General features: G+C 58.8%; 45 protein-coding genes, 7 pseudogenes and 1 riboswitch (1 of these 53 only partly in view). Of the genes and pseudogenes, 24 read left to right on the forward strand and 28 right to left on the reverse strand.

The annotated features are described in order from the left end of the window. Positions 1–123: 123 nt before the first annotated feature. The gene (gene hemN, locus NKH54_RS26520; RefSeq protein ID WP_353029321.1) at positions 124–1,485 is read left to right on the forward strand and encodes an oxygen-independent coproporphyrinogen III oxidase; all 1,362 of its coding nucleotides are present in this window, start codon (positions 124–126) and stop codon (positions 1,483–1,485) included. 176 nt (positions 1,486–1,661) lie between these two features. Here hemN and NKH54_RS26525 read toward each other — a convergent pair whose 3' ends face one another. The 4 genes and pseudogenes from NKH54_RS26525 to NKH54_RS26540 all read right to left on the reverse strand — a co-directional run bounded on the left by NKH54_RS26525 (position 1,662) and on the right by NKH54_RS26540 (position 5,718). Next, positions 1,662–1,853, reverse strand: a complete 192-nt coding sequence (locus NKH54_RS26525; RefSeq protein ID WP_023727257.1) for a hypothetical protein — start codon at positions 1,851–1,853, stop codon at positions 1,662–1,664. 497 nt (positions 1,854–2,350) lie between these two features. After that, positions 2,351–3,214 (reverse strand): NAD(P)/FAD-dependent oxidoreductase, encoded by an 864-nt coding sequence (locus NKH54_RS26530; RefSeq protein WP_353029322.1) that lies wholly within the window; start codon positions 3,212–3,214, stop codon positions 2,351–2,353. 173 nt (positions 3,215–3,387) lie between these two features. Further along, positions 3,388–5,042: pseudogene (locus tag NKH54_RS26535) on the reverse strand (MFS transporter). Positions 5,043–5,253: 211 nt separating this feature from the next. Then, positions 5,254–5,718: a hypothetical protein gene (locus tag NKH54_RS26540; RefSeq protein ID WP_353029323.1), complete on the reverse strand. Its 465-nt coding sequence runs from the start codon at positions 5,716–5,718 to the stop codon at positions 5,254–5,256. A gap of 194 nt (positions 5,719–5,912) precedes the next feature. Between NKH54_RS26540 and NKH54_RS26545 the strand changes: the two genes are divergently transcribed. From NKH54_RS26545 to NKH54_RS26560, 4 genes and pseudogenes are all read left to right on the forward strand, one after another. Continuing rightward, entirely contained in the window at positions 5,913–6,188 is a 276-nt protein-coding gene (locus NKH54_RS26545; protein WP_023829685.1) for a hypothetical protein, read from the forward strand. Positions 6,189–6,254: 66 nt separating this feature from the next. Then, positions 6,255–6,542 (forward strand): hypothetical protein, encoded by a 288-nt coding sequence (locus NKH54_RS26550; RefSeq protein ID WP_081731045.1) that lies wholly within the window; start codon positions 6,255–6,257, stop codon positions 6,540–6,542. A gap of 1,057 nt (positions 6,543–7,599) precedes the next feature. Next, positions 7,600–8,085 carry a ParB N-terminal domain-containing protein gene (locus NKH54_RS26555; RefSeq protein ID WP_023697180.1) on the forward strand — a complete coding sequence of 162 codons (486 nt, stop codon included), beginning with the start codon at positions 7,600–7,602 and terminating at the stop codon, positions 8,083–8,085. 41 nt (positions 8,086–8,126) lie between these two features. After that, positions 8,127–8,717: pseudogene (locus NKH54_RS26560) on the forward strand (ImmA/IrrE family metallo-endopeptidase); the annotation flags it as partial. 176 nt (positions 8,718–8,893) lie between these two features. Here NKH54_RS26560 and NKH54_RS26565 read toward each other — a convergent pair. Genes NKH54_RS26565 through NKH54_RS26580 form a run of 4 tightly spaced genes read right to left on the reverse strand, consistent with a single transcriptional unit; the run spans position 8,894 to position 11,243 of the window. Beyond that, positions 8,894–9,850, reverse strand: coding sequence for an ImmA/IrrE family metallo-endopeptidase (locus NKH54_RS26565; protein ID WP_023697178.1), 957 nt, complete (start codon positions 9,848–9,850; stop codon positions 8,894–8,896). Beyond that, positions 9,847–10,377 (reverse strand): helix-turn-helix domain-containing protein, encoded by a 531-nt coding sequence (locus NKH54_RS26570; RefSeq protein WP_023830723.1) that lies wholly within the window; start codon positions 10,375–10,377, stop codon positions 9,847–9,849. The genes NKH54_RS26565 and NKH54_RS26570 overlap by 4 nt, the downstream gene beginning before the upstream one ends. Positions 10,378–10,392: 15 nt before the next feature. Beyond that, positions 10,393–11,040 (reverse strand): hypothetical protein, encoded by a 648-nt coding sequence (locus NKH54_RS26575; protein WP_023697175.1) that lies wholly within the window; start codon positions 11,038–11,040, stop codon positions 10,393–10,395. Beyond that, a complete protein-coding gene (locus tag NKH54_RS26580) occupies positions 11,037–11,243 on the reverse strand; it encodes a ribbon-helix-helix protein, CopG family (RefSeq protein ID WP_010913797.1) in 207 nt (68 codons plus the stop codon). Before NKH54_RS26580 ends, NKH54_RS26575 begins: the two co-directional genes overlap by 4 nt. A 150-nt stretch (positions 11,244–11,393) precedes the next feature. Between NKH54_RS26580 and NKH54_RS26585 the strand changes: the two genes are divergently transcribed. From NKH54_RS26585 to NKH54_RS26595, 3 genes are read left to right on the forward strand one after another with little or no spacing between them, the layout of a single operon-like run. Beyond that, the gene (locus NKH54_RS26585; protein WP_032898264.1) at positions 11,394–12,050 is read left to right on the forward strand and encodes a multiubiquitin domain-containing protein; all 657 of its coding nucleotides are present in this window, start codon (positions 11,394–11,396) and stop codon (positions 12,048–12,050) included. Further along, positions 12,025–13,212 carry a ThiF family adenylyltransferase gene (locus NKH54_RS26590; protein ID WP_353029324.1) on the forward strand — a complete coding sequence of 396 codons (1,188 nt, stop codon included), beginning with the start codon at positions 12,025–12,027 and terminating at the stop codon, positions 13,210–13,212. The genes NKH54_RS26585 and NKH54_RS26590 overlap by 26 nt, the downstream gene beginning before the upstream one ends. Then, positions 13,212–13,613, forward strand: a complete 402-nt coding sequence (locus NKH54_RS26595; protein ID WP_353029325.1) for a ubiquitination-like system serine protease family protein — start codon at positions 13,212–13,214, stop codon at positions 13,611–13,613. The genes NKH54_RS26590 and NKH54_RS26595 overlap by 1 nt, the downstream gene beginning before the upstream one ends. Before the next feature lie 365 nt (positions 13,614–13,978). Here NKH54_RS26595 and NKH54_RS26600 read toward each other — a convergent pair. Continuing rightward, a pseudogene (locus tag NKH54_RS26600) lies at positions 13,979–15,058 on the reverse strand (IS5 family transposase); the annotation flags it as partial. Between the two features lie 122 nt (positions 15,059–15,180). On the opposite strand from NKH54_RS26600, the pseudogene NKH54_RS26605 reads away from it, so the two are divergent. After that, a pseudogene (locus NKH54_RS26605) lies at positions 15,181–16,294 on the forward strand (IS110 family RNA-guided transposase). A 263-nt stretch (positions 16,295–16,557) separates the two neighbouring features. On the opposite strand, the pseudogene NKH54_RS26610 reads toward NKH54_RS26605, so the two are convergent. Further along, a pseudogene (locus tag NKH54_RS26610) lies at positions 16,558–16,833 on the reverse strand (transposase); the annotation flags it as partial. Positions 16,834–17,334: 501 nt separating this feature from the next. After that, positions 17,335–17,754 (reverse strand): hypothetical protein, encoded by a 420-nt coding sequence (locus NKH54_RS26615; RefSeq protein ID WP_353029326.1) that lies wholly within the window; start codon positions 17,752–17,754, stop codon positions 17,335–17,337. Positions 17,755–17,957: 203 nt separating this feature from the next. Between NKH54_RS26615 and NKH54_RS26620 the strand changes: the two genes are divergently transcribed. Both NKH54_RS26620 and NKH54_RS26625 read left to right on the forward strand, forming a co-directional pair. Next, a complete protein-coding gene (locus NKH54_RS26620; protein WP_352538816.1) occupies positions 17,958–18,131 on the forward strand; it encodes a hypothetical protein in 174 nt (57 codons plus the stop codon). Between the two features lie 487 nt (positions 18,132–18,618). Then, positions 18,619–19,818, forward strand: coding sequence for an IS256 family transposase (locus NKH54_RS26625; RefSeq protein WP_353029327.1), 1,200 nt, complete (start codon positions 18,619–18,621; stop codon positions 19,816–19,818). A 202-nt stretch (positions 19,819–20,020) separates the two neighbouring features. On the opposite strand, the gene NKH54_RS26630 is transcribed toward NKH54_RS26625, so the two are convergent. Next, the gene (locus NKH54_RS26630; RefSeq protein WP_353029328.1) at positions 20,021–24,385 is read right to left on the reverse strand and encodes an NACHT domain-containing protein; all 4,365 of its coding nucleotides are present in this window, start codon (positions 24,383–24,385) and stop codon (positions 20,021–20,023) included. A 101-nt stretch (positions 24,386–24,486) separates the two neighbouring features. On the opposite strand from NKH54_RS26630, the gene NKH54_RS26635 reads away from it, so the two are divergent. After that, on the forward strand, positions 24,487–25,368 hold the full coding sequence (locus tag NKH54_RS26635) for a hypothetical protein (protein ID WP_352764149.1): 882 nt from the start codon (positions 24,487–24,489) through the stop codon (positions 25,366–25,368). 743 nt (positions 25,369–26,111) lie between these two features. On the opposite strand, the gene NKH54_RS26640 is transcribed toward NKH54_RS26635, so the two are convergent. Then, entirely contained in the window at positions 26,112–26,390 is a 279-nt protein-coding gene (locus NKH54_RS26640) for a hypothetical protein (protein WP_353029329.1), read from the reverse strand. 65 nt (positions 26,391–26,455) lie between these two features. Next, positions 26,456–26,737 carry a sunset domain-containing protein gene (locus NKH54_RS26645; protein ID WP_353029330.1) on the reverse strand — a complete coding sequence of 94 codons (282 nt, stop codon included), beginning with the start codon at positions 26,735–26,737 and terminating at the stop codon, positions 26,456–26,458. Positions 26,738–27,183: 446 nt separating this feature from the next. Here NKH54_RS26645 and NKH54_RS26650 point away from each other — a divergent pair, with 446 nt between their 5' ends. Beyond that, a complete protein-coding gene (locus NKH54_RS26650) occupies positions 27,184–28,143 on the forward strand; it encodes a DUF2971 domain-containing protein (RefSeq protein ID WP_352904605.1) in 960 nt (319 codons plus the stop codon). A 29-nt stretch (positions 28,144–28,172) separates the two neighbouring features. Continuing rightward, a complete protein-coding gene (locus tag NKH54_RS26655) occupies positions 28,173–29,027 on the forward strand; it encodes a hypothetical protein (protein WP_353029331.1) in 855 nt (284 codons plus the stop codon). Positions 29,028–29,443: 416 nt separating this feature from the next. Here NKH54_RS26655 and NKH54_RS26660 read toward each other — a convergent pair whose 3' ends face one another. After that, on the reverse strand, positions 29,444–30,160 hold the full coding sequence (locus NKH54_RS26660; protein ID WP_023697161.1) for a hypothetical protein: 717 nt from the start codon (positions 30,158–30,160) through the stop codon (positions 29,444–29,446). A 487-nt stretch (positions 30,161–30,647) separates the two neighbouring features. Beyond that, the gene (locus tag NKH54_RS26665) at positions 30,648–31,658 is read right to left on the reverse strand and encodes a PIN domain-containing protein (RefSeq protein WP_353029332.1); all 1,011 of its coding nucleotides are present in this window, start codon (positions 31,656–31,658) and stop codon (positions 30,648–30,650) included. Between the two features lie 357 nt (positions 31,659–32,015). Between NKH54_RS26665 and NKH54_RS26670 the strand changes: the two genes are divergently transcribed. Next, positions 32,016–32,888, forward strand: a complete 873-nt coding sequence (locus tag NKH54_RS26670) for a DUF4365 domain-containing protein (protein WP_353029333.1) — start codon at positions 32,016–32,018, stop codon at positions 32,886–32,888. A gap of 85 nt (positions 32,889–32,973) precedes the next feature. Here the strand turns inward: NKH54_RS26670 and NKH54_RS26675 are convergent. Next, positions 32,974–33,697: pseudogene (locus NKH54_RS26675) on the reverse strand (IS110 family transposase); the annotation flags it as partial. 3 nt (positions 33,698–33,700) lie between these two features. On the opposite strand from NKH54_RS26675, the pseudogene NKH54_RS32555 reads away from it, so the two are divergent. Next, positions 33,701–33,836: pseudogene (locus NKH54_RS32555) on the forward strand (IS110 family transposase); the annotation flags it as partial. Positions 33,837–34,596: 760 nt separating this feature from the next. On the opposite strand, the gene NKH54_RS26680 reads toward NKH54_RS32555, so the two are convergent. Beyond that, positions 34,597–38,280 (reverse strand): poly-gamma-glutamate hydrolase family protein, encoded by a 3,684-nt coding sequence (locus NKH54_RS26680; RefSeq protein ID WP_353029334.1) that lies wholly within the window; start codon positions 38,278–38,280, stop codon positions 34,597–34,599. Positions 38,281–38,418: 138 nt separating this feature from the next. After that, a complete protein-coding gene (locus NKH54_RS26685; RefSeq protein ID WP_353029335.1) occupies positions 38,419–38,586 on the reverse strand; it encodes a ribbon-helix-helix protein, CopG family in 168 nt (55 codons plus the stop codon). A 147-nt stretch (positions 38,587–38,733) separates the two neighbouring features. Between NKH54_RS26685 and NKH54_RS26690 the strand changes: the two genes are divergently transcribed. Together NKH54_RS26690 and NKH54_RS26695 are read left to right on the forward strand one after the other, a co-directional pair. Further along, positions 38,734–39,081, forward strand: coding sequence for a hypothetical protein (locus tag NKH54_RS26690; RefSeq protein ID WP_353029358.1), 348 nt, complete (start codon positions 38,734–38,736; stop codon positions 39,079–39,081). Further along, complete coding sequence (locus NKH54_RS26695; RefSeq protein WP_353029356.1) at positions 39,018–39,971, forward strand: recombinase family protein; 954 nt, start codon at positions 39,018–39,020, stop codon at positions 39,969–39,971. Before NKH54_RS26690 ends, NKH54_RS26695 begins: the two co-directional genes overlap by 64 nt. Here NKH54_RS26695 and NKH54_RS26700 read toward each other — a convergent pair. From NKH54_RS26700 to hemA, 8 genes are all read right to left on the reverse strand, one after another. Then, positions 39,921–40,700: a hydroxymethylpyrimidine/phosphomethylpyrimidine kinase gene (locus NKH54_RS26700; RefSeq protein ID WP_353029357.1), complete on the reverse strand. Its 780-nt coding sequence runs from the start codon at positions 40,698–40,700 to the stop codon at positions 39,921–39,923. The two genes, NKH54_RS26695 and NKH54_RS26700, sit on opposite strands and share 51 nt — an antisense overlap. After that, positions 40,691–41,296, reverse strand: coding sequence for a thiamine phosphate synthase (locus NKH54_RS26705; RefSeq protein WP_353029336.1), 606 nt, complete (start codon positions 41,294–41,296; stop codon positions 40,691–40,693). Before NKH54_RS26705 ends, NKH54_RS26700 begins: the two co-directional genes overlap by 10 nt. Continuing rightward, positions 41,293–42,066, reverse strand: coding sequence for a thiazole synthase (locus tag NKH54_RS26710; RefSeq protein WP_353029337.1), 774 nt, complete (start codon positions 42,064–42,066; stop codon positions 41,293–41,295). The genes NKH54_RS26705 and NKH54_RS26710 overlap by 4 nt, the downstream gene beginning before the upstream one ends. Before the next feature lie 3 nt (positions 42,067–42,069). Next, positions 42,070–42,267 (reverse strand): sulfur carrier protein ThiS, encoded by a 198-nt coding sequence (gene thiS / locus NKH54_RS26715; RefSeq protein WP_031253541.1) that lies wholly within the window; start codon positions 42,265–42,267, stop codon positions 42,070–42,072. Next, the gene (thiO, locus tag NKH54_RS26720) at positions 42,236–43,237 is read right to left on the reverse strand and encodes a glycine oxidase ThiO (RefSeq protein ID WP_353029338.1); all 1,002 of its coding nucleotides are present in this window, start codon (positions 43,235–43,237) and stop codon (positions 42,236–42,238) included. The genes thiS and thiO overlap by 32 nt, the downstream gene beginning before the upstream one ends. Continuing rightward, positions 43,234–45,069 carry a phosphomethylpyrimidine synthase ThiC gene (thiC, locus tag NKH54_RS26725; protein ID WP_353029339.1) on the reverse strand — a complete coding sequence of 612 codons (1,836 nt, stop codon included), beginning with the start codon at positions 45,067–45,069 and terminating at the stop codon, positions 43,234–43,236. The genes thiO and thiC overlap by 4 nt, the downstream gene beginning before the upstream one ends. Positions 45,070–45,172: 103 nt before the next feature. After that, positions 45,173–45,289: riboswitch (TPP riboswitch) on the reverse strand. Between the two features lie 223 nt (positions 45,290–45,512). Then, positions 45,513–46,817 (reverse strand): ATP-grasp domain-containing protein, encoded by a 1,305-nt coding sequence (locus NKH54_RS26730; RefSeq protein ID WP_023778385.1) that lies wholly within the window; start codon positions 46,815–46,817, stop codon positions 45,513–45,515. 570 nt (positions 46,818–47,387) lie between these two features. Beyond that, entirely contained in the window at positions 47,388–48,599 is a 1,212-nt protein-coding gene (gene hemA, locus NKH54_RS26735) for a 5-aminolevulinate synthase (protein WP_353029340.1), read from the reverse strand. 847 nt (positions 48,600–49,446) lie between these two features. Here hemA and NKH54_RS26740 point away from each other — a divergent pair. Beyond that, positions 49,447–50,115, forward strand: a complete 669-nt coding sequence (locus NKH54_RS26740) for a GntR family transcriptional regulator (protein ID WP_353029341.1) — start codon at positions 49,447–49,449, stop codon at positions 50,113–50,115. A gap of 11 nt (positions 50,116–50,126) precedes the next feature. Here the strand turns inward: NKH54_RS26740 and NKH54_RS26745 are convergent, their stop codons facing one another. After that, positions 50,127–50,879: an SDR family NAD(P)-dependent oxidoreductase gene (locus NKH54_RS26745; protein WP_353029342.1), complete on the reverse strand. Its 753-nt coding sequence runs from the start codon at positions 50,877–50,879 to the stop codon at positions 50,127–50,129. A 1,337-nt stretch (positions 50,880–52,216) separates the two neighbouring features. Here NKH54_RS26745 and torT point away from each other — a divergent pair. The 5 genes from torT to NKH54_RS26770 all read left to right on the forward strand — a co-directional run. Then, complete coding sequence (gene torT / locus NKH54_RS26750; RefSeq protein WP_353029343.1) at positions 52,217–53,287, forward strand: TMAO reductase system periplasmic protein TorT; 1,071 nt, start codon at positions 52,217–52,219, stop codon at positions 53,285–53,287. 91 nt (positions 53,288–53,378) lie between these two features. After that, complete coding sequence (locus tag NKH54_RS26755) at positions 53,379–54,863, forward strand: sugar ABC transporter ATP-binding protein (protein ID WP_353029344.1); 1,485 nt, start codon at positions 53,379–53,381, stop codon at positions 54,861–54,863. Beyond that, entirely contained in the window at positions 54,860–55,834 is a 975-nt protein-coding gene (locus tag NKH54_RS26760; protein WP_353029345.1) for an ABC transporter permease, read from the forward strand. Before NKH54_RS26755 ends, NKH54_RS26760 begins: the two co-directional genes overlap by 4 nt. Next, on the forward strand, positions 55,827–56,816 hold the full coding sequence (locus NKH54_RS26765; RefSeq protein WP_353029346.1) for an ABC transporter permease: 990 nt from the start codon (positions 55,827–55,829) through the stop codon (positions 56,814–56,816). Before NKH54_RS26760 ends, NKH54_RS26765 begins: the two co-directional genes overlap by 8 nt. 16 nt (positions 56,817–56,832) lie before the next feature. Next, a protein-coding gene (locus NKH54_RS26770; RefSeq protein ID WP_353029347.1) for a hydantoinase/oxoprolinase family protein crosses the window boundary here: on the forward strand, positions 56,833–57,671 show its beginning. The gene runs 1,222 nt beyond the window's last position; 839 of the gene's 2,061 nt are visible here — the first part of the coding sequence; it begins with the start codon at positions 56,833–56,835; its stop codon lies beyond the right edge, outside the window.

Here is a 57,671-nt window from a genome sequence, read left to right on the forward strand (position 1 = left end):
CAAGACTGAACGGCGCCCATTGCTAAAAAATTTCGAGCCCAAAGCGGAACGGACTGACATAGCGCAAAGACGCAGGCGAGCGCAGCGGTAAGGTTGGATGTTATCAGCATGGGACGGTGACCGTTGCAGACCACGAAATTTCGAGAGGCCCGGCTGCCTTGGTACACTATCTATCCGGCTGTGTCGGAGTTCTCTGGGGCGATCGGCGCCGAGGCTTATGAGGAATGGCTCAGGAACCTGCCGGCTGATGATCCGGTGTCACTCTATCTGCACGTTCCGTTCTGCCGATCAGCCTGCTGGTATTGCGGCTTCCCAACCACCATCACCCGCCGTGATGCGCCCATCCTCAACTATCTGGCGGCGCTGCGTGACGAGATCCGTCTGGTTTCGGAGCGAGTGCCGAAGACGTTGCCCGTGAGCGACATACATTTCGGCGGCGGAACGCCGTCTCTCATCGGACCAGCCGAGTTCCTCGCTCTGATGGAGTTCCTGCGATGCCGCTTCGCCATCTCGAAAACAGCTACGGTCGCCATCGAGATCGATCCACGCACACTCACGTCCGAGATGGCGGAAGGCTTGGGAGCGGCCGGCGTGAACCGCGCGAGCCTGGGCGTACAGAGCTTCGATCCCATTGTTCAAAAAGCGATCAACCGAATCCAGAGCGAGGCCCAGACGTCGGCTGCCGTGGAAGTGCTGCGCCGGCATGGAGTAAGCCGCATCAACTTCGACCTCATCTACGGCCTGCCGCGTCAAACGGTGGAGTCGTGCGTCGAAACAGTGAGGGCAGCGGTCGCCATGCGCCCCGACCGGCTTGCCTTGTTCGGCTACTCGCATATCCCATCCCAAATAAAGAACCAGCGCCTCATCGAGGCGGAATTTCTTCCCCACAGCGCTGCCCGCGCTGAACAGCATGCGGCTGTCGCCGTGACGCTGGTTGCCGCCGGCTACCGGGAGATCGGGCTCGACCATTTCGCCTTGCCGCACGACGAGCTCGCGCTGGCACAGGAAACAGGTCGCCTGCGACGTAACTCGTTGGGCTACTCTGCCGATACCTGCAGAACCCTGATCGGTTTCGGCGCGTCGGCTATCGGCCGCATCGGCCAGGGGTACGTTCAAAACGAAGTTACACGGGATTTCTACATCCAGCACATCGCAGCTGGCCGACTGGCGACATCGAAGGGCCATCGCCTCACAGACGACGACCGCGTGCGAGCCGCAATCATCGAGCGACTAATGTGCGATTTCGAGGCTGACGTGCCGGCAATCTGTGTCGCCCACGGATCTGATCCGATCCGTCTTCGCGATTCGGCTGAGCGCTTGGCCATGCTGGCCAAGGACGGGATAGTGGACTTCGAAAACGGCTTTGTCCGCGTACGGCGGGAGCATCGCTTTGGGATTCGCGCTGTCGCTGCCGCATTCGATGTTTTTAGGGATGGCGTTACGTATATCCCGCAGCATCTTAATGCGATGCAAAGCACGACATAGTCCGGCATCAATGTCTCCGCTTGGAACCGCCGGCCTACTTGCCACGCCGGCCGGGCGTTGGTCTGGCAAGTGGGCTTTCCGTTTGCCAATGCGTTCGTTCCCGGCCCTCACGGGGCGGCGAGTCCCTGCCGTGAGCGCCTCACCCGCGAGGCTACATGGCGGCCGTGGAGATTACCTCAGCAGCGGCGCCCGATCGGAAACCTTAGCACCTCAGCGCTTTGGCGTGGCTGCTTGAACTCTTCGACGGCAACCGCCTCAATTAGCAGGTCCAAGGCTTCGCGGCCCCTTTGACTCATCGGGTCATCCCCACAAAGGTAGTCATACGCTCGATCTAAATGCACTCGGGCGGCGGAAAAATCGCTTGTCATATCATAGAACCCTCTCTACCCGCCCGCATTGCCGTCTACGAGGTGAAGGTAGTGCAATCGTCAATATATACAGACAAATTTGAATTAGATCGGAGATGATCAGGGAGGCCGAGTTCCCTGACCTGATGCCGCCATCGAGCCCGCCGACGACCACTCGCTGGCGCTCGGTAGTTCATAAGTGCCGAGCACCCCGTCCCGAGACCACCTCTGACCTCCCTCCTTCGATGCTAGACGCGTGGAAGACATGCTGCGCCGCCGCTGCGAGAAAGGCGTGTCCCATCGCGCGGCGGCTGCATAGTGGGCAGCCAGCGCCGGGAGCTAATCGGCAAAGCCGCGTGTGGCGATTTTGCATAGCGGGCGCAGGCGAATCGCCACGCCCGTCCAGCATGTCCGATGCCGCGTAGGCCGCCAGGATCCCTGAGCGGAGTGCATGCACGATCCCGCGTGATGACAGTGGATCGGCACAGAACAGGCAGTCGCCCGCCGCGACCCAGCGGTCACCGGCGGCGGGATCGATCGTTGCGGTTCCCGCCGCCTTGATCATGCTGGCGGTCTCGATTGCGTTGGGCGGCACGAGCGGCGCGATGGACTGCGTTGCGGCTAAAGCGCGGTACCAATGTCCGGCTTTGCGCAGTTCGCTGCCCAGATCCGGATGGGTGAGGCACGCGCAAGTCGGCGCTGTACCACCAGCCTTCGGGACGCGCCTCGACGACCATGCTGCAATCGCCCGGTGCACGGTCGAAAAAGCGTGTGTAGGCGGCAAGATGTCCGTGCATGGTGAGCTTGGCGCCGAAACATCGCGCCAGCCTCCAACTGCGACCGGTCGCCCAAACCACGGCGCGGGCAACGATAGCTTCATCGGCCAGCTTGAGCAGCCAGCCTTGATCGTCGCGCACTGCCGAACCCACGGTCGAGCCAAACCGCGTGTCCACACCTGCCGCCTTGGCCGCCTGCACCATAAGCCGGTCGAATCGCGTCCGGTCGAGCTGCCAGCCGGCACCTTGAGCGGAAAACATGCCGTGCCGCTCGCTGGGAACTTCATTGGCCCACACCGAAACAAGCGCACGATTTTCAACGAAGCCGGCCTCGGCGAACGGCGTCCAGACACCAAGCTGACGCAGCAGCCCATTCGCTACTGCCGGCAGCACCTCTCCCGGCTTTGGCCGATCATGCCTTCCTGCTTCCAGCAACAGCACGCTCCGCGCGGGTGCATCGTTGCGAACGCCAGCCCGGATGTGGTCGCCGCCGAACGTGATCGTCTCAGCGAGCTGGCGGGACAAAATGCCAACCTCAAGATAGCGTTGGCCCGGATCAGCGAGGCGGACTGAGGAAGACTTTAAATTCAAAAGGTGACGCGGCAATAGTCGCGTGCCGCTGTAGCCCCAGGCTCCGCTTCACCGTGGGGACCGATCGGTCGCACTCTCAGCCTGGGGTTCTTCTCTGCCACCCATCATCGAATTTTGGTGGATTGTCCGTCTCCCGCACCGGTTTCAGCGCGATAGACAAGAATCGCGTTTTCTGTGCCGGCCGGGCTTCAATGACGGGGATGGCGAAAAGCTGAGTGCTCGGGCTTGCGGGCCGAGCTTGTCGGTCGCTCGATGGAAAGTGTCATCTGAGGCGCTTCCTCTCCCGCGTGCAACTGGAAGACACGCTCGTCCAGTTCCTTGTCCACTTCCGTCAGACGATGATTGAGGCGAAGGTAGTCCGTCCAGGTCGGCGTGCGGAACGTTTCCGTCCAATGCATAGGCTTCTGCAAGTTCCGCTGGAGCGTCCAATTCCGAGCACCGACCCGGCTGTGTACATGACGCCGCTGCCGCATGAGGTCGAGGAAAGCCTCGAGATTTCTCTCGGCTATCAGATATTCGACCTTGACCACGATCGGGCCGCTTCTCGGCTTCAGATTGAGAGCGACAGCCGGGGCATCGAATTCCTCCAGAGGATCGGGCTCTGAGTCGCGGCGCTCGCGAAGAGGAAACAGAACGCCGGCTGCAGCGACGAACATCAGGGAGGCAGCGGAACCCTCCAGCGCCAGGGCCAGCGAATGGTTTTCGGCCACCGTGCCCCACACCCAGCTGCCGAGCGCGATGCCACCATCTATCAAAGCATAGTAGATCGAGATGGTGCGCCCCACGACCCAGCGCGGGCTTGCCAGCTGCACGCTCACACCGACCCCTGACCAGGCGGTGACCCAGCCCGCGCCGCCCAAAGCGAGTGCAATTGCCGCCACCCCGATCGAAGTTGTCAGTGCCAGGGAAAGTGAGCACGCCGCGCAGGCGACGCAGGAGAGCATCATCAGCCGCTCCTGCGACAAGCTCCGTCTGAACAGGCTGTTGGAGAGGCCAGCGAAGACGGCTCCGGTGCCGAAGCCGGCCATGAGCGCGCCATAGGCGAGCGGGCCTCCTCCCAGCTGATCGCGGACAACCACCGGCAGCAGCGCGAGTATGGCGATGCTCGCCAAGCCAAAGAGGGTTCCGCGCGCGATCGCGGCCTTGATTTCCGATGACATCGCCGTGAAGCGCAGCCCGTCATAGATCGCCGTCCTCATCGACTCGCGTGGAAGAGGCGAAGAACGAACCTTCCACTTGCAGCGCCAAATAGTGGCCAAGGGTACGAAATAGGTGAGCGTGGTCACCGCGAATGCCGCCATAAGGCCAAACGAGGCAACTACAATGCCGCCGAGGGCCGGGCCCACAGTCCGGACGGTATTGAATCCAACAGAAAGCAGGGTGACGGCAGCGGGAACATCTCGTCGATCCACGATATCGCCAACCGACGCTTGCCAGGCCGGATCATTGAGAGCACCGCCGCTTGCGATCAAAAAGCTGAAGCCGAGGATCATCCACGGACTGACAAAGCCCAGCGCTACAGACGCGGTCAGCATCGCGGACGCAATCACCATAAGGCACCGACCGGCGAACATCACCCTGCGCCGGCTGAAATTGTCGGCGAGAGCTCCGCAAAAACGGACAGGACGAAAGCGGGCAGGTTCGATGAAGCCTGCACCAGCGCAACCATCAGATCGGAAGTCGAGATCGTTGCCATCAGCCAGCTGATGGCGACAGTCTGCATCAACCAGCCGAGGCTTGAAACCTGCGTCGCGAGCCAGATCGAACGAAAGGTCGGCTGTAGAAGTGGCCCAAAGGTCGTTGGTGCAGCCAAATCTTCGTTTGATCCAGCCACCCTACTCATTTTGCGAACCTTTGCTTTCCGTTATTGTCGTTTCGCATGTAATCTAGGCTGAACCGTGGCGGCTGGAAGAATAGATGGACCCATTTGTCTCCGACGATGTGGCCACAGTTCCTCCTGACCAGTGGTCTGGCGGCCGGGACGCAGACATGGGCCGGCTCACTCGCCTTCGACGACATGTTGGTGAGCCGGAATTCACATGTCATTTGAGGCATCATGCTCGTTCGACGCGCTGCCGAGCGATTTTTCGCGAAACGCTACCCTGTTCTTTTGTTGGAAACTCACTCATCAGCGGCGTTCGATGCTGAGTGCGGCTTCCGAAAAGTGAGGACGCTTGCAGATCTTTGACAGGATCAGTTCCCTGATAGATGCAGACGATTGCCAGGCCGCGATCGAAGACGCGCGCGCCCTGCTCCTTCAGTTCGGACAAAAGTCTGATGCGCTCACACATGCGATCGACGAGTTTCTGCTCGACCTGATGACATTGGCTTTCATCGTCGAATGTTACGGACGCGGCTTTGAACTTTTGGCGCGAACGCTTGCCCGTAGAAGGCTGGCGAAGGTCAGACTGTTGTCGGGAGGGGTCGGCCGGGCAGAACGGGTTCCAAAGCCTGATGGCTGAACCGGCGATCGAGCCGCGTTCCATTAACGACGTGGCGACCGCCAAAAAAAAGGGCATCGGAAAACCGAGGCCCTTTAGGTGTAAAGTCAAAACCTTCAGAGGGGAACAGCTGATACCATGGAATGGGAGGAAACCATCGCATGCATCAGCTGTAAGCTTAATGGCTAAAAGTTGTGCAATGCGCAAACACATTTTGTGCAATGCAGCTATGCAGTAACGCAAAGCCTCAAGTTGCAAGATCGATTTTGGAAATGTTTGCTGCTCGTACGGTGATGGGCGAGATCCTTAAGCGTATGTACGGCGGCATGATGGACGCTTGCAAGCAGCCAGACAAGATTATCGCGAAGCTAAAAGAAGGTTCGATCCAATCGGCGATGCTCAATACCCGCGCCATTCTGGTTCAGCCGGGCGTTACATCGCCTCGCCAAGTTGAGGATGTATTGGTCGCGAGCAGCCGCGCGCCAATTTGGAACCCACGACCATATGCAACGATTGGGCACTGTCCGAAGAAGGCCGAGAACGGTTGAAATGCGCTAGATGGAGATATTCTGAATTGGAACGGGGGCCTGGTTCATCGCCAAAGCGAGACATGGATGAAAAGCAGATCGCGCCCAACGCCTGATCCAACCATTGCAACGGAAGTCCCCTGGTCGGAAAGCCTAACCGCATATGATGACAAGCATTTCCAGCTCTATTTGAAGCTCATGGACGCTTGCGCCGACAGTGCCAGCGAAGAGGAGATGGCGCTGGATGTACTGGGTATCGATCCGGTCAAAGAGCCAATCCGCGCCCGTAAGGCCCTTCGCAGTCACCTCAAACGGGTGCTCTGGTTTATGCATGAGGGCCATAAGGAACTGCTTCCAAGCCGGCCGCCTCAATAACTGCGGCGCCGAACAAGGTTGCCCGAGAGATCAGGTGGCGCCCTCGGGGGATGCGAGGACACTTGAAAGCCGCAATCGGGTTATCATCTCCATACTGCGTGATCTCTCGGTGTACTACGGTCCCGACTTTACGGATGTCACCCCCGTCGGCCTGGGGCACCCCTTCAAGGTGACATTCACGTCGGCCCCGGATTTGTCTGGCACCTACGAGAACGTTGCAGGGAGCGGCTCGGTAAGCGGCTTTGAACGACCCGGTCAACTCGTAATGACCTACTCCGGAGCAGATGGGATGTCCCATGGAGTTGCCATTCTCCAAGACATTCAGACCCACCTTTCTTCCAACAACGTCGAGCATGATTACGTGGGAGCCGTTTTGGTCCACGCTTGCTATAAGGCGGACACCCAGCAGTGCGATGCCGCCAAATCACGCAATATAAATTCTGCAGGGCGATTTTGTCGAAAAACAGGGAACCCGACAAGGATCCTTCCCTCAAGGGTTACTCGACGAACCATGTTCGGCTTTTCAGAACGATCTGAAGCTGAAGCTTAGCCCGACGGCACAGCTTTAGGCACGAAGGCGCTCACCAGGGTCGCAGCTCAAAGAGAACGGCGCCCTTCGCCGGGGGGCCGTCCGTTCCGCATCCCGCCTGACGGCGGCGCGTTGCTGATGCTCCTACGGCCGCCCTGTTGAGCCGGTCTCAGGGCCACGGTCTTTCTCCTGCACCGATCTGACTTGGTCCCGCTGGCGGGCATTTAGGTGCTTCCGTTTTGTACGCTCTTCTTTCTTGGGCCGCTTCGCGGCACGGCTGCGCCGACATGGATGTGCCTAGCGGCACCTCTCCTATGTAGCGGGAAGAGAGGCGCGCGGCCCTCTCTCCCCAGCAAGCCGCCGCGGGCGGGTTCCCCCATCTTCCTCCGCTTCGCTAGGTGCAGACCGGGGAGACCCCTCCGCCCCCGGGACTTGCCCCCCCCTCGCTCCCCGCTACTCGCCGCGAGGCAGGGGTTCAGGGGACCTGAACCCATCAGGTCAATCGCTGAAATCAACACGAGCAAGTCCATGAATACCGCTGTTATCACTATCCCGCCCGCAGGTAGGGCCGAACTGGCCGCCAGCATCGAGGCCCATGGCCTCATCCATAACCTTTTGACCCGCAAGGCCCCGAAGGGAGCCAAGTTCGAAGTCGTCGCCGGAGGGCGGCGACTGGGGGCGTTGCGGTTGCTGCTGGACGAGGGCCGCACCGTACAGGGCGTGGCTGTGACCAAGGATTATCCGGTCAACCGCTGGCTTGAAGACATTACGGCAGTTGCCGGCCATTATGCGTTTCTCCCTGAAGTCGACCTGCCAGATTTACTCAACGGCTTAGGCTACCGAAGCCTGGGGATGAGGATCTGGAGGGCATTGCCCAAACAGCGCGAGAGCACTGGGGAATCGGATTGCGACCGACCCCAACGTAGTTGCTCTGCTGGAGCAGATCGGCGTCGTCGTGGCGAGCGAACCAATGGAAACCACACAGTTGTATGGGCTAAGCAGGTGGGGATCTGATCGTCGCCCACACGTATTTCTAGCGCAGTCATTCGCGCGAAGACAATTTTGATGCCGCGCACGAGTTGGCCCACCTCTTGCTGCACCGTGCAGTGTCCGAGGATGAGCTTGTCGAGAATTTCAAGCTGATCCAAGACCAAGCTCATCGGTTCGCTTCAGCGTTGCTTCTGCCGGCGAGTCAGTTCTCGGCTGAGGTCACTAGTGCCTCGCTTTGGGAGCTGGAGCGGCTGAAGGTTCGCTGGCGCGTGTCCATCAAGGCTCAGATCATGCGTCTCCAACGCCTCTGCATTGTCGATGCCGAGGGAGCGACCCGCCTTTATCGTAGCTACAGCGCCAAGGGCTACTCAGGATCCGAGCCCTACGATGACGTTTGGCCGCTGCAGCAACCTACGTTACTGGCTGATGTATTTCGGACCGTGGTGGATGACGGGGGCTGTCCAAGGAAGAGCTTCGGCACGATCTGCCGTTGTTCGCTCATGATGTTGAGAGCTTGGCTGCACTTCCTCCAAGTAAGCTTGACCCCAGCACTCCGGTGCACAGGTTCTCCTGGCTGCCGGATGCGCACGTCTGCGGTCTTCACCGGATGGACCTTCCTCCGGGCTGGCTCTCGCAAGAGCCTGCTCGCGTCGTGAAGCTGAAGCTCGTGGCGCCGACCCGCGGTGAGGGGCCGTCCGGCCAGCTCGGCGAGGTCATACCAATGTCGCGCCGACAATAAGCGACGTCCGCCAAGAAATATGCCGCAAGCGAAACAGCGGTGGTGTGCTTACAGTATGGGCAAGCTGCCGTTGAGATAACCGTCTGCCTGTGCCTAGGCTGCCCTAAAGCCGACAGGGAAAATGCGCTGGTGTTTCTTCTTGTAGATGCAGTAAGTGAGCAGATCGTAGGTGTTTGAGAAGCTGTGCAACCAGAATACATGGGGTTCGCCGTTCGCATCATAAAAGATGCTTTCGCCTTCGCCTACTGGACCCCGTTTGCGGTTCGTTGCGTGATCGCAGATCGCGGAATAGGCAACTGTGGTGGTGATTCCGGGAAAGTGCTCAGCTAAAGCTATCGATCTTGGAAAATATGCCACATTGTCATTCCCCGCCTTCTCGCAAATATCTCTGTGATACGGATGCCGACTGACAACGCCGAAGGCAGGAAACTCCGGGTCGCGTTCACAAACCATTTGCCAAAGTGTTGTTGTAAGTGTGTTCCCATAGCGCTTGCGAAGCTGCTCGATACTCTTCCATTCCAATGAGCAGTCCAGCGCTTCCGGTCGAAACCTTCCTCCCAGAAACAAGAGATGGCGTCCGCCATAGTTAGCTTCTGCTTCCATTGCCTGATGGAATGTTGGGTTCAGCGTGGACTCGTTATCGCCCAGAAGCAGGGAGCGATGCCACGGTAGAAGGTCATGTGTAATTTCATGTGCGATGAGGAAGCGTCGCTTTAGCTCGGCTACCTCGTCATCGATGAAGATTCTTTTGTCGCCTTCCTTCAACATTAGGATACCACGAAGGCCATATTGCTGGACTACATCGACCATGCGCTTAGCCGTGCTGGTGATCTCGTTCCCAGCCATTCGCGCCCTGTGGGCGATCTCATCTAATAGGCTCAAGTTCGCCTTGCTATAATAGGTAAGGTCAAGCTTTTGCAGCGCGCGCACCTGCTCGAGCCTTAATGGGGGCTCTGGATTGCCGAGATCACGTAGCAAACGTGATATGTGCTCATGGATATCTCGGCGCTCAAAGTTCCCGATTATCGGCTCAATCGCAGACATGGTCATCCATTCTTCTTATCGATTGACGCCAGTACCTTAACGAAATCGTTGAGGTCGCGCCTTTCAGCCTGGCTTAGTTTCGATAGGTCGTCTGAACTCGCAGCAAAACGATGCACCGCTTCGGTGAGATTGTCATTCTGCGCGGACGCCGCCGCAGTCAGCAGTCCTACAGCACGTGCTGAAACCCCAATAAACTCGGCTAGCTGATGAACGGTACGCGGGCCTGGAACATAGTTGGGATCCTTCTCCACCTGCTCCAATTCCGCCGCATCAACACGAATTTTGGCAGCCAACTGCGCAATGCTTAAACCGTCCTTGCGTCGAAGCTGATGCACCAACTTAAACAACACAGCAGATTTCTGTTCGGGGGCAGCCGAATTAGGCTGCCCCGCAGTTGCTTGATGACGAGACTTCTCCTGCATAAGACGCTCAAGCGGAGCTGCGTCGCGGAGCGGGAGCCCCACGTCGCAATCGACATCCGGATCATGTTCGATATGGCTGCGCAGCCAATCGGCAGTGAAATGTAATTTCATGGTCGACTCCTCTTGTTAGTGTTGCACGGATAGGAAAGTCGCAGCATCCCTGCTGGAAAGCTCGAAGTATCTAAGTCCTTTATGTACTCCTTCGCTATCCGTTCCGAAATCCGTCATTCCGATCGCATCCCGGTAGAAAACTTCTGCGCCACGAAGAGAATGCAGACCAATTCGGCCACCAAATTCCTCTTCTAGGCTCAAGCTGACGGCCGTACCGATGAGCACACGGCCCGCGCCCTTGTAAGTCGGGTCAGCAACCAACTTTGGTCGGTTCCATGGAGCCGTCGCCAAAAACTCCACGTAGATCAGCGGCGCTCGCTGATGCTCGGGGTGGCGACTGAAGCAATCCTGACCGCCTTTGCGCGTCATCATGATGGCTTGGGTACTGCCACCACATTCAAGCACGAAGAAATCGAACAGGAAGGGGTCGTTCAGCGCAACCAGCGCCTTCTTGCCCCATTCCCAATGGGCGTCTTCAGCATTGACCTCTGCTAACGTCTGAAGGGAAGCCTTAGCCTCCCTCCGACGCAACTCAAAAAGAGGTCGCCAGCGTCCTTCGATATGCGCGAGATTCGTGCTGTCCAAGCCATGATACAGGTGTGCATCTTCGTACAGGCCTGTGGCACGATTTTTGAGAAAGACTCGATCGATCAGCCCTTTCATAGAACCATAAGCTCTACTTTTTCTGATTTATCCGCGCTTTCGACGAACACCTTTTCGCCCCGCGCCAGTCGATCATCGACTGATTTGTAGAGCCGCAGCGCTTGGCGAACGAGTGCGGTTTTAGACAACCCTTTTTCTTCACACATGGTTTCAAGGACGCTCATTTCTGCGTCCGACAAATTAAGCGTCATCGTACGCTTCACAGGCGCTTCTCCCTAACCAGCACTCTCCATGTAGCTATAAAGTCCATACCTGTCAATCAAAAAACAACCATTAACTAGCCAATTAATAGCTAGACATTGGCTAAAAGCTCCATATATGATTTGTGCAGAATGAGAAACAAGGAGGGTTCAATGCCTGACGTAACGAACTTTACATATAAGCTGGATGGTCGCGTGATCGCCACCAATGACGCCATAATCTCAGGTCGCGAGGTCCGCACCATCGGCGGGCTCAATCCAGCTAGCGGTTATATTCTCATCCAGATTGCGGACGGGTCGACGCGTTCGATCGGGCTTGAGGAGCCGACCGACCTGCGACAGATGCCGCAGCCTGAGTTCCTTTCATTCGAAGGTGATCGGACCTTCTCCCTCACCGTCAACGAGCGCGGCTGGGAATGGGGGGCGGCCAAACTCTCCGCAGCTGACATCTACCGTTACGCCAGCATCGATGAGGAACTCGAGCTAATCCTGGACAGCGCCGGCGACGCGGTCATTCCCGCTGATGGCGAGGTGACTCTGGGCGGACAGGGAGTCGAGCGCATCCGCAGCCGCGAAGCGAAGACGGTGGTCATCAAAGTCAACGGGCGACCGCGTACGGTGCCCAAGAAAAAGCTCAGCTATCGTGAGGTTGCACTTCTCGCCTACCCTGACGCCGACTTCGAGAAATTCAAGTACACGATAACTTACCTGAAAGGTGTACACGGCGCGGAAGGTGATCTGGTGGAGGGCGAAAAGATCGAAGTCAAGAATGGGATGGTCTTCAATGTCCGCCGATCTGATAAGTCGTGATCCACATCTGAAGCAACTGCTGGACGAGGGGTTTGAGCTTGAGATGCGCGACCTCGTCCTCCTCGTTCACAGCGTGCCCTATGTGAAGCGGGACATGTCGCTTGGTCGAGGCACACTTGTCTGCACTCTGTCGCTGGATACGGAAGGCCTGACCTCGACTCCACTGACGGACCACACCATGTGGTTCGCCGGCGAGACGCCTTGCCATCGCGATGGCACGCCAATGACAAATATCATCCATAATAGTCAGGAAGCGACTGTGGGGTCGGACATCAAGGTCCACCATTATTTCTCGTCGAAGCCAGAAGGCACCGGCCAGTATGCCAACATTTACGACAAGGTTGTCACCTATGAGTCTCACCTCGGTGCTGCTGCGCGGTCTCACGACAAGACCGCCAACGCGCGTACAGGCGTCACGTTGGCCAGTGCGGAGGACGATAGTCCCTTCGCGATTCCCGATTCTGCGTCAGTCCGCTACGGAATACTCGCCGCCAACCGCAAACTCAGGGGCAGCATCGCGATCATCGGCCTCGGCGGAACCGGTGCCTATCTGCTCGACCTCGCCGCCAAGACCCGTGTTGCCGAGATCCACATCTACGATGACGACCAGCTTCTCAACCACAATCTTTTCCGTTCGCCTGGTGCTCCCGAACTGGTGCTAGCGAAGAATTTCCCCCGCAAGGTAGATTATTACGCTGCGCTCTACGCGCGCATGCACAAGGGCGTGAAGCCGCACACCACTCGAGTTACGGCTGACAACATTGACGAATTTTCAGCCTTTGACTTCGTATTTGTCTGCGTTGATAAGGGATCGTCGCGGCGCGTGATTGCCGAAGGGCTGGTTCGCCTGGGCATTGCATTCGTCGACACTGGCATAGGTATAGGGCTGGACGACAACACGCTCGACGGTTGCGCAAGGGCAACGTTTATTGCCCCTGGCATGCCGTGGGCGGAAGTGGCTACCCATCTGTCGTTCGGTGACGACGACGAAGAGGCCGATGTGTACGGAACCGAAATCCAGATCGCCGAACTCAATTCTTTGAACGCGATTATGGCGGTCATGCGCTGGAAACGCTGGCTGACCTTCTATCGTGATGAGCGCAACGAAAGGAACGCGACATACATGATCGAGGGCAACAATATCACAAACCGGGTGACATGATGGCTCGGGTGGATTGTCTTACAACGGTCTTCGTCGAAGACATTCCGGAACAACTGGAAGACGGTGTCCTTTACGTGTCGCGCGAATGCCACGTCGCGCTGCATAATTGCGCGTGTGGGTGCGGCGAGGAGGTTTCAACACCGCTCGTTCCGATTGAATATGACCTCATTATGGAAGACGAGGGAGCCTCGATATGGCCGTCGATCGGCAATCACGACTTCCCTTGTGGCTCGCACTACATCATTAAAAGCGGCCGCATCCAATGGGCCGGCAAGATGTCTCGCGCGCAGATCGAAGCGGGCCGCGTCCATGACCGTCTGCTCAAGCGCGGCGCCCAGCCGAAGGGGCTCAGGGCCATCGTCGCATGGTTCAAGCGCCTGTGGATCAAGTTCATTGGCTAATCAACGTTTGCCATGGGGTCGGCCGCAATTTGCGGTCGGGCTGGCGCCGACACGGCTGTCCTCCGATTGGCTCCAAGTAGGTCTAGGAAGCCGGTAGTCGTTGATGTTGCAAATCTGAATGAAGGGCAGGTTTCAGGGAAACGGTTACCTGGCGGCGTTGTCCAAATGAGGCGCGAAGCCCGATCTTTCATCCAGGAGCACCCGGACAACGCCGAAACTCGCTCGTCAGGGCCGGAGATCGCTTCGTTTTCTGTGAAGTCGGTCGATTAGGGATTCATTTTGGTCGGTACCCATCCAATTCTGAATGAACCAAATTTGGCGGTCTGACCGGCCGAACAGATAGTCGACCGTGAACAATCCAGCCGCTAAGCGGCGACCGGCTTGGGCCGGAGTTGGAAGAGAGCGATCAAGAGCGACAAAAAACCCTTCAGCCACCTGAGCAGGAGGGAGAAGTTGTAGCCGGCGGCGGCCAGGATGGCGTTGACGGCGTCGCCCTGCTGGCCGGCGAGGTAGTTGCGGCCCATGCGGTGCTCGGCCTTGATGTGGCCGATCACCGGCTCGACCGCCGACCGCCGCCGCATCTGGCGTTTGATTGCCGGGGTGACGCGGCGTTTCTGGCCGCTGGTGACGACCCTGAACCTGTGGCTCTGGGGTGCGTTGTGGCCGCGATAGCCGGCGTCGGCAAGGATGCGGCCGATCTCGTTGCCGATGGTCTCTTCGATATCGGGGATGACGCTTGCCAGCGTGTGGCCGTCATAGGGATTGCCGGGCAGTGCTTTTGCATGCAGGGCGAATTGGCCGCCCTTGGAGCGCTTCAGCGTGGTGGCCACCGAGGCCTTGACGCCGAACTCGTAGGGCATGTGCGCCTTGCCCTTGCCGATGCATTCCACCTCGTGCGCGTGCAGGCTGTAGATCTTGCGGCCGCGCTGACGCTGACGCTGCTCGAGAACGGTGGCGGCCTGGTAGAGCGGCCATTTGAAGAGCGCGTCCAGCCCCGCATCGCCGGCAATCCGGCGACCGATGTCGCGAATGGTCCGGCCGAGATAGGTCTTGAGCCTGCGCAGCGCCTTGTTGGCCCGCTTGAACTGCTTGGCGTGGGCATAGCGCTGGTGCTTGATCAGCGCCAGCTTGCCGACCCGCACATAGCTCTGGCGCAAATTGAGCCCCGTCTTCCTGGCCAGCCGCACCAGCCGTTCACGCGCCCGGTGAATGAGCTTGGCGTCGGTCGGGAACATGACGTTCTTCGGCTGCACGGTGGTGTCGACGATCACCTGGCGCGTGTCGGCCGGCTTCATCGCCCCGGTCTTGACCGCAAGGCTGAGGCTCTCCTGCAACAGCGCCATGATCCGCTCCTCGCCCATGCGGCCGCGCCAGCGCGTCATCGACGAGCGATCGAACGGCAGCGCGTGGCAGAAGAATTCCTCGCCGCAAAGGTACTGGAAGTAGATCCTATGCAGGGGTCCTGCGGCTGGGGCAGCTTTGCTCCCTCTCTCGGCGAAAGACAGGAGGATATCCATGACCGCCAATCCATCGGTGCAGTCCGTTACGGATAACGAACACATGCTTTATGGCAATCGAGCTCAGCCGGACAAATTGGCTGGTAGGTCTCCTTACCCCGCTCTCGGACAAGATATCTCTCCGAAAGATACCTTCTGGGGACACTCAACAACTGTTCGAGATAGTCGATCATGCCATCGAGAAGGTTTCCCGCATGATCGGGCGAAAGCCCGAGATCGTGTCATGCTACGAGGCCGGGTATGATGACTTCTGGTTGCATCGTTTGCTTGAGGCGCGCGGAGTGACGAACCTTGTGCTCGATCCCGCGAGTTTCATGGTCAGTCGCAAAGCGAGGCGTGCCAAAACCGATCGCCTCGATGCCGAGAAGCTGGTTTGCGTTTTGATGGCATTCTGGCGTGGAGAACCGAAGGTCTGCACCATCGTTAAGGTTCCTTCGACCGGCGAAGAGGATGCCAAACGCCTGCATCGCGAGCGGCAGTTTCTTATGAAGGAGCGCATTCAGCACATAGGGCGCATCAAGGGCCTGTTGTCGACCCAAGGCATCTATACCTTCTCGCCCAATCGTAAGGACTGGCCTCAACAGCTTGACGCTATGATCACCGGTGACGGACGGGTACTTCCTCCGTTGCTCCGCGCCGAGATCGGCCGGCATTGCCGACGACTGGCTTTGGTCGATGCCATGCTCAAGGAAATCGACGCACAGCGAGATACGATCGCCAGCGCCGAAGCATGCTCTGAAGGATCGGCTCCACCGAAGGAGGATCGCATTCAACGATTAGCCCAGTTGAAAGGGATCGGTTACCAGATCGCAACGGTTCTGGCGAGGGAGGTGTTCTATCGCCGGTTCCAGAATCGTCGCAGCCTCGCCAGCTACCTTGGCTTGACGCCGAGTCCATTCCAGAGCGGCAGCATGGATCACGATCAGGGTATCAGCAAAGCAGGCAATCCCTGGGCGCGAACGACGAGCATCGAACTGGCCTGGTTGTGGCTGCGGTATCAACCCCAGAGCGCTCTCGCCGGCTGGTTCAAGCAGCGCACGAGCGGTTCGAAGGGGCGTTATGCGCCGCATTATCATTGTGGCGGTTGCCCGTAAGCTCGTGGTTGCCCTTTGGCGCTATCTCGAAACAGGGCTGGTGCCAGACGGTGCGATATTCAAGGCATAATCAGAAGGAGCGAAGATCAACTTTGCCGTGACCATGACGGATAGTGACCGTGAGAACCCATGGCACCGGGTCTTTACCTGGCCGCTTTAGTAGATTGGTCCTGTCCTTCCTAGAACTCATACTCCCTGCATGAGGGATTTTGGTGCGGGTGACCAATCACCGACCGGATATAAGGTTGCGCGAACTCTTCGCGATCAATGGAGTTCCAGTCTCGGCCACACTTGCCAGGAGCAATCAGATGTAGAAAAGCCTTGCGCTCAATCCTGATATAAGGGGTTCTCCACCCAGCGCTCGCACAGCACCTCATCCGACACGTTGAAAGTGTGTTTGAGGATCGCCAGCCCCGCCATCAGCCGGGTCGGCAGCGGCGGCATGCCGGGGCCGTCCGAATAGACGGCGCCGAAACGCTCCTCCAGCACCGGCCAGTCGATCGCCTGCGCCAGCCGCACCAGCTCGTGCTTCATATTGATGATCTGATCGAGCCTGGAGCGGAACAGATCCTGCTTTCCCGTCTCGCGCTTCTCGCGTGGCCTGGACATTCGCCGTCCCCTCGATTCGCCGCCGCCGAACCAAGTGAATCACGCTCCGCAGCACAAGGGAATCGCAAAACGAATTGCAGGAAAACAGCCCCCATAAACCGCTAATCCTGCAATCCAAAGGCCGCTATCCGCCTCAATCAACATGCTAGATCAACAGCTTGCGGATAGTTCACGGCCGACCAGATAGGTGTCTGCTGACCCAACGACGTGTTCGTTTATTGGCCTAATGCCAAACCCAGACGCTGCCGCGCGCGGGATCATGTCTGTACCGCAATGCGGGCAAGAGCCCCCGAAACCCGAAACCCGCTTGCGGGCGGAATCTTCGCCCATCGACCAATGCGTTACGCATGGCACCTTTCCCGGCAATGCAGATATGTGGCAGAATTTATGGCCGGGAGCGGGAGCGAAGATATATGCGAGGGTAAAACCTTGGCATGCTTATCGTTGGGCGCGATCACTGAGAATGGCCTTTCAAACCAATCAGGAACCTGTTGCTGCCACCTACGGCATTGCCGGGACGTCGCGCCAGAACGCGACAATCGCGTCTGAGAACGTCTGGAACTGGTCATCGCTCACCTTGAGGTGCGTGTGGTTCAGCAGTTTCTCTGACCACGGCGGCCGAGTGCCTTTGAGCGGATCGTCTAGATACTTGGAGCAGGTTTTCTTCAGGTCATCCAGCGATTTTCCGGCGCCGTGCTTGTAGACGTTGACCACCAACCGGCACGCATCGAGCGTCTTGAAGTAGTCCGTGCTTCGGACTTTCCAGCCGAAACTTTCCAGGAGATCTGCAATCTTGGCGAAATCCGCTGACCAGACCTTCGCAGCTGCCGTATCCCCTCGATGCCAGTTTCGTAATTCGCGGACCAGCCAGTCCCGCAGCTGTTTGTCCCACTCGTGGAACCTCCCTGCGGTGACACTCAACCGGGTTTGGTCGCGTATGCCGCTCAGGAGCTGGTAGAACTCAATGCCGGCGTCGCGAGCAGCCTCGTAGAAATCCCCGGAATCGTCTCAAACCGGCCTTTGCTTTGCTCCAGCACTGCGGGGCCAGATCCGGCGGCCCCCGCCGCGCTGAAATGCCTCGCTCCTGCGGCCTCACACTCGCCAGGAGGCACAAGTGCATCCCCATGCCTGACTGGCAGTGCGCTTCGCCGCAGGAAGAGTCCCGTTACTTTCCCGGCCTGGCAGGGCAGCTTGTCTCGGCGCCGCTGAATTCCGATCTGCAAAGCGGCCTCATCCCGTCACGCGCTGTGAAAAAAGGGCAGGAGGGCTACGGCTTCCATTTCAGCGTCAGCCGCTGAACGCTTGAGCCGGCTCTACGGCTATTCGGCTGGGGTTCCTGGAAGCTTTTCGAACTTTCTGGGTCGCGCCTCAGCCCGAATTGCGGTTGCTTATGGACAAAATAGGACACTAGATTCGGTTTTTGGATAGCTTTGAAGGCATCGACTTCTGGCACATGCGCCAGATAGCGCGTCAGCACGAACTTCCAAGCGTGCTACCTTTTGAACGACAGCTCTGCGCCTCATCCCGGCCATTCTGGCAGACTGCTCTTTGGCCGGAAGCTGCCTTCGCCGCTGATCATCGATGATGGTCGATAAGAGGTCGAAAACGGACTGGCAGTTTCGGGCGAGGTCGCGTCCCCACAGGTGGTGTAGCTCTGCGGTAGCGAAGCCGCTCGCGAGCGCGCTCTCGATAGCGCTGTAGCGAGCGGGCGGCTTTGCGGTGGTCATCGGCAGTTCGCCGGTAAGGTCGGGTTGCTGACACCAACCTGATTCGAAGGAACCATCGATGACCGACGACATAATGAACCTGCGCGCGCTCGTGGAGAAGACTCCGGATTCCGATCTCTTGCGCGAGATGATCGGCTTTGCCGCCGAGCGGCTGATGGAGCTGGAGGTTGGGGCCGCCACCGGCGCCGCCTATGGCGAGAAGAACCCGTTGCGCACGGCCCAGCGCAACGGCTATCGCGAGCGCGACTGGGAGACGCGGGCCGGCACGGTCGAGCTGCGCATCCCCAAGCTCAGGAAGGGTTCCTACTTCCCCGGTTTCCTTGAACCGCGCCGCATGGCCGAGAAGGCGCTGACCGCCGTCATCCATGAGGCCTGCGTCCAGGGTATCTCGACCCGCTCGGTCGATGACCTGGTCAAGGCCATGGGCATGAGCGGCATCTCCAAAAGCCAGGTCTCGCGGCTCTGCGAAGAGATCGACGGCAAGGTCAAAGCGTTCCTTGAAAGACCCATCGAGGGCGATTGGCCATATCTGTGGATCGACGCCACCTACCTGAAGGTGCGCCGCGGCGGCCGCATCGTCTGCGTCGCCGTCATCATCGCCGTCGGCGTCAATGCGGACGGCCGGCGCGAGGTTCTGGGCATGGAGGTCGGCACGTCTGAGGCCGAGCCGATCTGGACGGAGTTCCTGCGCAAGCTGACCCGCCGTGGCCTGCGCGGCGTCAAGCTCGTCGTCTCCGATGCCCATGAAGGCATCAAGGCGGCCGTCACCAAGGTGCTGTGCGCGACATGGCAGAGGTGCCGCGTCCACTTCATGAGGAACGTGCTGGCCCATGCCGGCAAGAGCGGGCGCCGCGTCGTCTCCGCTTTCATCGCCACCGCCTTCGCCCAGGAAACGCCCGGGGCTGCAAGCACGCAATGGCGCGCCGTCGCCGACCAGATCCGGCCGAAGGTGCCGAAGCTGGCGACAATCATGGACGACGCCGAGCCCGACGTGCTTGCCTACATGACTTTCCCCAAGGAGCACCGCGCCAAGCTGCACTCGACCAACCCGATCGAGCGCCTCAACGGCGAGATCAAGCGGCGCACCGAGGTCGTCGGCATCTTCCCAAATGATGACGCCATCGTCCGCCTGGTTGGCGCGATCCTGCTCGAACAGAACGACGAATGGGCCGTGCAGCGCGCCAGATACATGACGCTGGAAACCATCAGCCAAATGAGCGATGATCCTCTGATCAGCCTGCCAGCCGTGGCACGCTGATCAGCCCGGCCCCATCCCGGAGAGCGCGGCGACTAAGCCGTCAGCTACACCACTCCCTGGGACACGATCTCGGGCGACGCCGCCGAGAAGGTTGCTTTTTATCTAATCACCGAGCTTGCGCGGAAACCCAACTTACATACTCGGCTGGTTCAAGCGCTTCGAATTCGCATTGCCAACAGGTTTGCTCGGTGTCGAATCCCCGTCAGAGCCAAGGCGATTGGGTCTGCCTCATGATTCTCGCGCCATAAAGCCTATCCTGAAGGGTTTCGCTTCTGCTCTTGATGGCTTGGTTCAGCACGGTCAGGTTCGTGTCCCAGTGTCGCCCGACCGGAGTCGTGAGCAGCTCAATATCCTTACCCTTGATCCAAAGGTTGCCTCGCCCGTCGATCGTCTTCGCGAGAACTTCGTGGGCGGCAAATGCGGTCGCTTGATCAGCGGCGTGTAGGTAGCGTCGATACCACTCGCGCGCCCATCTGTTTCGACGATAGTGATCACTGCCAGTCGCGTAAACCTCGGCCAGCCAGCCTGTTCGTGGCTTCCTCGCCTCGAACTCGGTCCATATCTTTTCGAATGCGGGTGTCAGATCGCAGAAACCCAGGAGCGTATAAGCCCGCGCGATCCGGGCCGCATCGCCACTGGCCTCGTCATCTCGGATGGTGGCCTCAAGCCAGCTCGATTGGCCGTGCTGGATGGCGGCCCTCGCCATGTCAAGCAACACATTGTCAGTCGTGCAGAGGTCAAGAGCCTCCCGGCGTCCTTCATCTCCGGCAGCGCATGCTGGCGCCTCAACTGGCAACAGGGTTATCCGAGGGTTCTTTATGATGCCTCGGTCCCTTGCGTCATTCAACTTCCGCCACAACGGAATGCCAGCCGCGGGCAAGGATCGAATGAGTCCCTCACACAGGGCAATGAGAGGAAATTCATCGAGCGTATCAACGTTCGAAATGTGGTTACGCTCGTCGAGCCAAGCGTTCAACCAGGCCACGAGGCTCGCCCCTTGCTTCGCAATCAAGATGGTCATCGGCAGGTCGTGGTTTGCCCAATATCTCGGGTAGGACCAGGAGCCTCCCTTTTGATCCAGCCTATCGAAGGCACCGCGAACGAAGTCATGATATTTTTGCAGCGCGACCGGGTCTTCAGGATTTCGTTGAAGCATGACGGCCCAGATTTCGGGATCCGCCTCTTCCATCAGTTCCGGGCGTTGCAGAATCTCGCTTGCAGCCAGCAACGCCAATGATCCCCGGCAGCGGTCTTTGAGGTTCTTCGCTTCCGCAGCTTTCCATCCGCTATCGGCGATCGCCTGCAGCACCTGAGTGTCGCGTGTCTCTGGTGCCAGTTCGAAAGCGGCGCCGCGTATTTCTGCGTCCACGCTGCTGACAAGTGGCGCCAAATCTGACCAACCATCCAGAGCCTCTTCATCAGCTATGGCGCCCAGGAGCAGAAGCCCGCTGAGCACGTCATCGCGAGGACCGGTTAGCGGGAATCTGGAAAGGCGCGATCGTATGGCTGATTGTCCACAACGCAGCAGCACTTTCTCGATCCTGGCGAGGATCGGCAGCTTCAGACAATCGTCGAGCACTCTATCCAGCAGTTGTTCCGGTTCGAGGTCCCAAAGACGCAATTCCAGCTCGCGTGCTCGCCACCAAGGAAGATCATCGTCCTTGGCGATGGCCGAGGCGTCGATCAAATCCTTGATGGCATCGGCGATTAGAAGTCTCTCCTCCTGTCTATACAGTAGCGAAAGTCGGTTGGCCTCGGCCACAAGACGTTGCAATTCGAGTTCGTTTCGCCCCGGGGCGCTCAGGGCCGCCAAGCGAACGATTTGTTGCAGGAGATTTGGGTCTGTGCGGGCCAACATAGCTTTTAGGCGCTCAAAACGATTGTCGTCATCACTCGACTGGCGCCCGAGCAGCCAAAGCTGGTCGCCTGCGAACTTGGCATCATGGTTCGCTACGCATGCGTTCGGATCAAGCGGACTTTGGGTATCCGCGCGGTCTGCAAATAGTGTAGGTGATTTGTCCTTTACTAACGCAGCCAAGTGCGTCCCGGCGACAGCGTCTCCAAAAGCCTCCAGAAGCCATTGCCCGCCAGTTAGCGCAATGTCATCACCTGTTGCGGTCAGTTCGTCCACGGCTTTCAGCAGCGCGGCATGAAAATCGCCAGATTTGCCGCCGCCCAGGCGCAAGACCCAGGCCAGCTCCTCGAAATGATTGGCGGTGGCCATGATTGCCCGGCTGATTGCCCAGGCCAGGAACGCGTCAGTGAATGCCTGCAGCGGCAGGAACGAAAGAATCCCGAACACCCGGTGAGCGAGCCAACTCACGTCGCCCGTGGCCACCAGTTCAACGGTCGGGCAGGTCGACGATATCGGCGAGTCATTCCATCGTTTCAGGTTGTCATGAGTTCGCTTGCGATTTGTGACCGATCGCTCGGAGTTCGGATCAATCTTACCAAGGAAGCGTCCGTCGTCTGGGTCTGCCCAGAGCCATCCCAGCCAGATCGTCACCTGCCTGACGAGGCGTGGCGCGATCTCTGCGAAGGAATGGGCTCGTGCCAGTCCCTTGATAAGGATTTCATCCATCGATCTGTTGCCGGACCGGGCGAGCCAGGTCTCCTCAGCAATCTGGCAAAAAAGTTCCAAATCCAGGCCGATCAAACGCCAGAAAGCATCATAGTCCACCTGAGAGAAGTTTTGTTCGGCTACCCACCGATGAACGATGGCACGCCGAGCAGGCCGGCCGACAAGCCCGTCCAGGAGCGCGATTGTTGCTGTCGCTCGCAGGATCGAAACGCCGAGCCGTTGCCCCTTGTAGGGATCTACGAACGTGGCGATGATGGCAGCGGCCTCGCCTTCATCGCCCAGGCCTCTCAGTTCAGCCGCCAATATTAGGCCGAGCACGAAAGGCGTAAGCTCCTTGCGGAGTTTAAACCGATGAGGACCGTCACCTGCTTCCAGCCAACGCCCGGCGATCAGCTCCGCCACGGTTTCGCGAAGGTCGTCCTGGCCCTTGCCGCTCTCCCGGCCCAGTTTCGTAACCAGATCAACGCGGGTGAACATTGCGTCATCGAGCGAAACCTTCACGCCGCTGCCGAGATCGCGGATGAAATCTCGGAATTCCTCATCGGAAATCGCCAGCGCTGCTCCGCGCCGACCTACCCTGTGCTTCCAATCTTCGTATGCGAGCCGCTCGGGCGTTATGTCGCCTGTTGGCGCGAGGGCCTCACGCCGTTCGATAGCCAACTGGGAGAGACGCGGCACCTTCATAAGATCCAGCATCCGATCTCCAAACGCCTCACCCTCCACCGCGTGCAACTTCAACAGCGCTTTCAGCTCGTCGTTGCTGAAGGGACCAACACGAATTTCATCCGGACGGGGAGCCAACGGCGCCAGCCTGTGCAGATCGGCCCAATGGTCTGGCCAGCAGCTGGTCAGAACGGCAAAGCGACCTTTCCAGCGCTCGTCGTAGAGCGGTTGCAGGAAATCCGACCAATCGCGTTTTCGCCAATTCTGGTTCAGTCCATCGACGACCAGAATGAACTGCTGACCGGCGAAATCGGCGCGCTGCCAGAGCCCAACTCTGCGTAGCCAGAACGTCGCATCGCCATGGCCGAGCCGTCTGGCTAGAACCTTGGCCAGCAGCTCCTCGGCGTTGTCGTCCCGGACGTCATTGGCCGAGACGAAAACCGACAGAGGCAGATTACGGCCGTCTGCGGAATTCGCTGCCCACCAGGACAAGAAGGACCAGGTTTTCCCCATGCCTTCATCGCCGAGCAGAACCGCAGGTCGACCGCTGATGAGCCATTTGTCGAGCTGTTCGTTCAGCGATGGCCGTAAGACTTTCCTCACGGCAGGGTCATGCAGATTGTTAAAGCTCCCGCCAAGACGTGATGCCGCGTTCATGGGATTGGACAAACCAACCTCAATCCAGGTCTTCATGGCGCTCACAGCTGCCGCATATCCGATATCGGCGTCCAGCAGCCTTTGGCGGACCCTCTCGCGAGACTTTGCGAAATCCGGGTGGGATCCAATTGCTCTGACCACGTCCCGCAGAGATCGGTCGTTCCCAAAGTGGCGCGCCATGGCGACTGGCGCTTCAAGGCAAAGGACCGCCAAGTCGGGAAGCGAGTCTTTGTGGCTTGGCCAATCGAGGACCAGCACAGCTACTCCCAGGCGGTTTCCGATGTCTCGGAGCGCTTCGATATCGGTGACCGGGATCTCCCGCGAGGCAGCCAGTATCCATAGATCGACAGGGTCGCTTTGAAGAGCGGAGTCGACGACCTTTGCCTTCATCTGATCAAGGCTAAGCCGTGTTTTCGCGCCATATCTTTTGGCTTCCAGACCGACGCGAAATGTATTGTGCTCGATCGTCCGGACATCGGATCCTGCCTGCGGGCCTGATTTGGCCAACCTGAACAGCTGACCTGTGGTTTCTGACAGGACGTCTCGCATGAGACCTTCAAATCCACTCGTGCCGGTCGCTTCGAGTTTGCGAAGTCGAGCCGCCAACAAAGTTTTTGCGCGAGCAAAGTCCATCAAGCTTGGTTTTTGGCCGGCGGAAGTGGTCATAAATCCCCCATGGGTTTCAGTCATTGATGGTTGTACTCACGCAGACGACGTGATCTGCAGAATCTGGATATGAATGCTCTGCAAGATTCGAGGTCGAATTCATGAGTAAGCTGACGGAGGCGTTGAGCCAGGACAAGCTCAGTGTTTGCCTTAAATTGGAGGCCTCCGAGGTCAAGCGCGTCTATAGGACCACTGAACTCCTTCCCGACTTCGATTTCATCCCGTACGACGGGGGAACCGATAAGGACTACCCAGTCTGGCACGAGTTCGATCTCTCGGACGAAGCGATTTTCATCCATAGTTTGATACTGGACGACTATGGGTACTTCGTTGACGATGACCCGCACGATGATCCCGAATATGAGCTACCGAAAGCAACTTCTGAAAGCACAGGGAAGCTTGCCTTGGAACTCCAGATGGCAGACCGCTTTGGGTGCCGAGCACTGGTCAGGGGAAGCTTGTCTGGTACTTCCATGGAAATGAACATGGATGTGCGCTTCAATTTCATCGTGGCCTCCTACTCCGGAGAAAGCAGTCGTATCGGATATGCTGCGGAAGCGATTGCCGAAGGTTTCGCGTTCGAGGAAGAGGGAAAGCTCAAGCAGGCATTTTTCTCATATTTTTCGGCACTCGACAGCTTCGTTGAATCGGAGCGTGAGAAACTCAACAAGGGGCAATCCGACGATCAGCGGATCAAACCTGACATCCGACTGATGCAGAAACTGCAGGCGATCATAAAGGCGAACATGCCACCATCTGTCGGCGGCCTCGATAAAGTGAAGATATGGGGAGACGTTAAGAACGGTTTCGACAAGTGCGAAAAACTCAGAAACGCTATCGCTCACAACACGAAAACAGAGCCGATTGCTAAGGCCGACGTTGATCTGTGCTTTGCCGTCGCCGCCATCATCGTGGCGATGGTTAGTGATGATCTCTACGAAGAAAAAGAGATTAGGAAGCACTACGTTGTAGAAAGCGACTGAGTCGGAGTTACGAAATTAAGGCGGATTGGCAGCTTGCGGCATCCACTGGCCATCCGCGGTGCAGGCTTACCAGGAAAGCCGAGACACAAGTCCGCTAAGGGCTAAAAGCAGTCCTACCGGAGCGCAGGAGCGGCGGCAATGCGGTCGAGAGCCGAACCGCAGCCTTCCGCCATCCGCTCCCATAAGCGGACTGACCGCTGTCGACCCCTAGGAGGACAGTCAGACGGTTCTACAATTGACCATCGACTGGGGTTCTTGGAAGCTTTTCGAACTTTTTGTCTGGCTCCTCCAGCCAAATTGCGCGCGCTCGCGCAGGAGGCTGGGTTCTCAGAATTTCCCATCGGATAATCTTAATTGACATCCGAATGTGGAGTTCAAGTCGGAGGAGGGCCGGCGTGCCGTGTTCAGATCCAACTCGTTTCAACCGCTAATGACATTCCTGTTAGGCGTCATGCGCTTTGGGCCTCCCAAGCGATAAGAATCGGAGTATGTGCGCGCGCTCCTTCACCGCCGTCGCTGACATCTCGCATATCCCGCGCCTGCAGCATCTAGTCGCAGGCACGATAGGCGTGGGGATCCTGCCCGGCAAAGCCAAACCGCGGCTCACGGTCTTGCCGGGCGGAAGGCCAGACGATGCCGCATGATACATTTCCTCGCCTTCACCCTTGCCGCGGGCGTCGTGCTGGCGCTGGCTTGGTGGTCGCTATGAAACGATGTCGAACAGACAGCCGGCGGGCAGTCGGTCAAGACGCCGCTGCGGCAGTCTTGGTTTCACTGGGCGTCAATCCCGGTAGATCTCTCGCCATAGCGACAGGCTTCTTCCCGTTGGCGAGCGTTGGCTCAACCTTGGCGTTGTGCGCCAGAATATGGCCGGCCAAAAGGTAAAGCTCCCAGACTCCAGGTATCCCGTTCTTGTTCGGTTTCTCCACCGCGTTGATAAGGGAACGCAACTGCGAATCCGGTGTGTGACCAGAGACCGTATCAATGACGGATTGCAGCGTACGTCGGGAGAAGATGAGCATCGCAACCTGTGATGGCTGGTCGTCGTTTCAAAATTTGGCGGTCGCGGAGAAATCCGAATTTATTACTATCGCTTTGCTCGGCGCCATCCGGCCGCCCGCGCCTCTGCTTCGCTGCAGAACCATCGCTCACCATACTGCGGGCTGATTTTTGTCTCGGAGTAGTGTTGCTGTCCGGGTACATGGTAGATGTGCTCGCCGGTGTTGATGCTGATGTTGCCCTTGATCGTGCATCCCGCACCCGTGGACAATAGAGAGGCGTTTGGAGATGTATCGTCACCAACTTCGTCGGTAAGCTGCATGAGGCTGGGCGTCGCGCCGATGATGCCGGGGTTCTGCGAGACGACCACGGCTACGGGTACCGTGCAAACAGATCCTCAAGCCGCCATAAGCCGCGCCGCCGCTTCTTGGCGTTCTTGCGCCGCTGGTCAGCCAGGTCGGCACCGATATGATGCTGGATTTTCCCCACGCCCTCTCACCCCGAATGAAGGATGCGACTGTTTCGGCTTAGAGTCAGTCCAGAAATTGAGCAGATAGCAGAGCGTGAAAAGAACCTTGCGGAGCTAAAAGTCAAGCAAGCTGGCCCCGCCGATGACACCGCCAAACCACGGCGTTCGGTGCCGCAGTTCAAGTACTGGACTGCCCACAAAAAGAAGGGCCGGACGGGCCAGGGTGGGAAAAAAAGGCAGAGGAGGCCTTCCGGTGGCATTTCGAGCCCGGTAAGGATCTGAAAGATTACCGGGTGCGATCCGGCAATGAGGCACCAGAGCGGACACCGACGCAGACAGGTACTGATATGCGGATAACGCCAGAAGAGCTTCTTAATTTCGGAATTTTCCACCCTCACGCCGTCGACCAGTACATGGTCGCCATGACGAAGAAATCTCGCTTTGTTCATTACTGCAGCGCCGAGACCGCTTTTCACATCGTGAGGTCCAACAGAATGCGGCTTCGCAACGCGAAGGTGATGAACGACTTTATGGAAATCGAACACGGAAGCAGCTGTTTAGCGAACGCCTGGGACAGTCCTGACGGCGATCGGTTTCGGCAAACTATCGATGGCCTGTTTGAAGGCATTTCCCAGGAAATAGCCGACCTTCTCAGGGGCTGGGTTCCCCTTTTCGGAAGGGAAACTTACATAAGCTGTCTCTCGGAGCATGACAGCGATGAAGACGATCTCGGACGCCTCTCAATGTGGCGAGCCTACGGCGGGCCTTCTGGCGTGGCTGTGGTCTTAAATCCAGAGGCGTTCTATTCATCCAGTACGGTTCTCGGCGCCGTGTCATCGCCGGTAGCGTATCTCGATGAGCGGGGGTTCGTAACGCAATTCAATCGGGTGACGGATGGGATTAAAACCCACCAAGACATGCTTAAGGCAAATGGCCGGCAAGCGCTTATCAACTCGCTGTTTAATGCATTCCGTTTTGCGGTTCTTTGCACCAAGCACCCCGGCTTCAAAGAGGAGCGCGAGTGGCGCGTCATTTTCGACCCGCGGTTTTCGACAGAGCACAAGCTCGTGAAGAGCATCGAGCTAATACGGGGGGTGCCGCAAGTCGTATACAGCATTCCTTTCAAGGACTACCCGGAGGAGGGATTTGTTGGTGCGGAGCTGCCCAAGCTAGTCGATCGCATAATCATCGGCCCAACCGAGTTTCCTGACCAACTGCGGGAGGCGACGGTCGCGCTTTTGGAAGAGGCAGGCGTGCCAGATGCTGACAAGAAGGTCGTTTGCTCAACAATACCTCTCAGGCAGTAGACATCGGCGGATAGTGACCAGGGGGGATTATGGCCAAGAAAGAAGCGAAAAAGCTTTGCTTTGTAGTCGGGCCGATTGGTGGCGATGATAGCGACGAAAGAATTCACGCGGACTGGTTCCTTGAGGGCATCGTTGAACCGGTTTTTGCCGAGCATTTCCCTGAGTTTGAGGTGAAGCGGGCGGACAAGATCGCAGAACCAGGCCGCATTGATGCCCAGGTCATCACCGCCCTGCTGGACGCTGAATTGGTTGTGGCTGATTTAACAACTCTGAACCCGAACGCCTTTTATGAAATCGGGATCCGGCACATGACCCAGAAGCCCATTATCCACATGCGCCTGGAAAACCAGCCTATTCCCTTCGATATTGCGTCATTCCGCACACTCAGCTTTTCCCGGAAAAGACCTAAAGACCTAGAGCTTGCTCAGGGCGCGCTCAAGATGGCTATTGAGGCAGTGCTGGCCGATGGGTACGAGGTGGACAACCCGGTCACATTTTCTCGCGGGAAAGTGGAGTTCGCACAGTCGGCCACGCCTGCAGAGAAGATCTTTCAGAATCAGCTCGATGCAATTCTAAACCGGGTCAGCGCGCTCGAAAGGCCTGAGCAGGGGTTCACTCGCGCGGCAGCTTTTAGGTTCGGCAAGGCTGGGAATATTTCTCCGCAGACCTACACGTTAGGCATACAGGGCAATGGACCAGATGCTCCTGCCCGTATTCAGGGCTTTATCGATCGCATTATGACAGAAAAATTCCAGCGGATGAGTGTCACTTCGGATGGAGGTGACTTTACGCTGGTAGAGGTCACTGAACTGCCAAATCCCTCCCTCATGAAGATGCTTAGGTCGGAAGCGAGTAAGGTCGGCCTCACCATCGGGCAAGCCTAAGCTGGCATCGGCGACGGTATCGAGGCTGACTTGCTCGCAACCTGGCGCCCTCATTACCGTCGCTCCGCCCGCTACGGCGGACGAGGCAGTGGCGCTGGCGGAACGGCTGGTGGAGGACTTGCGTCAGTGCAGTCGTGGATCACCGCCACGGAACAGGCGCTGGCAGTAGCGGGGAGCGTGGGGCTGAATCTGTCGGCGAAACCCGAGATGGCTCCGGCCGATCGCGAAACCCTGATGGCAGCGCTCCGATCTCTTTCTGAGGTTCTGATGCCGAGCGTCCACCGCGGCACCGAACTGGAGGAGGACGTGATGAAGCTGTTCGCAGCCTTCAACGTGTACAACGGCGACCAGGCGAAGATGCGAGCGCAGGTGCAGGCCCGGAGCGAGGAACTGGAGGGGAATCAGCCTGCAAGCCGTCAGAATGGAATTTCGTCATCCAGCTCTCGGCTTGCGCGCCTGAAGTCCTGGATTTGCTTCCTTGGCTTTTCGACGCGTTTGATGTCGTCCGGGGACGGCAGCTTCTCTGGGGCGGCTTCCTTGGTCTTCGCACCGCCAAGAAGCTCATTGATACGCTTCAGCAGCTCGTTGGCTGGTTTCAAGGCGTTGGCGCCTTTGTTGATGAGGTCGGCGATGGAGATGCCCATCAGCATCCCGTTGTCGAACCGCGTCCGCGCGCGGTCAACGTCCGCGTCGAACGCGTTGAGATTGGAAAATAGCGAGTTCTTTTTGCCGACTTCAAGGTCGGCGGCTTCAACCAACTGGCGGATTTCATTGACGAGGTTGTGGATGCGAGCCTTGGTGGCAGCGTCCAGCTCGACCGAGTAGATGGCACCGATGCGGGCCTTCTGAATCTGGATTTGCAGGACGATGCTCTTGGTGGCAAGGTCGAATTCGCGGTGGACGTTGTACGTGTTGTCGTAGTCGGGCAGCTCCCAATCTCTCAGCGCCTCGATATGCAGCGCCCTCGCGGCACCGGTAATCTTGTTCATGTGACTGATAAGGGCGAGGCGGGTGTCACCCTCCTCGTTGCCTCGGATGTCCTCGGCAAGCTGCTCATCGAACAACCCCACGAGGATGACGAACGCCTGGAACGGATTCTCCGGTAAGTTATCGAAATCTATGGGCTCTGCCATGTGCTCATCCCCCGCAAGGCACTGCAAGAGAGATAGAGAACGAACGGGAAATCTACAATGCGGTTTTGTCAGGACGAAGATTGATGGCTTCGCAATGCCGTAGCGGTGTGTCGACACAATCGGCAGCCATTTTCCCGCAAGTGCATCCGGGCGTTGGTTGAGCGGTTCAGGCGGAAAAGCCATTCCATGCGTTCACGATCTGCCTGATGGCGAATTCACCATCGCATCCCCGAAAGTCCACAGGGTTGCCAACACCGCGAATAATGTCCGCAATCAGATGGCGCGAACTCTGCCAGTCGCCGACGGCTCCATGGTCTATGTGAATATGGCGATGGCGTGCCCGCTGCTCGGACTGGAACCAATATGCTGCATTACCGCGCGTACCATGTAAACTGGCATCCGACTGCCGCATCCAACTCAACGAAAAGCGAAGCTCTATCTCAGAAGTGACGTGCTACGCCGCCCTGTGGGATCACTGAAGCGGCTCTTACCGGTAGTCGTACACCGAGTGGTAAAAATAGATCTCTCGTTTGATAAGCTTGGCGGCCCGCACCTTCCCGCTATTTCGCTCAATCTCAACAAGAACGAGCACCTTAACAGGCTCGGCCAGTGCGGTTGTGGCAGTTTGGGCACCATGCCAAACACCCTCTTCGCTGTCGTACCCACCCTCGCTGCGGTCTTCGTACTCCAAGTCCACTTCAACCTCGACTTCGACGACCATGGTCGCAACGACAAGCTTGTCGCTCAAGGCTACGGTGGTCTCATATTCAACACTGAAGATTTGAAGCAACCGGGGGTCGAAGGCGTTACCATCAGCCAAATCGCCCATGTAAACGACTCGCGCATCCTTTAACTCAATGTCCAACTTTTTCTCGAAGGTGGTGTCAAAATCGGACTGGTTCATGGCTTGCTCGGCCGCCTGTTCGCCTTCCTCTCCTAAGTCGGCTGCGGCTCCCAAAACCTTGTGTATTGAGCTGAGGTGCAAGAACAATTCAGGCTTAGCCAGAGCGGCATTCGCAAACGCCTTGTCCTCGGTGACGATGTACATATGGCTGTCCTTTTCGGTGCACCAATCCGCGAGAGCCTTTAACGCAAAGGCGTCTGGAAACTCTTTACTGTTGTGGCTGGTGAAAGGCGGCCGGCGGTGGAAGTAGTCGATTAAGACGGCTTCGGCCTTCTGGTGCGATGCGGGATGATGCTTGGCATCGCAGTCCGTGAGGATGAATTGATTGAACTGCTGCTGTAGGGATAAGGTCACTTCCTTGGTATCGAAGTCGAAATTGCCTTTTGGAAAACCCTTTGGTGCTCGTTTTCTCCAAATAGCCAGCTCCTTTTCGAGGGCTCGCAATTCACGATTTTTGCTGTTCACCTTGTCATGGATTTGCCGGGCGACCTCGGCAATGGTGATGTCGGTGATGTGGAGTACGACGCGACCCGCCTCCACCAACGCCCGCAATTGTTGCAGCGCCGGGTTGGCGGGGGCTATGGCCCAGGGCATGATAAACCTGCGTATCCAGGAAAACGTGCCTGGTCTTCATCCGCTCTTCGTCAGCGTCTTTTTTAGGAGACTTCATGCAAAGCGGCCTTTTTATTTGCGCTGTTGCCGGGGCTGGGTTCTAATCGCTCATTCCGTACACGCGGCCAAGGTCGCACGGAAGAGTCCAACATCGGGAAGCGGTCACTTTCATGGTTACCTCGGTGACGGCTAGCCAGCTTCGGGGGAATGCTGGATTGGAACAAGCTCACCGTGTCCAGAAACGGAGGCAGAGGCGAGCTCTCAGGCCCATCTTTGGCCGCTTGTCCTAGCCAAAAACGAACGTCATAGGGGGGGCAAGCCCTTATCTGTAGGCTGCTCATGTCCATCCTCAAAGGTCAGTCCGGCGTCAACGCGGTCGAGGCGATATTTCTCAACACATTCGGTTGGGTGTTTCGCCCGCAACCGGTTGCCGACTTCGGGATTGATGCGGAGGTGGAACAAGCCGACTTTGGACACCCGAACGGCAAAATTCTCAAACTCCAGATCAAGTCCGGCGCCTCGTATTTCCGCGAGAAAAAGGGGGGCAATTACATCTTTCGCGGCGAATCTCGCCTCCTGCGGTACTGGCTGAATCACAACGTTCCGGTTTTCGTCATTCTCCACAACCCTGAGACGGGGCTGATCATCTGGCAAAAGGTAGACGCCAATAGGCGTCAGGAAACCAAAAAGGGCTGGGCGATGGATATACCGGAGGCTAATACGCTGGATGAGAGCGCGAAGTGGAATTTCGAAAACTCCGTAACAAGCGATCCAGAAGCCATTCTGCGGCTCATATTCAGCCTCGATGCCAAGCTCATGCGAAATTTCATCGACCGCCCGGCTGTTTTGCAATGGGAAGATTGGGTGAACAAATCCCTTGGTATGAGAAACCCAATGTTCATCCTGGAAGACCCCACCGAGATCATCGAGATCGATATCATGTACCCCTCTCACGACCCTGATGACATCATGCGCAGGGTCTTTCCCTGGCTCACCTGGGAATTGGCCGATGAACAGGAAGATTCAGCCGCACCGGAAGAGGTGCAGTCAGTCACGCTAGACGTGCAGTTGCGTCAAGAGGCGCTGGAGTTTCTACGGCTTGAAAAGTTCTTTGCAGAAGGTGTGCCTGAGAGGCCCGAGCCGGATGAGTCTGAAATCGAATATGACCCGGATTACGAAGAGTGGCTTCACAATAGCTCAGACCAAGAATAAAGGCCCCTAGGAAGGAAGGCCCCGTCGGCTCTGGAGCCTACTTGTGATCGCCATCTCGATAGCTCCCTTGTTTAAACCGGATGCCGCTTCGTAGAGCGCGCGTCGGATCGTCGATCGCCGTCATAAACGAGAGCGCCGTCACCGGGCCGACGCCGGGGGTGGCCATGAAGCGCCGGCATGGCTCGCTACGCGCCACCATTTTGACGACGAGATCGTGCAGCCGGCAATACTGTTTCCAGGCGCCGCGCGTGCCGACAGCATGGCGTCCATCAGCTCGCTCGACAGCGGACTGTCCGCCACAGCCTGGCGCACCGCCAGATCGATAGCCCCGCGTCCGACCTTGCCCAGGCGGATGCCAAACGACTTCAGCGAGTGACGGATGGCGTTCTCCAGGTCGAGAAACTTGGCCTTCAGATTGCGCCGGTGGGTCAGCAGAAGCCGTGTTCGGTAGCAGCTTTCCGACTTGATGTAGGCCTGGCGGAACCAGCCGGTGCGCATGATGTGGGCGATGCCGAGCGCATCGGCCTTGTCTGTCTTGTTGCGCTCCGCCGACATTGCGGCGCGCATGTTGTGTCTCAAGACAGATCGCCGGCATGCCGAGTTTCTTGAGCTCCGGATGCAGCCACGGCGACAGCGAGCCGGCTTCGTGGCGGACGCGGCGCAGGCGCGCCAGAAATGGCTTCAGCACCGCAAACAGCGCCTCTGGATCGATCACCACCGCCGCCTCCAAATGCACCGCGCCCTCGTCGTCGACGACGCATACAGCCGTCTCGTCCATCGCCACGTCCCAGTCCACAAAAGAATTCCATCGTTCGCGCAAGCTGGCGGTGATCATGCACGCCATGTGGAGCGACGGCACGTTCTGTCGGCGATCGGGCCGCGGGTGAGGGCGCCGCCGCGCAGCGCGCTCATGTCAAGGACCGCAAGCTGCTGGGCGCGCATCGATGAGCGGTGCGGCGACAAATGAAACGCATGGTGGCCGCACGGTGACGGGCGCCCTCTGAACAAGGAGATCCGCTCCGGCGGATGAGGACCGATGCAGACCATGAACGACGGAACGCACGTTATCCTGCCTGCGGCCGCGCCGATCGACAGACGGCCGGACCGCCGCTCGATGCCTGTGACGATGCTCCGTCAGTCCGATGGAAAAGTACACGACGGTTCGAGCGCTGCATTGGTGCAGCCAAACATCCCGTCGCAGAGCGCGGAAGATTGCACGGCGCATCGGAACTCGACGCTCAAAAACGGAATCGTAGCGCAGAGAATAGAGTCGTGTATTATCGTAGACGGAAGGAGGAACGACGATGGCTACAAAGTATCTCAAAACACAACCGATTAAGATGGCAGGATAAAAGGCCGCACATTGTGCTGCGGTTGGGCAGTTGTTTTAAATCAATTTTTTCACCTCCATTACACATTGCTATTCAGTGAAGCAATGTGCGAAATATGGCCAACCCATTGCCTCCGCTCCCACTTTTCCACATTGCGCTAAAAACTGAAACGACCACGCCCACTGTCAAACTGCGGTTCGACCTAGGCGGGTTGACTCGCCCTGAGGGGGTGCTCGCGTCACCTTGCTGGTTCTCGCTGCGGCAAAGCGCCGGGCCGGAAAGAGGAAGGGGCTGCGCTGGTTTGAGAAGCGACAAGCGTTCTTAAATGCGCGTCGGCTCGGCCGTCGCTTCAGGCGACTTGCTAGGGGTAATTGAGGTTATACGACGGCTGCCCGGATTGCTCCGGCAAACCTCGCCAACGCCTGAGAATCCGCCGTCAGCGAATCCCGAAGTGTCCTTGGGACTTCAACTTGTACTCCGCACCCGCGACGTCCCCGATTGCAAATGTTGGTCTGTTCTTCCCCTGGCAGACGATGCCCCTGAGTGACCGCGCGGAATCCGGCGTCCTGCAGACTTTTGGCAGCGGCGTCTCGTAATTGGTGATCGAGACCACCAATCCAAACGGTCTGTACGTCTCCTCCATCCCTTCGACCATGCACTGTGACTACGAGGTCGGCTACCGCCGCAAGGCGCAGACATTCCGGTTCATCGAATAGATGCGATTCAATATGAAGGTCCGTGTGTTGACGGTTCGGGATCAGGCCCTCGAAGCAGTAGAGTGATAGGTCACCGGCCGCTAGCGCGGCGGCAATTTCAGACGTACCTGGCTCGATCGTTCCGCCATGGGGCGCAGCGATGAGAACTGATGAAGGCCTTTCCGTGACGCGCCTTCTGTAGTCGACACCTTCCACCTCGCCCGCGGCAAGGGCTGCGTAAGATTGGTATTTGTCTTTCGGTCCTTCCGGATTTGTCGGTGATGAAGTCGCTTCCGAAGCTGCGGGGCCGTGTTCAACGTTCGTTGCGTCTACGGCATCGCCGTCAGGCGCACGACTATCGTCTTCGTCCTCATAGTCCCTGCTGCGCATCTCGCTGTCCGACTCGGCTCTGCGATGTTCCGACGCGATTCGCAGGTTGAGTTCGGCAATGTGCTTCTCGGCAAATGCCTTGACCGGTGGACGCTCGTCCGACAGCCATTCCAACAGCGAATCTCTCCTAACTCGCCACGCGTCGGCGAAGCCCAACGAGCCAGAAACCACTCCAGTGCTGTCGACTACAGCTCGTATCTCACTCATTTTGCGATCATCGTCCGGGAACCGTGACACAATCTCTTTCAAGACAGCGTGTGTGGAGATTTCCCCGTGGTAGTTTCGCAGGATCGCAAGAGCGAAGCCCGCCTCCAAGTCACCGCCTGCCATTACCAGTTCAGAAAGCGCAGCAGCGAACTCCGGGGGGCAATGAGGGAAGGCGCTACTAAGCAGGCGGCCTCCCCGAAACTGAAACAGTCTCCGATCGCCTGCGAACCAAGCCAGACCCTTTCGGATAGCAAGTTCGGGGTATCTTGAGAGCACCTTTTCCAAACCGTGGAAACGGAATGGAACTCCCTCGAAGGGACCTTCGCCTTCGTCGTTGCCAGGGTCTTTGGCCAAGCGGGCGCCAAAATAGTCCCAGATTGCCTCCGGCTGACTTTCGGCCAGCCGAGTGAGAATGGCCTCCGCCTGGTAGTCCACTTTGCGGACATAACCCAAGTTATCGAGGATTTGCGCTCTTCGTTGCGGGGTGATCTCGCTGTAGACCTTTGCGGACTTTCGGAGAAACCACGCCTCCGATACCCATCGGACATCTTTGCGCTCGCTAAGGAATGCCAAGGCGTCGCGTAAGAAACTGTCGGAGTCTGTGATGCGCTCGGTCCCGTAGTGTTCCAACGCTAACAGCAGGCATTCGCTCACTGCCACCGAGTCCATCGCATCAATAGCGTGGATCAATAGGCGTCCCGCGAAATCGGGATTGCTAACGTCCGAATAGCGAAGATGGCGCGCTATGCCTGATAGCATAGTGCCGGACACCAATTCCCGCTCCAAGACATTTGCATAAATCTCGTTGCTCCCACTCCGCGACAGCCCATTAAGGAACCCTGGGAGAAAGCGGCGCAGGTCATCGGACGCCCTCGCCAAGATTCTGTCAGCCACAGAGGGCTTTCGCTCGGCCAAATTGCTGAGGAAATTTCCGAAAACGGGGAAGGTCGCCAGATCGGTCGACTTGGTTTCTGCGCAGCGCGCCAACAGGTCGAACCACTGGTTCTCGTTTGCATCGTTGATCGCGTCGATGTAGCCGTCTGCCTCCCGCTTTCGAAACTCGTCGGCTTTCTCATAGTCGAATTCCTCGTCCACCCAATGCTCAGGGTGGACAGATTCAAATCCGACCAAAACTTTGTACTGCCGGAACCGATCGTCTGCGTTGATGGCATCGCGGAACTTCAGGATAGCGGCTATGAGCGCGGCGGCTTGGCTTCGACAGTTGAATCGGTTCCCCGGGTCATCCGCCAAGGGCCGGGTTCGCCGGTAGTCATAAAGAAACTGGTGTTCGAGGTGCTGAAGCAGCTCGTAGCTTTCTGAGTTAGCCAGTGCTGTCACAAACTCGACAATACGCGTTGCGTCCTTGAGGGTAATGGCCAGCAGGTCGTTAGAAGACTGGCCCTGACTAGGAACTCTGGTAGCCGCGTCCAACGCGTCGAGCACACTGCGCTTTTGCGTGTCGTCAGTGGATCGTTCGTAGGCCGCGAAAAGACCCTTCATTGCCTTGTCGCGGACCCACGTCAGCTGGTCGGACGCTGGCACCGCACCATTGCTAAGGACCACGGAATCGGCTTTCCACTTGGCGCCTGTGATGTCGGATTGGACCGCCTCGGTCCAAACAGTTAGTGCGACCGGCCGAATGCTATCTAGTTCAGCACTGCTCATCCCGGCAAGGTGGTCCACAAGCGCCATCTGGAGCATCGGCCCCACCTGGTTAAAGGCATCGATATTGTATTCAGCCAGGCGCTTGACGGCGTTCAAAATTGCCTGACGAATGTCTTCCGCCGACTCGTCCCGATAAATATCGATAAGCAGCTGTAACGCTCCGACCACGTCGGCATAGCGCAACCGCTCTATTATTTCCAAAACGAGTGTCGTCACCGCGGCCGGTGGAAAGCCCTCCATTCTTCCGTAGGTTGTTTCTATGGGAATGGATCCGGTTGCGCGCGCGGCTTGCACTGCTCGAAATAACGGACCTTTGAGCCCTTCGTAAGCGACCGATAAGTCGTCATAATTCGGAATCGCATAGTCCCTCAGGCTGGAAAGAATCTCATACCGTTCATTGTTATTCTGTGCGCCGTCGAGCAGCGTCGCGATGTCCTGGTCGAAAAGGCTCTTGCCCTGCAGGAGACGCTCGTACTCCTGCTGCGCCTTCTGAATCTCAAAGCCAGCCGGAATCAGATACTTGTCCATAATCCGTTCAAACCGGCTGGCGATTGCCTTCATCGCTTCTCCGCCGTAGCCGCCGTTGCCTAGCTTGTCCTTGTAGAGAATATCGTGAGAGGTTTCTGACCAGGCATGGTTCAAGATCGTCTGGACTTGAATCTCGCAGCGCAGGCCAGCAAACTTTGCGTATTCAGGGAGGCGTACACGATCCTCGCGAAGCTTGATCGTGTAGTGCACAGCGCGATATCGGGCCTCCTCGTTCTCAGGAGTGGGGTGATGGATTTTGGTCGAATCTTCCTCGATTTCGAAGTTGTCGCGGACTAGCGATGACGCCAAGAAGCGGTCAACGTCGTTGTTCGTATAGAAGATGAGCCGAGCGCCGGCGAGATCGCGTCGGTCGACCTCAAGCGTCTGCGTATCCAGGTCGTTTGCCTCGACGAGACGCCGACGAAGGCTCCCGACATCTTTTGCGCGACACTGAACAGATTGAGGCCGAGGGAGGTTTCTATCGGCGCGCAACGCATTTTCCAGGATGAATCGAACTGTTCGCGCGAACTCATCGTACGTTGATAGATGCGTCTTTTCGTATTCGTCGAGGTTCATGCAGTTAGGGCCTCAACCTGACAATGGCGCCGCCACAGGGAATTTGCCGAACACAGCTGGAGCCCCTCGGCGTCTTGGTGACACTCTATCCGCGAGGCGACGGCGCATGCGGATTAATCTAAAGCCTTGTTCTCAACGCTATGGGTTGTTGTCCGGCTCTTGCGGCTTAATGCCACGACGTTCCGCATATTCGATCAATGCGAGCTCTATCACAGCCGTTACCGATCGACGTTCTGCCGCTGCGAGTTTTTCTGCCAAAGCTAGCACAGATGGATCTAAACGGGTCGTGAAAGGCTTTTTCGGCATTTTCCGCTGTCTGGCTTGAACTTGGCATTGAAAGGGTTTATTTGGACTGCACGTGCATCGCAATTGCTATGTACGTGCAGTAGCTGACCGAGGCGCGGGAACGCTCCAGCCAGCCTGACCACAACCAAGCTGTTAGGAGCTCGGATCATGGCTGATTCCGACAATACCACGCCTTTATCGTTCGTCACCCGCAGGACGGTACTTGGTACAACGGCGATTGCAATCTTAGGATGGGAAAAAAGTGCTCTTGCCGGTCAGGCGCCGGCAGCAACTCTACCTTCCGATCCCGCGCTAGCGATTTGGCGAGAATGGCGCAATGCTCACGAAGAGAGCGAGCGCCTCTGCGATCAAAGTGCGCACCTGGAGCGCACGCTCGTGGAGACGGTCGGCTGTTCGAGCGCTACTCAACCGGCGGATATTCCCTCAAGGCAATTACGAAGGCAGCCCACGCTGAAGACCTTGTGTATCCGAAGAGTGGGCATCCGATTCCGGTGAGCACGGTTCACTCGATTCTGCGCAATCGTCTCTACACCGGATTGTTTCAGTGGAATGGCAAACTGCACCATGGCAAGCACGAGCCGCTGGTGTCGATCGAACTGTGGGAGCGGGTCCAAGGCGTGCTGACCGGCCGTCACGCGACGCCTATCTACTCTTACGGCTATGAGTTTGCCTTCAGCGGTCTGATGACCTGTGCCAGATGCGGCTGCGCGGTAGTGGCCGAGATCAAGAAGGGCAAATACATCTATTACCACTGCACCGGTCACAGCGACAAAGGCCGCGGTGGCTATGCCGAGTGCCGCCGCAAGTACGTCCGCGAGGAGGTCCTCGAAGAGGCCTTTGGCGCCTTGCTGGACAAACTTTTTTTCGATGAAGAGGTGCTGGATTGGGTCCGCGACGCGCTCAAAGCCAGCCACGCCGATGAGCGGAAGGAGCAGGAACAGGCGATCCTGCGATCCCAAAAGGAATACAAGCGCCTCGAGGATCGGCTTCAGGCAATGTACCTGGACAAGCTCGACGGACGCATCGACAGCGCCTTCTACGATCGGATGTCAGCGCAATGGCGGGTCGAACAGACACGCCTGCTACGTGAGATCGAGCGGCACGGCGCAGCTGAGGAATCGTACATGGAGGATGGCGTGCGCCTGTTGGAGCTGGCGCGAAATGCTCGCCAACTGTTTGCCTGCCAAGCTGCAGGTGAGAAGAAACGGCTTCTGAATCTGTTGCTGTCGAACTGCACATGGGACGATGGCAAGGTTCGCGCTGTCTTTCGACAACCGTTGATTTACTTGCAGAAACAACCTCAGCGCTATCGACTGAGCAGTCCGAAGGGATTGTCACATCAAAAGGACATCCAGTTTGGCTGGGGTTTTCCGAAGCTTTTCTAACACAAAGAGCTTGCCCTGGCGCACGGCATACTCGATTGATTGCGCCTTCGCCAGATGTGCCGCAATCGAGCTGGCCAGCATGCAGCCCGTCCCGCGCATCGATGCGGCAAGACGCGGCGTGTCAAAGCGGACTGGTTCGTGATCGGGGCGCAACAGAATATCCGTTGATTGCGGTCCCGATGCATGGCCGCCCTTGATCAGCAGAGCCCGCGCGCCGGCTGCCAGCAATTCTTGGCCTTGCCAGACTACGCCGTCCTCATCCACTGCCCGCTCCGAGCCAACAAGGAGTGCCAGCTCGAAGAGATTGGGGGTGACCAGACGGCAAAATGGCATCAGATCGCATTTCAGGGCGGCGATGGCGCCGGCTTCCAGGAGCGCCCGGCCTGACGTCGAGGCCAGCACCGGGTCGAGCACTGCCGGCACCTGCGGATTTTCGCGCAGCACTCCGGCAACCGCAATGACGATCTCCACCGTGGCGAGCATCCCGATCTTGATGGCCGCCACTTTGTTGGCCTGCAACCCCGCACGCATCTGACCGGCCACCAGACCGGGTTGCATAGAGTGGATTTCCATGACCGCATGGTGCGTCTGCACTGTTAGCGCGGTGACAGCAAGGCAGGTGCGCACGCCAATGGAAGAGATCGTCTCGATATCGCGTGCAATTCCAGCCCCACCGCTGGAGTCTGATCCGCCGACCACGAGCACATGCGGTTCTCGCCTCAGCGCCATGGCTTTGTCTTTTCGATCCATTCTCGCGTGCGCGCTTCGGGATCGGCATTAAACGTGATGTCGGTGACCACCGCCGCGGTGTCCGCACCGGCCTCGAAGACACCGTCGAGCCGGTCGGGGTTGAGGCCGCCGATGGCGACCAATGGGATCGGCGCCACCCGATGCTTCCACTCGCTGATCCGCTCGAGCCCTTGCGGCGCCCATTTCATCTGCTTCAGGATGGTGGGATAGATGGGGCCGAGCGCGATATAGTCGGGCTCGGCAGCGATGGCCGTTTCCAGTTCGAGATGATCGTGCGTGGAAAGTCCGAGCTTCAATCCGGCGTACTTAATCGCCAGCAGGTCGGCCGCAGCCAAATCCTCCTGGCCGAGATGGACGAAGTCGCAGCCTTCCTCGATTGCCGTGCGCCAATAGTCGTTGACGATCAGTTGGCAACCATGGACCACGCAGACGCCGTTCGCGCGGCGGATTTCCGTCCGCAGCGTGGCCTCGTCCTTATCCTTGATGCGCAACTGAACCAGCTTGACGCCAAGCGGCACCAGCCGTTCGATCCAGGCGGCGCTGTCGACGATCAGGTAGAAGGGATCGAGCTTCATGAAAAAACCGCCCTTCCGATCGTTGGCGTCGACGGCACGGCGACGTCGCGCGGTTCGAGCATTCCCGAGCTGAAAGCTTCACGACCGGCCTCGACCGCCTTGCCGAACGCACGCGCCATGCCGACCGGATCGGCCGCCTTGGCGACTGCCGTGTTCAGGAGTACGGCGTCAAAGCCGAGCTCCATGACGGTTGCCGCGTGCGACGGCCGTCCGAGCCCCGCGTCCACGATCAGCGGAACATCAGGGAAATGTCCGCGCATCGAGCGCAGCGCCGTGATGTCGATCGGTCCGAGAGCGGAACCGATCGGCGCGCACCATGGCATCAAGACCTTGCAGCCCGCCGCAAGCAGCCGCTCGGCAACGACAAGGTCGTCGGTGGTATAGGGGAATACAGCAAAACCGTCCTCGCACAGGATGCGGGCGGCTTCGACCAGACCGAAAACATCCGGCTGCAGCGTGTCATGGTTGCCGATCACTTCGAGCTTGACCCAGTTCGTACCGAAGACTTCGCGCGCCATTTGTGCGGTCGTGACCGCTTCCTTGACGGAGTGGCAGCCAGCAGTGTTGGGCAGGATTCTGACACCAAGCGAGCGGATCAACGACCAGAATTCTTCGCCAGCTCTGCCGCCTGCCATTTCACGGCGCAACGAGACGGTCACCACCGCCGTGCCCGATGCCCTGACTGCATAGGCAAGGATGGCCGGCGAAGGATATTGAGCCGTGCCAAGGAGCAGGCGCGACGGAAGCTCGGCTCCGTAAAGCTCGATCATGGTCTAGCCGCCCTGCATGGGCGAGAGGATTTCAATCCGGTCGCCGTCGTTCAACTGGAATTCCGCCCGGTTGGCTTTGTGCACGAGGTCATTGTTGACGGCCGTCGCCAGCCAATCGCCCTCATAGTCAAGCGCGGCAAGCAGCGCCTCCAGCGTGGTGGCGGCAACCTCATGCGCTTCGCCGTTGACCATCAGTTTCATGAGCAAGCTCCTTGGTTCTGTCTTGAGTGAAAACCAGGTCGGCAGCCTGGCGCGCCATGGCGGGAGCCAGGAGAAAACCGTGACGATAGAGCCCGTTGATCGCAATGATTTCACCCTTGGTTTCGACGCGCGGCAAATTGTTGGGAAAGGCTGGGCGGACGCCGACACCGGTTTCAACGATCTCGGCCTCGCCAAAGGCCGGGTGGAGGGCATAGGCGGTGCCCAGCAGTTCCATCATCGAACGCGCCGTAACCGGTCCGACGGACCGGCTTTCAATCATCGTCGCACCAATCATGAAACGGTGGTCGGTGCGCGGCACTGCATAGAGTGGAAAGCGCGGATGCAGCAGCCTGACGGGGCGCGACAGCGAGATATCAGGGATACGCAGGGTGAGCATTTCGCCGCGAACGCCACGCAACCTGTCATTTTGCGCCGCCATTCCCGTACAGTCGATCTGACGATCGAAACCAAAAACATGCTGGGCGTCGGCGCCGAAGCGGAACTCGACCCCCGTGGCCGCGAGCTTGTCATGAAGTGCTGCCATCGCCTGGCGCGGATCAAGATGGCCCTCATCGGGAAAGAGCAATCCGCGGCGGAAGCGGCCGGCTAAGTCGGGCTCCAGCAAGGCAATTTCATCTTCCTCGACGCGCCGATAGCCCGTCGTGCGGCTGGCGAACCGGTCGAGCTCGCCCGCATCGCGCGGCGCGGCCAAGACCAGCGTTCCCCGCCGTGCTACCAAGCCGGGCGTTGCGGCGTCCCACCAGTCGGCGGCGTCGCTTCCGAGATCCAGCACCGGCTGCTCGGCGCTTTCACGCTCGCACCACGGCGCCAACATGCCACCGGCGAACCACGACGCATTGCCCCCAAGGGCAGGCCTTGTCTCGGCAACGGTAACCGCCGCGCCGCGTGCGGCGAATTCGAAGGCGGCGGTGAGGCCGGCAACGCCCGCCCCTTTGACCAAGACCTTCATGATCGCTCACGTGGCTGAGGTATGAGCGGTGCGCCGGTCTCGTCCGCCGGCAGGTAGAGATCGCCGCCCTCGCGGTATTTCGCCGCCATCGCCGCCATGCCCTCTTTCTGTGCCTCGGCGCGGATGTCGTGAGAGATGCGCATGGAGCAGAATTTCGGTCCGCACATCGAGCAGAAATGCGCCAGCTTGTGCGCCTCCTTGGGCAAGGTCTGGTCGTGGAAGGACCGCGCGGTTTCGGGATCGAGCGACAGGTTGAACTGGTCCTCCCAGCGGAACTCGAAGCGCGCGCGGGAAAGCGCATCATCCCTGACTTTCGCTGCCGGATGGCCCTTCGCCAGGTCGGCGGCGTGGGCGGCGATCTTGTAGGTGATCACGCCGATCTTGACATCGTTGCGATCGGGAAGGCCGAGATGCTCCTTCGGCGTGACGTAGCAGAGCATGGCGGTGCCGAACCAACCGATCATGGCGGCGCCGATGCCTGAGGTGATGTGGTCGTAGCCCGGCGCGATGTCGGTCGTCAGCGGGCCAAGCGTATAGAACGGCGCCTCGCCGCAGACGGCGAGCTGCTTGTCCATGTTCTGCTTGATCTTGTGCATCGGCACGTGGCCGGGCCCTTCGATCATCACCTGGCAATCCTTCGCCCAGGCGATCTGCGTCAGCTCGCCAAGCGTTTCCAGCTCGGCAAATTGCGCCGCGTCGTTGGCATCGGCGATCGAGCCCGGACGAAGGCCGTCGCCGAGCGAGAAGGAGACGTCGTAGGCTCTGGCGATGTCGCAGATCTCGGCGAAGTGCTCGTAGAGGAAGCTTTCCCGGTGATGGTGCAGGCACCATTTTGCCATGATCGAGCCGCCGCGCGAGACGATGCCCGTGACCCGGTCAACGGTCAGCGGGATATAATGCAGCCGCACGCCGGCGTGGATGGTGAAATAGTCGACGCCTTGCTCGGCCTGTTCGATCAGCGTGTCGCGGTAGACCTCCCAGGTCAGATCCTCGGCAATGCCGCCGACCTTTTCGAGCGCCTGGTAGAGCGGCACCGTGCCGATCGGCACCGGCGCGTTGCGCATGATCCAGTCGCGGATGTTGTGGATGTTGCGGCCGGTCGACAGGTCCATCACCGTATCGGCGCCCCAGCGGATCGCCCACACCATCTTTTCAACCTCTTCGGCCATCGAGGAGGTGACAGCGGAATTGCCGATATTGGCGTTGATCTTGACCAGGAAATTGCGGCCGATGATCATTGGCTCGCTCTCGGGATGGTTGATGTTGGCGGGGATGATCGCCCGTCCGCGCGCCACCTCGTCACGCACGAATTCGGGCGTGACGAAATCGGGCAGTGTCGCGCCGAAAGCCTCGCCGTCGCGCTCAAGCTTGCCGTGCAGGATCTCGCGACCAAGGTTCTCGCGAATGGCGACGAACTCCATTTCGGGTGTGATGATGCCGGCGCGCGCGTAGGCAAGCTGCGTCACCGCCTTGCCTGCTTTGGCCCTGAGCGGTCGGTGGCGGATGGGAAATTCCGGCGTCAGGCGTTCGCCCGTCGCGAAGCCGTTGTCCTCCGGCCGGGCATGGCGGCCGTCACAGTCCTCGACATCGCCGCGGGCCAAGATCCATTCGTGGCGAAGCCGGGCCAGGCCTTTTTCAATGCTGGTTTCGACAGCCGGATCGGTATAGGGGCCCGACGGATCGTAGACGGTAACGGGCGGTTCGCCGGCTGTCGGATGGACGGCGATTTCGCGCATCGGCACTTTGATCTGCAAGTGGATGGTGCCGGGCTTGTGGATCTTCCGCGAGGCGGGCAGCGGTCCCGTCGACACGGCGGGGGTAAGGGCATTCATCTTGAGGCTCCTTTGCTCATGCATTGGAGACCCAGTTCTGTGCCGGAAGGATGAAAAGACGCTTCTGTCGACCTGCCGAAACAGGACCTCGGGCGTAAACTCCCGCAAAGCGCTTGCACCGTCCCTACGCCAGTATGAACTGGATCAGGTTCAACGGGTCACTGCGCCGCGAAAGCCAGCAGTATCTCAGCCCCTTGCCGGGACTCCCCTGGTGAATGCCTCAAGTTGAACGGGCCGGGGTTGTCTTGTCAAGCGCATGTTCGTCCTGCGGCGGCGGTGGGCGGCAATCAAATTGGGCCCAAATTGGGCCGACGGCCTCGCCACGGGTCGCGGAGAAGTTCCGCGGGAGATAGGGCAGGTGTGGCCAAAGCTGCATTTGCCTCGTCAAACTTGGTGTGACATTGACGTAGACGGAACTGCTGCGTTTCAAGGATCTTAAGCCGTCAATGCCTGATCGGAACAGAACTGGTGGGCCGCCCGAACGCCCCACAAACATCGTGCTCTCGATCACCTCCTATTGTCGCCGGAAAAGGGGTGATCGACCAATCGATCAAGTCGACGGCTCGCTGAAGGGCGCCCTCGGTTTCAGCACGGCTGGGCGAAGTGGCAATGACATGTCCAATCCAGTCTCGGAAATCCCCCTTCCTGACGATCGGTGTCTTGGGTTCAACATTCAATTTGACCTCGGCCACACCTGATATAGCAGCTGCCTGAGTGTCGCCACCAATCCAGTCCAGGGTGCCATCTTGATCAGGAAGCAGGAATCGCGCGGCCGCAGTATGCGAATGCTTTTTGCGCAGATCCCATTCCTCGCCAATGACAAGCTTGATGTGCTCGGTGACGAGGTCGACACCGTAAGCTAACTGGACCAGTTGAGGGTCGGGCGCGCCACTAAGACGCGGATTGACTTCAATGACAACTGGACCGCGTTTCGTGCACCGGAGTTCAATGTTAGTTGGCCCCCAGCCAAGGCCGAGAGCCCGCAAACAGCTCAGCGAAACATCGGCGATGCGCTCACGCTCCTGATCGGTTAGCAGGGCCGGATATGTCACCTCACGTATGACGAAATGGGGGAGGGGACCAAAGTCATTGGCGCAAATCGCAACGACCTCATTCCCCATAACATTAATGCTATAGAACGGGCCCTGTGCGAATTCTTCGACGAGTATTTTCGGTGTAGACCGCCATATGTGCTTTCCGCCCAATAGATAGGTCGTATGTTCGGCTACGTCTTCGAGGCTGCGGCACAATCGGACACCGATGCTGCCGCTGCCTACTGCCGGCTTAAGAATCACGGGCAGGCCGATCTCTGCAGCCGAGCTTTCTACCTCCGCCGCATTCGTTGCCAACCGATAAGCCGGTATTGGAACGCCGGCCTGCGCGAGGAGTTGGCGTTGCTTGAATTTGTCGCAGCTTCGTTCAATCGATTCAGGGTTCGGTCCCGGTAGATCGAAATGCCGGCAAAGCTTGCCAACTGTCGCATAGATCGATTCATGGTCCCCGGCAAAGCCAGTAATGCCAGCAATGTCGTGGGTAGCACGCAGCCGCGAACATTCGCGGACCAACGCTTCGAGATTGCCAGTGTCGACACGGATTGCCTCAACGTTTTCCGCCGAAAGATAGTCGTACCGAGGTGGATCAGCCGTCAGAGTAATTGGATGAAGACCAAGACACTGAGCCGCTTGGACGTATAGCTGACCAGTACCCCTATGGCCTTCGACCAATATGAGCGCTCTTCTTCTTACCATTGCTGTTAATCCCGATGTTGCGTGCTGGCGGCGGTCCGAGGGTACCGGCGTCACTTTTATGGCCGTGCCGGACCTCAGACTCGCGGTGCCGTACCATTGTCAACGACTGACGGTTGTAAAAATCTTGTAAATTGATTTGAAGGATCTGTTGCAGCGTTGTTGATTAGGGCGGCGTCGGAGGCTTGCTCCGTTCAAACCAGGTTAGCTGGGGTTGGTGTGTGATCCCGTGGGCCTGGGCGTGACCTACCCCTCGGGTAGGGCACGCCAAGCCACATCAAACTCGCAGCACAAGAACATGCGCTCTGGTCATACCGGCTCATGGTGAGCCCTGAATCTGGAACCGGCCCGATGTGTAAGCAGCGAGTCGTCAAACGGCCCCATTCAATCATGGAGTCACATCATTTAAGATCGCGAAAGCTGTCATTGCGGGTTACGGAACTGCTTTCCGATGACATTCGAAGATGCGATCGGGCGTCAGAACCGGATCGCGGACCGCCGCTTCCACCTCGGCGAGCCCGGCTGATATAATCAGGTCTGAGGCTGCGCGCCCTGTCGTTCCCAGCATTTACATTAGGCAGCCTTGCCAAGATTGTCCCGCTGCAGAACCTGCCTGAGCGCATCGACGAACGTCCGAATATCTGTCGTACTATGGGCAGGCGTAACCGTCACCCTGAACCGCTCGGTTCCCACCGGAACACTCGGCGCCAGAATTGGCTGAACGTATATTCCATGCTGATCTAGAAGCTGGCGGGACGCTTCCTTGCAACGGAATGGATCACCAATAAGCACAGGAATGATGTGGCTTCGGGTCGGCATGACGGGGATGCCCGCCTCTTTCAGCAATCCGACTAAAAGTTTCGTTTTCCGGTGCAGATCAATTCGTTCTGAATCTGAATCGCGAAGATGGCGCAGCGCTGCCAGCGCACCAGCCGCTAGGGCTGGCGCAAGCGCCGTGGTGAAAATGAAACCGATCGAGAAGCTTCGTATGCTGTCAACAATGGAGGCAGGTCCGGTCACATAACCCCCCATCGAGCCGAACGCCTTACCTAGCGTCCCTTCGATGATGGTTGGACGATCCATGATGCCAAGTGCCGCGGCAATGCCGGCGCCTTTCGGACCGTACATTCCCGATGCATGAACTTCATCCAGAAACGTCATTGCGCCAAATTCGTCCGCCATGTCACAGATATCTTTGATCGGTGAAATGTCACCGTCCATTGAATATACCGATTCAAAAACAATGATCTTGGGTCTTGCAGGATTTACACTGCGCAGAAGCTCCCGCAAATGCGCAACGTCGTTATGCCGGAAGACGCGCTTTTCGGCCCGGCTGTTGCGGCATCCACTAATAATTGAAGCGTGGTTGTGCTCGTCAGAAAATATAATTGTGTCCTGCATCAAAGATGCCAATGTATTCAACGATGAATCGTTTGAGCTGAAGCCAGAAACAAAAATCAATCCTGCTTCCTTATTGTGGAAACCTGCAAGCTCCCGCTCGAGCAACACGTGATAATGGTTGGTGCCACCAATATTGCGGGATCCTCCCGATCCTGCGCCGTTGGCATCGATGGCGCGCTTCATTGCCGATAGCACTTTAGGGTGCTGCCCCATACCGAGATAATCATTAGTGCACCAAATGGTTATCTCTTTTCGGCCGTCGGGCCTATTGAGCCAGGCCTTTGGGAAGTTGCCAGACTGACGCTCCAGATCGGCAAATTCACGATACCCGCCACGGCCTTTGAGTTGCTCGATTTTTCCGGCGAAATACTGCACATAATCCAAATCAATCTCCTGTTGGGAAGCCGTTTTTCGGCGCGCTCAGTGCTGCTTCACAGCGCACCTGCGCCGGCCCATCGCGTCGCATCCCTCGACAAGCACCAGCAAGATTGGATTTCGACTACGCGCTTGATCTTACGGGGGTTTCGGCCGCTCCAGCTAATTCGGGTAACGCGCCCCAAAGTGCAAGTGAAGAGAATGTTAAATCTATTTGTCTGAAATGTCTGAAATTGCATAGTGTCGCAAGGGATTTCATAATTCTGGCCAGTCGTCGTTGATTCCTGTCGCGGCCTTGTCAGAGCTGCGCTCGGCGGGCTTTCGGGCCCGAGAGCCGCAATGCGCGAGGGCCGCGTCTTGTCGCGCAACAACCCTTGAAGCCCTTCGGCGGCGAAACGCTCTGCAAACGCCATACGCAGCTTTTGGACTTGCTGGCCTGCCGTATCATCTTGACGGTGCAGACGTCATCGTCGGTCCAGCCGGTTCGGAGTCGCCTCAGAATCGGAAATTTCTGCCCATCAGACTGGAAATTGACATGTAAGCTTCCCGGCTCCTTCAGATGTCATCATCTCTCGCACACCAACTCATGCCACGCAGATGAGATCGCGCCTTTTTCTGTCGTCACATTCCATTGTCAGAATCGGAAAAGAAGGGTCTCGTTGTTTTTTATAAAAACAAAATTTCACAAATAGTTATGAAAACGGACATGTTTGCTGCAGACAATTAACGTGCACGTACTTGTCTGCCGCTGAATAACAAAATATAGGCAGCTATTATAACTTATAAACGTAGTGAAACGCGTCAATCGACATTTCCGTAGAGCTGCAGCAGAGACGAGGGGAGTCCCATGGGCCCTATGAAGATGCAGCCCGAGGAGATGGGCAGCCTGTCCGCGCGGATTTACAGCAAGGTGCGGGATGGCTTGATCATCGGCAATTTCGCGCCGGGCGATCGTCTCCTTATGCAGGATCTTGCCGAGCAGCTCGGAACCAGCATTACGCCGGTGCGCGAAGCCTGTCTGCGGCTCGTCAGCGAGCAGGCGCTCGAGTTGCGCTCCGGCAGGTTCGCCGCGGTGCCAGACCTCAGCCGCGCCCGCTACATTCAGATCAAGCTGATCCGCGTGGCACTTGAAGGGCTTGCGGCAGAACACGCTGCCGACCATTTTGCCCCCGCCGATCTCGAACAGCTTGAGACCTTCCGCGCCTCATTTGTAGAGAGCCATAAGGCCGGTAATATCAAGGAAGCGCGATCCTCCAATCGCGCTTTCCACTTCGGCGTCTACCGCCTGTCGCGTATCCCGATGCTGATCGGACAGATCGAAAGCATGTGGGCCTCGATGGGTCCAATCCTTAACGTTTACGATCGGGAAATTCCGCGCGGGTACACCGGCGCGGAAGAACATGACCATCTCATCGAGGCCTTGAGGGCTGGCGACAGGAAGAGGGCCCGCGAGGCGATCGAGAACGACATCCAGCGAGGCTCACATGGTCTTCTGCGCTATTTCGACGAGCGCGGCTCCGGCTGAGCTGAATTGCCCTAAGCACCATCGATCTGCGCGACGCGCGGTGTGCGCAGGCCGGCTGTTTCCCCGCCGTCTACAGTCACCACCGTGCCGTTGACATAGCTCGATTGATTCGAAAGTAACCAAGCGACCACATCAGCGATCTCTTCAGGGGCACCGAAGCGGTTTGCAGGGATCCGCAGTTCGAGCTGCTTCTTGCGCAGTGCATCGCTTATGATGTTGGCCATCATGCGTGTTTCGATCTGGCCGGGGCAGACAGCGTTGAAGCGGATCTCCTCGCCGAACTCCAGCGCGAGTGCCTGCGTCAGCCCGATGACCGCGGCCTTTGAGGCGCAGTAGGCAGCGAGCCCTTCTTCGCCCGTCTTTCCGGCGATGCTGGCCATGTTGACGACTGAACCCCTCCCGAGCCGCAAGCCGTCCAGCGCATGACGGATGAAGAAAAAGACGCTGCGTGCATTAACCGCAAGGACCTCATCCCAATCGTCCTGGGTGGCGGTGGCGAAGGCAATGCGCTTCGACATGCCGGCATTGTTCACGAGCCCCGCGAGCCGGCCGTTGCCAAGTTCAAGCGCACGGTCGACGACACGGCGGCAATCGTCTTCACGGATGATGTCACCGGGAACGAACGTGACACCGTGATTGGCGCGTTCGAGCGCCGCGCCCGCTTCTGCATCTCGGCCGGTCGCCACCACTCTGGAACCGGCAGACGCAAGTTTCTCCACGCAGGCCCGCCCAATCCCGTGCGTGGCGCCTGTTACGATGATCATTCCAATTCACTCCATTACGCATTTGGCAACCGTACAGTTTGTGGGGCTCGCTTTTGGGCCAATCCCCGCCCCATCAAATCATGACGAACAACGTTGTCGTCTCCTAGGATCAGTGGATCAAGTTGTGACGCAGGTTAAAGCCGGTGGACTGGCCCAAGCGCCGGGCCGTCGGTCCAACGGGTAGATTGGCGACACTGCGCATGTGGCCATGTCTTTCCTCGCGTGATGGGGTGTTCCCTAGAAGCGGAGCGATATGCGGGTGTGACGACCGATAAGGCGGACCGGCTATTCCGATGGGGACATCCATACTGTCGCATGACCGACTCGTCATCCCCGCAAGGCCAGTAATGCCAGAAGTGCTGCACAACGCCAAGAACGCACACCCCCAATCAGTGTTTCGACTGTTCGCGGCACACGGGATCGGCCTCTCAGCTGACAAAACCATGTCGCAATGGCTGGACGTGCATCGCGATTTGCGAGCTTGGTGACGCGGGACTTGCGCCGGCACGCCATCATGGGAACCGGCCGCGACGGCTTGCCGGCGGAGGCTGTGCTGCCCTGCCCCTGCTCAGCAGCACCACCCACTAAGCATCGGGAACCCGCGTTCCATTTAGAAGCCTCCACGTTGCGGGCCTTTGCCCGGCTGCCGGGAGAATGAAGTCGCAAGACAACACCCGCAATCCGGGCGCCGAACTCTAGGAAGAACTCAGGCTGGCAAGCGCCAGACGAGAGAAGTTGGAAAGCGGCACGGTCGTGCGCGGGGAACCGTCATTTCAACAATCATCCGACCGCAGCGTGTTATGCCACGCTGCCGTGCGGTTCAGCGCGGCTGTTGCAGCACGCGAATGCACTGGGCACATCTCCTCCCTAAAGACCCTATGACGATTTGGTCGATAGTGCGGCTGCTGACCAATGGCTCTGTATTCGAAGGCCACGCTGATCGCTTTGATTTATTCGCCGGCGCTTGATGTCAGGCAACTCGATCGACAAGCCGCATACCGGCCGGTCGCGAGGAAGCCCACATCGCCGAGGCCAGTTGCATGGCTGCTGTCTCCGACCTCGTCTTTCGTCAAATGGATTGTGATCCCGGTCGAGGCAGCGAAACCGCGATTGAAGACACCTTCCCGGCTGAGCACCGGCTAATGAAAAGCCTATTGACTTATAACTTATAAGTAGTACGGTAGCACTGTGAATGAACAACGGCGCGGATGGCCCTGAAGGCGAACTCGCCTAGACGGTACTACGATCCGCCAGCAAGCCTCTGCTCCCAAGGCAGACCGCGGAGCCGGCGAAATCGCCGGCTCCGGACCCGGGAACACACGAAAATGGGGAATCACATGACCAAGAATCACGCTTTCCGATCCATCCTCGCGGTGGCTTTCGTCACCGGCGTGGCCGTCCTGCCCAACGCCGCCGAGGCCAAGGATTGGTGGCCCTTCAAGATCAACGCGGCCAAAGGCGGCGATCTGAAAAAAGTCGAGGCACTTGACTATGTGCCGCTGGAAAAGGCCGAGAAGCCCTGGAACCTGTGCGTCTTGTTTCCGCACCTCAAGGACAGCTACTGGGTCTCGGTGGACTACGGTATCGTTGAGGAAGCAAAGCGCCTGGGTGTCAAAGTGACGGTCCTGCAGGCCGGCGGCTATGACGCACTGCCCAAGCAGCTGTCGCAATATGACGATTGCGTCGCATCCGGCGCCCAGGGCATCCTCGTCGCAGCCATCTCGGAAGCCGGTCTGGCGGCCAAGCTGAAGGAGGGCGATGCCAAGGGTCTTGTCCAGATCGCCGTCGCCAATCCCATCCTGGAAACTCCGATCACCGCGCGCATCACTCCCGATACCTACCAGAAGGGTTTTCAGGAGGGTGAGTACCTCAAGAAGTACCTCGGCGACAAAAAGACGACGGCGATCGGCCTGCCGGGTCCGCAGGGATCGGGTTGGGCGGAGAGCTATATGGCGGGCTTTCGCGACAGCATCAAAACCGGCAACATCAAGCTCGCGGCCGAGCTCTACGGTGAGCCCGGCGTTCCGCAAAGCCTGCGCCTCGTCGAGGACGCCCTGCAGACATATCCCGATCTCAATGTCATCTGGGGCGGGGCTGCTGCGGCGGAAGCGGCCGTCAGCGCCGTCGCCGACGCCGGCCGCGACGATGTTGTGATCATGTCGTCTTACGAGAACCAGACGATGCTGAAGCTGGTCAAGGAAGGCAAGGTGCTTGGCTTTGCCGCCGAGTATCCCGTGATGATGGGCCGCATCAGCGTCGACCTCGCGGTGCGCGCCTTGGAAAAGAAGGACTACGAGAAGGTTCTGCTGGTCGCGCCGGGCATCGTGACCAAGGACAACGTCGACAAGATCGACCCGACGCAGATTTTCGCGCCCGATGGGTGGAAGCCTGAATTTTCGGTACAATAGTCGCATCTTCGATGGGCGGCAGACCTCGGCCTGGCCTGCCGCCCTTTTTGCTTCGAGTTCGGTGGTGTCAGCGATGCTTGAACTTACGGGTATGACGAAGCGTTTCGGGGGTGTGGTGGCGCTTGACGGCGTCGACTTCTCGCTGTTGAGCGGCGAGGTCCATGCCCTTCTTGGCGAAAACGGCGCCGGCAAGTCGACGCTCATCAATCTGATAGCGGGAACCTATGGCTGGACCGAAGGCTCGTGCCGTATCGACGGCCAAACCGTTTCCGCGCTGACCCCACAGAAATCCCGCGATGCCGGGGTGGCGGCTGTGTTCCAGGAATTCAGTCTTGTCCCCGACCTCACGGTCGAGGAGAACCTGTTTCTTGGACGCGAGATCAAGGGAAGGCTTTTCCTAAACCGGCGCGCGATGCGTGCCCGCGCGGAAGAACGCTTCCGCGACATTGGCTTTCACGTCGAGCTGGACAGCAAGATCGAAACGCTGACCCGGGCGCAAAAGCAGATGGTCGAGATTGCCAAAGGCATGCTTTCGGATGCCAAGATACTCATCCTCGACGAACCGACCGCGTCGCTTACCGACGGTGAAGCGGAAAAACTCTTCGCCGCCATCGCGGGCCTCAAGGCGCGGGGCGTCGGTATCATCTATGTGTCGCACCGCATGGCGGAGATCCGTCGGCTCGCGGACCGCGTCACGGTGCTGCGAGGAGGGCGCAAGATCGACACAGTGGCCATCGCCGCGGCATCCGACGCGACGCTCATCGAGATGATGGTCGGCCAGCCGGTCGAACGACTCTACCCGTCAATCAGCCAGCGCCCCGCCGAAATCGTGCTGGCGACCAAGGGGATCAGTGTCTCCGGTACCCTATCGGATGCCTCCATCGTGGTCAGGGCTGGCGAAATCGTCGGCCTGGCGGGCCTGGTTGGCTGCGGCCGCAGTGAACTTTGCCGGGCCGTGTTCGGCTTGGAGCGGGTGACGTCCGGTGAGATCGAGCTCCATGGCGCGGTGGTTCGAGCGCCAGTGCCGCACAGCATGTTGCGTGCCGGACTTTGTTACTACCCAGCCGATCGCGGCGCCGAGGGACTGGCGCTTGGCCGGCCAGGCCGCGAGAATGTGACCATGGCGGCGCTCGACGACCCGAGACTGTCCCAGGCCGGACTGCTCAAGTCGTGGCGCGAGCGCCGGGCGATAGCCGCGCCGTTGAAGACCCTGGGTTTGCGACCTATGGCGCCGGAACGCGCGGCGTCGTCGTTTTCGGGAGGAAACCAGCAGAAACTCGTGCTGGCGCGCGGTCTGATGCGCCCGGTCTCGGTCCATATTTTCGATGAACCGACGGTTGGCATCGACGTCGGCGCCAAAAGCGAGGTCTACAGGCTTATGAAAACCCTGGTGGAGAACGGCGCGGCCATTCTGCTGTCCTCGTCCGAACTGCCAGAGCTCGTTCACCTGGCCAACCGCGTCTACGTCATGCGTGAAGGGCGCATAGTCGCCGAACTCAAAGCCGACGGCATCACCGAGGCCACTGTCCTGCGTCACTATTTCGACGCCGAAACCGGCGCCACGGAGGCAGCATGAGCCCTGACACGCTGCGGCGCCGTTTTCTGGAAACAGGCGGGATCGTCATCCTGCTTCTGGTCGCGGTTGCGGCCGCGGCCGCGATCATCGAACCGCGTTTTCTGAACCGCCTGAACATCCTCAACGTCCTGCGCAATTTCTCCTTCCTGGCGGTTCCGGCGATCGGTCAGATGATCGTCATGACCACCGGCGGTTTTGATCTGTCGGTCGGCGCCACCATGGCCTTGGCCTCAGTGGTCACGGCCGCGGCGATGGCCACGATGCCCGATGCGCATGGGCTCCAGCTGCTGGTGCCGGTAGCGCTGGCCTTGGCCAGCGGCGCCTGTGTTGGCCTGGTAAACGGCACGCTGGTGGCGCGCCTTTCCCTATCACCTTTCATGGTGACATTGGCGTCGTTGTCGATCGTCGCGGGACTTACGCTCTATTACACGCAGGGCATCCCGATCTATGGCGTTTCCGACGCCTTCGTCTATGCCATCGGGCGAGGGCAGGTGCTTGGCCTGCCGCCGGTCTTGCTGCTGGCGATCGTGGTGATCGCCATCGCCATCATTCTGCAGCGTCGGACCGCGCTCGGGCGCCACTTCTACGCCGTCGGCGGCAATGTCGGCGCCGCCCGGCTGTCGGGAGTGCGCACACACCGTGTGTTAATTACCGCCTATGTGCTCTCCGGTCTCCTGGCCGCACTCACCGGCGTGCTGATCACCGCCCGTATCGGTTCCGGCCAGTCGACGATCGGCGGGACGCTCGGACTGGAGACGATCGCAGCGGCGGTGATCGGCGGCGTTTCATTGCGCGGCGGCTCAGGCCGCGCCGAGAACGTCGCCATGGCCGCGCTGTGCCTGGCGATCATCGCCAATGCGATGAACCTCACGCAGATCGACAGCAAATTCCAGACGCTGGTGCTGGGTTCGGTGCTCATCGGCGCACTGGCTTTCGACCGAATTGTTCAGGGGAGGCGGGCCAATGTCTGATCGTCCAGACATGGCGGCTCCGGTTGTTCTTGACCGCGCTCGCCCGGACATCCGCCGGTTCGCGTCGCAGGCCAAGCTGCCGGGGCTCGTATTCCTGGCCCTGCTGGGTCTCGGTCTGCTCGACCCGCGTATTGTTTCAAGCGGCAATCTCTGGAACATCGCGATCCAGACGAGTTATCTCGCACTGTTTGCCATGGCGCAGACCATGGTGCTGCTGACGCGCGGCTTCGACCTGTCGCTTGGTTTCACCGTCTCGCTCGTCAGCGTCATATCGGCGATGGTGATGACCGGAACCGGCGATATGCCGATCCTGTGGGGAATCGTCGCCGGCCTTGGCATCGGGCTGCTGATCGGCGGGCTGAACGGCTTCCTCATCGCCGGTGTCGGCATCAATCCACTCGTGACGACGCTTGGCATGGCCAACATTGTCATGGCACTGGCGTCAACCGTCAGCGGCGGCTTTCCCGTGCCGGGCATTCCCGAGGCCTTCACGGACGCCTTGGCGGAGCGACGGCTGGTCGGCATTCCGGTGCCCATCCTGTTCGCCGCGCTGTGTTTCGCACTGCTGTTCCTGGTCCTGCGCTTCACCGTGTTCGGGCGCGGCCTGTATCTCATCGGCGCCAATCCTCGCGCGGCGAAGGCGGCGGGCGTTCGAACCGGACGCGTCGTTGCGATCGACTACGTGGTCTGCTCGCTGCTGGCCGCGATTGGCGCCATGCTGCTCACCGCGCGCACCGGCTCGGGCGAGCCCAATCTCGGCGGCAACCTGACGCTGGAATCGATAGCGGCGGCGGTGGTCGGTGGCGTGCGGCTGACCGGCGGCGAGGGAGGCGTCACTGCGGCTCTGCTCGGCGCCCTGTTCATAACGGTCATTTCCAACGCCATGAATCTCATGCAGGTCGACGGCTATCTGCAGCAGGTTCTTTTGGGCCTCATCATTCTGGCCAGCCTGATACTGGGCCGCGATCACAAGAAACGCTAACAGCTTCGGACCTTAAATGGCTTATCAAGTCTGCATCGACATCGGCGGAACCTTCACCGATTGCCTGATTTCCGAGCCCGGTGGGAAAATCTCGATCTTCAAATCGCCCACCACGCCCGGCGAATTCGAGAAGGGATTCATCAACGTGCTGCACGTGGCGGCGGCCGGATACGGGCTCGATCCCGCGACGTTCATGACCAAGATCGACTTGATCGTACACGGCTCGACCGTCTCGACCAACGCGCTGGTCGAGCGCAAGACCGTCAAGGTCGGATTGATCCTCAACGAAGGACATCAGGACATCCTCGTCCTGCGCGAGGGGCCGCGCAAGGGCGCCTTCCAGTGGCGGCTCGACTATCCCGAGCCCTATGTCCCGCGCCACCTGACGAAGACGGCGCGGGGCCGCGTCGATGCGCGCGGGCGGGAGCTCACGCCTCTGTCGAGATCCGATGTCGAGGCGGCGATAGCCGACTTCCGGCGCTATGGGGTCGAAGCGATAGCGGTCGGTCTGCTTTGGTCGGTCGTCAATCCCATCCATGAAACAACGGTGCGCGATATCATCGCGCAGGCATGGCCGGAGATCCCGGTCACGCTTAGCCATGAAGTCAATCCGATGTCGCGCGAGTACAAGCGCATCATCGCGGCCGCTATCGACGCGTCGATCAATCCGATCGTGCGCACCTACATCGAGGACTTGCGGCAAGCACTTTCGCAGGCGGGTTTCCAGGGCGAGCTGCTGCTCGCCAACTGCGTCGGTGGAATGATGCCTCCCGCCGAGATGCTGCGGCGGCCAATCTACAGCGTCATGTCGGGGCCGACGCTGGCGCCGATGGCCGCGCTGGCGCTGAGCGACGA

The sequence above is a fragment of the Mesorhizobium sp. M1004 genome (assembly GCF_040318795.1).
Lineage (GTDB): Bacteria > Pseudomonadota > Alphaproteobacteria > Rhizobiales > Rhizobiaceae > Mesorhizobium.

What these genes read in the sequence shown, in the direction of transcription:
- NKH54_RS26685 (WP_353029335.1), bottom strand. Translation starts at nt 38,586, where the DNA reads ATGCCGAAAAAGCCTTTCACGACCCGTTTAGATCCATCTGTGCTAGCT.
- NKH54_RS26740 (WP_353029341.1), top strand. Translation starts at nt 49,447, where the DNA reads ATGAAGATGCAGCCCGAGGAGATGGGCAGCCTGTCCGCGCGGATTTAC.
- NKH54_RS26595 (WP_353029325.1), top strand. Translation starts at nt 13,212, where the DNA reads ATGGCTCGGGTGGATTGTCTTACAACGGTCTTCGTCGAAGACATTCCG.
- NKH54_RS26570 (WP_023830723.1), bottom strand. Translation starts at nt 10,377, where the DNA reads ATGAAATTACATTTCACTGCCGATTGGCTGCGCAGCCATATCGAACAT.
- NKH54_RS26665 (WP_353029332.1), bottom strand. Translation starts at nt 31,658, where the DNA reads ATGCCCTGGGCCATAGCCCCCGCCAACCCGGCGCTGCAACAATTGCGG.
- NKH54_RS26565 (WP_023697178.1), bottom strand. Translation starts at nt 9,850, where the DNA reads ATGACCATGTCTGCGATTGAGCCGATAATCGGGAACTTTGAGCGCCGA.
- NKH54_RS26705 (WP_353029336.1), bottom strand. Translation starts at nt 41,296, where the DNA reads ATGAAGCTCGATCCCTTCTACCTGATCGTCGACAGCGCCGCCTGGATC.
- NKH54_RS26680 (WP_353029334.1), bottom strand. Translation starts at nt 38,280, where the DNA reads ATGAACCTCGACGAATACGAAAAGACGCATCTATCAACGTACGATGAG.
- NKH54_RS26650 (WP_352904605.1), top strand. Translation starts at nt 27,184, where the DNA reads ATGCGGATAACGCCAGAAGAGCTTCTTAATTTCGGAATTTTCCACCCT.
- NKH54_RS26660 (WP_023697161.1), bottom strand. Translation starts at nt 30,160, where the DNA reads ATGGCAGAGCCCATAGATTTCGATAACTTACCGGAGAATCCGTTCCAG.
- NKH54_RS26575 (WP_023697175.1), bottom strand. Translation starts at nt 11,040, where the DNA reads ATGAAAGGGCTGATCGATCGAGTCTTTCTCAAAAATCGTGCCACAGGC.
- NKH54_RS26635 (WP_352764149.1), top strand. Translation starts at nt 24,487, where the DNA reads ATGAGTAAGCTGACGGAGGCGTTGAGCCAGGACAAGCTCAGTGTTTGC.
- thiO (WP_353029338.1), bottom strand. Translation starts at nt 43,237, where the DNA reads ATGAAGGTCTTGGTCAAAGGGGCGGGCGTTGCCGGCCTCACCGCCGCC.
- NKH54_RS26745 (WP_353029342.1), bottom strand. Translation starts at nt 50,879, where the DNA reads ATGATCATCGTAACAGGCGCCACGCACGGGATTGGGCGGGCCTGCGTG.
- NKH54_RS26640 (WP_353029329.1), bottom strand. Translation starts at nt 26,390, where the DNA reads ATGCTCATCTTCTCCCGACGTACGCTGCAATCCGTCATTGATACGGTC.
- NKH54_RS26690 (WP_353029358.1), top strand. Translation starts at nt 38,734, where the DNA reads ATGGCTGATTCCGACAATACCACGCCTTTATCGTTCGTCACCCGCAGG.
- NKH54_RS26525 (WP_023727257.1), bottom strand. Translation starts at nt 1,853, where the DNA reads ATGACAAGCGATTTTTCCGCCGCCCGAGTGCATTTAGATCGAGCGTAT.
- NKH54_RS26730 (WP_023778385.1), bottom strand. Translation starts at nt 46,817, where the DNA reads ATGGTAAGAAGAAGAGCGCTCATATTGGTCGAAGGCCATAGGGGTACT.
- torT (WP_353029343.1), top strand. Translation starts at nt 52,217, where the DNA reads ATGACCAAGAATCACGCTTTCCGATCCATCCTCGCGGTGGCTTTCGTC.
- NKH54_RS26555 (WP_023697180.1), top strand. Translation starts at nt 7,600, where the DNA reads ATGAATACCGCTGTTATCACTATCCCGCCCGCAGGTAGGGCCGAACTG.
- NKH54_RS26670 (WP_353029333.1), top strand. Translation starts at nt 32,016, where the DNA reads ATGTCCATCCTCAAAGGTCAGTCCGGCGTCAACGCGGTCGAGGCGATA.
- thiS (WP_031253541.1), bottom strand. Translation starts at nt 42,267, where the DNA reads ATGAAACTGATGGTCAACGGCGAAGCGCATGAGGTTGCCGCCACCACG.
- NKH54_RS26585 (WP_032898264.1), top strand. Translation starts at nt 11,394, where the DNA reads ATGCCTGACGTAACGAACTTTACATATAAGCTGGATGGTCGCGTGATC.
- NKH54_RS26655 (WP_353029331.1), top strand. Translation starts at nt 28,173, where the DNA reads ATGGCCAAGAAAGAAGCGAAAAAGCTTTGCTTTGTAGTCGGGCCGATT.
- NKH54_RS26540 (WP_353029323.1), bottom strand. Translation starts at nt 5,718, where the DNA reads ATGCCCTTTTTTTTGGCGGTCGCCACGTCGTTAATGGAACGCGGCTCG.
- thiC (WP_353029339.1), bottom strand. Translation starts at nt 45,069, where the DNA reads ATGAATGCCCTTACCCCCGCCGTGTCGACGGGACCGCTGCCCGCCTCG.
- NKH54_RS26755 (WP_353029344.1), top strand. Translation starts at nt 53,379, where the DNA reads ATGACGAAGCGTTTCGGGGGTGTGGTGGCGCTTGACGGCGTCGACTTC.
- NKH54_RS26590 (WP_353029324.1), top strand. Translation starts at nt 12,025, where the DNA reads ATGTCCGCCGATCTGATAAGTCGTGATCCACATCTGAAGCAACTGCTG.
- NKH54_RS26620 (WP_352538816.1), top strand. Translation starts at nt 17,958, where the DNA reads ATGCCTGACTGGCAGTGCGCTTCGCCGCAGGAAGAGTCCCGTTACTTT.
- NKH54_RS26765 (WP_353029346.1), top strand. Translation starts at nt 55,827, where the DNA reads ATGTCTGATCGTCCAGACATGGCGGCTCCGGTTGTTCTTGACCGCGCT.
- NKH54_RS26700 (WP_353029357.1), bottom strand. Translation starts at nt 40,700, where the DNA reads ATGGCGCTGAGGCGAGAACCGCATGTGCTCGTGGTCGGCGGATCAGAC.
- NKH54_RS26625 (WP_353029327.1), top strand. Translation starts at nt 18,619, where the DNA reads ATGACCGACGACATAATGAACCTGCGCGCGCTCGTGGAGAAGACTCCG.
- NKH54_RS26550 (WP_081731045.1), top strand. Translation starts at nt 6,255, where the DNA reads ATGAAAAGCAGATCGCGCCCAACGCCTGATCCAACCATTGCAACGGAA.
- NKH54_RS26710 (WP_353029337.1), bottom strand. Translation starts at nt 42,066, where the DNA reads ATGATCGAGCTTTACGGAGCCGAGCTTCCGTCGCGCCTGCTCCTTGGC.
- NKH54_RS26630 (WP_353029328.1), bottom strand. Translation starts at nt 24,385, where the DNA reads ATGACCACTTCCGCCGGCCAAAAACCAAGCTTGATGGACTTTGCTCGC.
- NKH54_RS26760 (WP_353029345.1), top strand. Translation starts at nt 54,860, where the DNA reads ATGAGCCCTGACACGCTGCGGCGCCGTTTTCTGGAAACAGGCGGGATC.
- NKH54_RS26545 (WP_023829685.1), top strand. Translation starts at nt 5,913, where the DNA reads ATGTTTGCTGCTCGTACGGTGATGGGCGAGATCCTTAAGCGTATGTAC.